Annotated in this window: 53 protein-coding genes and 1 tRNA gene (2 of these 54 only partly in view); 28 read left to right on the top strand and 26 right to left on the bottom strand. The window is 72.5% G+C overall.

Annotation, left to right across the window (positions count from 1 at the left end; translation table 11 throughout):
- The 6 genes from ACZ6C1_RS07745 to ACZ6C1_RS07770 all read left to right on the top strand — a co-directional run.
- Positions 1-265: the end of an SRPBCC family protein gene (locus ACZ6C1_RS07745; protein WP_469238839.1), read on the top strand. Its footprint begins 950 nt before the window's first position; only the last 265 of its 1,215 coding nucleotides appear in the window; the start codon falls outside the window, past its left edge; the stop codon is at positions 263-265.
- Positions 266-292: 27 nt separating this feature from the next.
- A complete protein-coding gene (locus ACZ6C1_RS07750) occupies positions 293-763 on the top strand; it encodes a gas vesicle protein (protein ID WP_469238840.1) in 471 nt (156 codons plus the stop codon).
- Positions 760-1,584 (top strand): GvpL/GvpF family gas vesicle protein, encoded by an 825-nt coding sequence (locus tag ACZ6C1_RS07755; RefSeq protein WP_469238841.1) that lies wholly within the window; start codon positions 760-762, stop codon positions 1,582-1,584. Before ACZ6C1_RS07750 ends, ACZ6C1_RS07755 begins: the two co-directional genes overlap by 4 nt.
- 2 nt (positions 1,585-1,586) lie before the next feature.
- On the top strand, positions 1,587-1,853 hold the full coding sequence (locus ACZ6C1_RS07760) for a gas vesicle protein (RefSeq protein ID WP_469239088.1): 267 nt from the start codon (positions 1,587-1,589) through the stop codon (positions 1,851-1,853).
- The gene (locus tag ACZ6C1_RS07765) at positions 1,843-2,265 is read left to right on the top strand and encodes a gas vesicle protein K (protein WP_469238842.1); all 423 of its coding nucleotides are present in this window, start codon (positions 1,843-1,845) and stop codon (positions 2,263-2,265) included. Before ACZ6C1_RS07760 ends, ACZ6C1_RS07765 begins: the two co-directional genes overlap by 11 nt.
- 152 nt (positions 2,266-2,417) lie before the next feature.
- Positions 2,418-2,591 (top strand): CsbD family protein, encoded by a 174-nt coding sequence (locus tag ACZ6C1_RS07770; RefSeq protein ID WP_469238843.1) that lies wholly within the window; start codon positions 2,418-2,420, stop codon positions 2,589-2,591.
- Between the two features lie 81 nt (positions 2,592-2,672).
- Here the strand turns inward: ACZ6C1_RS07770 and ACZ6C1_RS07775 are convergent, their stop codons facing one another.
- From ACZ6C1_RS07775 to ACZ6C1_RS07785, 3 genes are all read right to left on the bottom strand, one after another.
- Positions 2,673-3,248, bottom strand: coding sequence for a GNAT family N-acetyltransferase (locus tag ACZ6C1_RS07775; protein WP_469238844.1), 576 nt, complete (start codon positions 3,246-3,248; stop codon positions 2,673-2,675).
- A gap of 4 nt (positions 3,249-3,252) precedes the next feature.
- Positions 3,253-3,624 carry a hypothetical protein gene (locus ACZ6C1_RS07780; RefSeq protein WP_469238845.1) on the bottom strand — a complete coding sequence of 124 codons (372 nt, stop codon included), beginning with the start codon at positions 3,622-3,624 and terminating at the stop codon, positions 3,253-3,255.
- A gap of 114 nt (positions 3,625-3,738) precedes the next feature.
- Positions 3,739-5,199 carry an MFS transporter gene (locus ACZ6C1_RS07785; protein WP_469238846.1) on the bottom strand — a complete coding sequence of 487 codons (1,461 nt, stop codon included), beginning with the start codon at positions 5,197-5,199 and terminating at the stop codon, positions 3,739-3,741.
- 229 nt (positions 5,200-5,428) lie between these two features.
- Between ACZ6C1_RS07785 and ACZ6C1_RS07790 the strand changes: the two genes are divergently transcribed.
- Together ACZ6C1_RS07790 and ACZ6C1_RS07795 are read left to right on the top strand one after the other, a co-directional pair.
- On the top strand, positions 5,429-6,190 hold the full coding sequence (locus ACZ6C1_RS07790) for a GntR family transcriptional regulator (protein WP_469238847.1): 762 nt from the start codon (positions 5,429-5,431) through the stop codon (positions 6,188-6,190).
- Positions 6,191-6,323: 133 nt separating this feature from the next.
- Positions 6,324-7,409, top strand: a complete 1,086-nt coding sequence (locus ACZ6C1_RS07795) for an adenosine deaminase (RefSeq protein WP_469238848.1) — start codon at positions 6,324-6,326, stop codon at positions 7,407-7,409.
- Between the two features lie 105 nt (positions 7,410-7,514).
- Here ACZ6C1_RS07795 and ACZ6C1_RS07800 read toward each other — a convergent pair whose 3' ends face one another.
- Genes ACZ6C1_RS07800 through ACZ6C1_RS07815 form a run of 4 tightly spaced genes read right to left on the bottom strand, consistent with a single transcriptional unit; the run spans position 7,515 to position 12,605 of the window.
- Complete coding sequence (locus ACZ6C1_RS07800) at positions 7,515-8,447, bottom strand: S66 peptidase family protein (protein ID WP_469238849.1); 933 nt, start codon at positions 8,445-8,447, stop codon at positions 7,515-7,517.
- Complete coding sequence (locus ACZ6C1_RS07805; RefSeq protein WP_469238850.1) at positions 8,444-10,426, bottom strand: prolyl oligopeptidase family serine peptidase; 1,983 nt, start codon at positions 10,424-10,426, stop codon at positions 8,444-8,446. The genes ACZ6C1_RS07800 and ACZ6C1_RS07805 overlap by 4 nt, the downstream gene beginning before the upstream one ends.
- 12 nt (positions 10,427-10,438) lie before the next feature.
- On the bottom strand, positions 10,439-11,779 hold the full coding sequence (locus ACZ6C1_RS07810; RefSeq protein ID WP_469238851.1) for a M20/M25/M40 family metallo-hydrolase: 1,341 nt from the start codon (positions 11,777-11,779) through the stop codon (positions 10,439-10,441).
- On the bottom strand, positions 11,772-12,605 hold the full coding sequence (locus ACZ6C1_RS07815; protein WP_469238852.1) for a M55 family metallopeptidase: 834 nt from the start codon (positions 12,603-12,605) through the stop codon (positions 11,772-11,774). Before ACZ6C1_RS07815 ends, ACZ6C1_RS07810 begins: the two co-directional genes overlap by 8 nt.
- A gap of 371 nt (positions 12,606-12,976) precedes the next feature.
- On the opposite strand from ACZ6C1_RS07815, the gene ACZ6C1_RS07820 reads away from it, so the two are divergent.
- Positions 12,977-13,720: a 2OG-Fe dioxygenase family protein gene (locus ACZ6C1_RS07820; RefSeq protein WP_469238853.1), complete on the top strand. Its 744-nt coding sequence runs from the start codon at positions 12,977-12,979 to the stop codon at positions 13,718-13,720.
- Here ACZ6C1_RS07820 and ACZ6C1_RS07825 read toward each other — a convergent pair.
- Together ACZ6C1_RS07825 and ACZ6C1_RS07830 are read right to left on the bottom strand one after the other, a co-directional pair.
- Positions 13,707-14,831, bottom strand: a complete 1,125-nt coding sequence (locus ACZ6C1_RS07825) for a carboxylate-amine ligase (protein ID WP_469238854.1) — start codon at positions 14,829-14,831, stop codon at positions 13,707-13,709. The two genes, ACZ6C1_RS07820 and ACZ6C1_RS07825, sit on opposite strands and share 14 nt — an antisense overlap.
- Before the next feature lie 173 nt (positions 14,832-15,004).
- A complete protein-coding gene (locus ACZ6C1_RS07830; protein WP_469238855.1) occupies positions 15,005-15,565 on the bottom strand; it encodes a hypothetical protein in 561 nt (186 codons plus the stop codon).
- Positions 15,566-15,738: 173 nt separating this feature from the next.
- On the opposite strand from ACZ6C1_RS07830, the gene ACZ6C1_RS07835 reads away from it, so the two are divergent.
- Positions 15,739-16,302, top strand: a complete 564-nt coding sequence (locus ACZ6C1_RS07835) for a hemerythrin domain-containing protein (protein WP_469238856.1) — start codon at positions 15,739-15,741, stop codon at positions 16,300-16,302.
- Between the two features lie 64 nt (positions 16,303-16,366).
- Here ACZ6C1_RS07835 and ACZ6C1_RS07840 read toward each other — a convergent pair whose 3' ends face one another.
- The 4 genes from ACZ6C1_RS07840 to ACZ6C1_RS07855 form a co-directional block, all read right to left on the bottom strand.
- The gene (locus ACZ6C1_RS07840) at positions 16,367-17,098 is read right to left on the bottom strand and encodes a class I SAM-dependent methyltransferase (RefSeq protein ID WP_469238857.1); all 732 of its coding nucleotides are present in this window, start codon (positions 17,096-17,098) and stop codon (positions 16,367-16,369) included.
- A complete protein-coding gene (locus ACZ6C1_RS07845) occupies positions 17,095-19,740 on the bottom strand; it encodes an ATP-binding SpoIIE family protein phosphatase (protein ID WP_469238858.1) in 2,646 nt (881 codons plus the stop codon). The genes ACZ6C1_RS07840 and ACZ6C1_RS07845 overlap by 4 nt, the downstream gene beginning before the upstream one ends.
- A gap of 102 nt (positions 19,741-19,842) precedes the next feature.
- On the bottom strand, positions 19,843-22,239 hold the full coding sequence (locus ACZ6C1_RS07850) for an MFS transporter (RefSeq protein ID WP_469238859.1): 2,397 nt from the start codon (positions 22,237-22,239) through the stop codon (positions 19,843-19,845).
- 662 nt (positions 22,240-22,901) lie between these two features.
- Positions 22,902-23,345 (bottom strand): SRPBCC family protein, encoded by a 444-nt coding sequence (locus tag ACZ6C1_RS07855; RefSeq protein WP_469238860.1) that lies wholly within the window; start codon positions 23,343-23,345, stop codon positions 22,902-22,904.
- 144 nt (positions 23,346-23,489) lie between these two features.
- On the opposite strand from ACZ6C1_RS07855, the gene ACZ6C1_RS07860 reads away from it, so the two are divergent.
- From ACZ6C1_RS07860 to ACZ6C1_RS07875, 4 genes are all read left to right on the top strand, one after another.
- Complete coding sequence (locus tag ACZ6C1_RS07860; protein WP_469238861.1) at positions 23,490-24,527, top strand: Rv2578c family radical SAM protein; 1,038 nt, start codon at positions 23,490-23,492, stop codon at positions 24,525-24,527.
- A gap of 135 nt (positions 24,528-24,662) precedes the next feature.
- Positions 24,663-26,246, top strand: coding sequence for an alpha/beta hydrolase (locus ACZ6C1_RS07865; RefSeq protein ID WP_469238862.1), 1,584 nt, complete (start codon positions 24,663-24,665; stop codon positions 26,244-26,246).
- A gap of 37 nt (positions 26,247-26,283) precedes the next feature.
- Complete coding sequence (locus ACZ6C1_RS07870) at positions 26,284-26,697, top strand: RidA family protein (RefSeq protein ID WP_469238863.1); 414 nt, start codon at positions 26,284-26,286, stop codon at positions 26,695-26,697.
- Complete coding sequence (locus tag ACZ6C1_RS07875; protein ID WP_469238864.1) at positions 26,694-27,221, top strand: GNAT family N-acetyltransferase; 528 nt, start codon at positions 26,694-26,696, stop codon at positions 27,219-27,221. Before ACZ6C1_RS07870 ends, ACZ6C1_RS07875 begins: the two co-directional genes overlap by 4 nt.
- 7 nt (positions 27,222-27,228) lie before the next feature.
- Here the strand turns inward: ACZ6C1_RS07875 and ACZ6C1_RS07880 are convergent, their stop codons facing one another.
- The gene (locus ACZ6C1_RS07880) at positions 27,229-27,819 is read right to left on the bottom strand and encodes an adenylosuccinate lyase (protein WP_469239090.1); all 591 of its coding nucleotides are present in this window, start codon (positions 27,817-27,819) and stop codon (positions 27,229-27,231) included.
- 845 nt (positions 27,820-28,664) lie between these two features.
- Between ACZ6C1_RS07880 and ACZ6C1_RS07885 the strand changes: the two genes are divergently transcribed.
- From ACZ6C1_RS07885 to pssA, 9 genes are all read left to right on the top strand, one after another.
- Positions 28,665-30,443 (top strand): 3-hydroxyacyl-CoA dehydrogenase family protein, encoded by a 1,779-nt coding sequence (locus ACZ6C1_RS07885; protein ID WP_469238865.1) that lies wholly within the window; start codon positions 28,665-28,667, stop codon positions 30,441-30,443.
- Positions 30,444-30,546: 103 nt separating this feature from the next.
- A complete protein-coding gene (locus tag ACZ6C1_RS07890) occupies positions 30,547-31,365 on the top strand; it encodes a TetR family transcriptional regulator (protein WP_469238866.1) in 819 nt (272 codons plus the stop codon).
- A gap of 431 nt (positions 31,366-31,796) precedes the next feature.
- Positions 31,797-33,134 carry a crotonyl-CoA carboxylase/reductase gene (gene ccrA / locus ACZ6C1_RS07895; RefSeq protein ID WP_469238867.1) on the top strand — a complete coding sequence of 446 codons (1,338 nt, stop codon included), beginning with the start codon at positions 31,797-31,799 and terminating at the stop codon, positions 33,132-33,134.
- Positions 33,134-35,146, top strand: coding sequence for a protein meaA (locus ACZ6C1_RS07900; RefSeq protein WP_469238868.1), 2,013 nt, complete (start codon positions 33,134-33,136; stop codon positions 35,144-35,146). Before ccrA ends, ACZ6C1_RS07900 begins: the two co-directional genes overlap by 1 nt.
- Positions 35,143-36,105 carry an HpcH/HpaI aldolase/citrate lyase family protein gene (locus tag ACZ6C1_RS07905; RefSeq protein WP_469238869.1) on the top strand — a complete coding sequence of 321 codons (963 nt, stop codon included), beginning with the start codon at positions 35,143-35,145 and terminating at the stop codon, positions 36,103-36,105. The genes ACZ6C1_RS07900 and ACZ6C1_RS07905 overlap by 4 nt, the downstream gene beginning before the upstream one ends.
- 108 nt (positions 36,106-36,213) lie before the next feature.
- The gene (locus tag ACZ6C1_RS07910; protein ID WP_469238870.1) at positions 36,214-36,726 is read left to right on the top strand and encodes a MaoC family dehydratase; all 513 of its coding nucleotides are present in this window, start codon (positions 36,214-36,216) and stop codon (positions 36,724-36,726) included.
- Between the two features lie 2 nt (positions 36,727-36,728).
- A complete protein-coding gene (locus ACZ6C1_RS07915; RefSeq protein WP_469238871.1) occupies positions 36,729-37,934 on the top strand; it encodes an acyl-CoA dehydrogenase family protein in 1,206 nt (401 codons plus the stop codon).
- Between the two features lie 167 nt (positions 37,935-38,101).
- A complete protein-coding gene (locus ACZ6C1_RS07920; protein ID WP_469238872.1) occupies positions 38,102-38,749 on the top strand; it encodes a phosphatidylserine decarboxylase in 648 nt (215 codons plus the stop codon).
- Complete coding sequence (gene pssA / locus ACZ6C1_RS07925) at positions 38,742-39,605, top strand: CDP-diacylglycerol--serine O-phosphatidyltransferase (RefSeq protein WP_469239092.1); 864 nt, start codon at positions 38,742-38,744, stop codon at positions 39,603-39,605. The genes ACZ6C1_RS07920 and pssA overlap by 8 nt, the downstream gene beginning before the upstream one ends.
- A gap of 597 nt (positions 39,606-40,202) precedes the next feature.
- Here the strand turns inward: pssA and ACZ6C1_RS07930 are convergent.
- From ACZ6C1_RS07930 to ACZ6C1_RS07955, 6 genes are read right to left on the bottom strand one after another with little or no spacing between them, the layout of a single operon-like run.
- Positions 40,203-40,754 (bottom strand): GNAT family N-acetyltransferase, encoded by a 552-nt coding sequence (locus ACZ6C1_RS07930; RefSeq protein WP_469238873.1) that lies wholly within the window; start codon positions 40,752-40,754, stop codon positions 40,203-40,205.
- Positions 40,755-40,809: 55 nt separating this feature from the next.
- On the bottom strand, positions 40,810-42,078 hold the full coding sequence (locus ACZ6C1_RS07935; protein ID WP_469238874.1) for an ABC transporter substrate-binding protein: 1,269 nt from the start codon (positions 42,076-42,078) through the stop codon (positions 40,810-40,812).
- Positions 42,075-43,145, bottom strand: a complete 1,071-nt coding sequence (locus tag ACZ6C1_RS07940; protein ID WP_469238875.1) for a branched-chain amino acid ABC transporter permease — start codon at positions 43,143-43,145, stop codon at positions 42,075-42,077. Before ACZ6C1_RS07940 ends, ACZ6C1_RS07935 begins: the two co-directional genes overlap by 4 nt.
- The gene (locus tag ACZ6C1_RS07945; protein WP_469238876.1) at positions 43,138-44,028 is read right to left on the bottom strand and encodes a branched-chain amino acid ABC transporter permease; all 891 of its coding nucleotides are present in this window, start codon (positions 44,026-44,028) and stop codon (positions 43,138-43,140) included. The genes ACZ6C1_RS07940 and ACZ6C1_RS07945 overlap by 8 nt, the downstream gene beginning before the upstream one ends.
- Positions 44,025-44,795 carry an ABC transporter ATP-binding protein gene (locus tag ACZ6C1_RS07950; RefSeq protein ID WP_469238877.1) on the bottom strand — a complete coding sequence of 257 codons (771 nt, stop codon included), beginning with the start codon at positions 44,793-44,795 and terminating at the stop codon, positions 44,025-44,027. The genes ACZ6C1_RS07945 and ACZ6C1_RS07950 overlap by 4 nt, the downstream gene beginning before the upstream one ends.
- Positions 44,792-45,589, bottom strand: coding sequence for an ABC transporter ATP-binding protein (locus ACZ6C1_RS07955; protein ID WP_469238878.1), 798 nt, complete (start codon positions 45,587-45,589; stop codon positions 44,792-44,794). The genes ACZ6C1_RS07950 and ACZ6C1_RS07955 overlap by 4 nt, the downstream gene beginning before the upstream one ends.
- A 182-nt stretch (positions 45,590-45,771) precedes the next feature.
- Between ACZ6C1_RS07955 and ACZ6C1_RS07960 the strand changes: the two genes are divergently transcribed.
- Complete coding sequence (locus tag ACZ6C1_RS07960; protein ID WP_469238879.1) at positions 45,772-46,959, top strand: PucR family transcriptional regulator; 1,188 nt, start codon at positions 45,772-45,774, stop codon at positions 46,957-46,959.
- Here ACZ6C1_RS07960 and ACZ6C1_RS07965 read toward each other — a convergent pair.
- From ACZ6C1_RS07965 to ACZ6C1_RS07985, 5 genes are all read right to left on the bottom strand, one after another.
- Positions 46,948-48,348 (bottom strand): MFS transporter, encoded by a 1,401-nt coding sequence (locus ACZ6C1_RS07965; protein WP_469238880.1) that lies wholly within the window; start codon positions 48,346-48,348, stop codon positions 46,948-46,950. The two genes, ACZ6C1_RS07960 and ACZ6C1_RS07965, sit on opposite strands and share 12 nt — an antisense overlap.
- Positions 48,345-48,956, bottom strand: a complete 612-nt coding sequence (locus ACZ6C1_RS07970; protein ID WP_469238881.1) for a TetR/AcrR family transcriptional regulator — start codon at positions 48,954-48,956, stop codon at positions 48,345-48,347. Before ACZ6C1_RS07970 ends, ACZ6C1_RS07965 begins: the two co-directional genes overlap by 4 nt.
- Positions 48,957-49,061: 105 nt before the next feature.
- On the bottom strand, positions 49,062-50,216 hold the full coding sequence (locus ACZ6C1_RS07975) for a glycerate kinase (protein ID WP_469238882.1): 1,155 nt from the start codon (positions 50,214-50,216) through the stop codon (positions 49,062-49,064).
- 100 nt (positions 50,217-50,316) lie between these two features.
- A complete protein-coding gene (locus ACZ6C1_RS07980) occupies positions 50,317-51,906 on the bottom strand; it encodes a TROVE domain-containing protein (protein WP_469238883.1) in 1,590 nt (529 codons plus the stop codon).
- A gap of 349 nt (positions 51,907-52,255) precedes the next feature.
- Positions 52,256-52,325 (bottom strand) — tRNA-Ser (locus ACZ6C1_RS07985).
- Between the two features lie 108 nt (positions 52,326-52,433).
- On the opposite strand from ACZ6C1_RS07985, the gene ACZ6C1_RS07990 reads away from it, so the two are divergent.
- The 4 genes from ACZ6C1_RS07990 (at position 52,434) to ACZ6C1_RS08005 (ending at position 55,089) form a co-directional block, all read left to right on the top strand.
- Complete coding sequence (locus ACZ6C1_RS07990) at positions 52,434-52,724, top strand: hypothetical protein (RefSeq protein WP_469238884.1); 291 nt, start codon at positions 52,434-52,436, stop codon at positions 52,722-52,724.
- Between the two features lie 2 nt (positions 52,725-52,726).
- Entirely contained in the window at positions 52,727-53,815 is a 1,089-nt protein-coding gene (locus ACZ6C1_RS07995) for an ADP-ribosylglycohydrolase family protein (RefSeq protein WP_469238885.1), read from the top strand.
- 4 nt (positions 53,816-53,819) lie between these two features.
- Complete coding sequence (locus ACZ6C1_RS08000) at positions 53,820-54,311, top strand: NUDIX domain-containing protein (protein WP_469238886.1); 492 nt, start codon at positions 53,820-53,822, stop codon at positions 54,309-54,311.
- Positions 54,312-54,372: 61 nt separating this feature from the next.
- Positions 54,373-55,089 carry an SIR2 family NAD-dependent protein deacylase gene (locus ACZ6C1_RS08005; protein ID WP_469238887.1) on the top strand — a complete coding sequence of 239 codons (717 nt, stop codon included), beginning with the start codon at positions 54,373-54,375 and terminating at the stop codon, positions 55,087-55,089.
- Here ACZ6C1_RS08005 and ACZ6C1_RS08010 read toward each other — a convergent pair.
- Positions 55,086-55,351: the 3' portion of a methylated-DNA--[protein]-cysteine S-methyltransferase gene (locus ACZ6C1_RS08010; protein ID WP_469238888.1), read on the bottom strand. It continues 244 nt past the right edge of the window; 266 of the gene's 510 nt are visible here — the last part of the coding sequence; the start codon falls outside the window, past its right edge; the stop codon is at positions 55,086-55,088. The genes ACZ6C1_RS08005 and ACZ6C1_RS08010 overlap by 4 nt on opposite strands.

Here is a 55,351-nt window from a genome sequence, read left to right on the forward strand (position 1 = left end):
AGGCGACTACGAGGAAGACGGGGACGAGGACCGGGACGAGGACGAGGACCGGGGTCCCTCGAAGGGCCGGAGCCGTCGCGACCGGTACGAGGACGACGACGAGGGCTACGAGCGGGAGCACGACGCGGACGAGGAGGACGAGGACGACTGGGACGAGGAGGACGACGAGACCCGGCAGAACGAGGAAGACGGCTGGGACGACGGGGAGGACGAAGGGACCTACGAAGAGGAACGCCCACGCCGCCGGGCCGGCGCCCGGGGCTGACCGACGCCGAATCGAGGTCGACCGACCGTGTCCGAACCCGTCTCCAACAGTCTCGGCTCGTTCCCGTCCCGGGCGGCGCCCTCGTACGGTCAGGGCTCGTCGGCGAATCTCGCCGACATCCTGGAACGCGTACTCGACAAGGGCATCGTCATCGCCGGCGACATCCAGATCAACCTCCTCGACATCGAACTGCTGACCATCAAGCTGCGGCTGCTGGTGGCTTCGGTGGACAAGGCGAAGGAGATGGGCATCGACTGGTGGGAACACGACCCGTCGCTGTCGTCCAGGGCCGATGACCGTCCCAGCCTGGCGGAGGAGAACCGGCGCCTGCGGGAGGAGATCGAGACCCTGCGCGGCACCCGTGCTCTGGACCGGGCCGAGCGCGCCGATGAACCGGCGGAGCGCCGGCGCCGGGCCGATGAACCGGCGGAGGGCCGGCGGCGTACGTCGTCCCGCCCGGCTCCCGGCCGCCGGCGGCCCCCCGAGGACGACCGATGACCGGGCACGTCACCTACCTGTACGGCGTCGCGGAGGCGGCACCGGTCCTGGACGACGCGGTGCGGGACCTCCGGGGCGTCGCCGGCGCGCCGGTGCGCGTCGTGTCGCGGGAGGACGTGGCGGCGGTCGTGAGCAGCGTGCCCGCCGCCGACTTCGAGGAGCGGCCGCTGGCGGCCCACCTCGAGGACCTGGACTGGCTGGAGGCCGTCGCCCGGGCCCACCACGGGGTCGTCGACGCCGTGGCGGCCGGCGTCACCGTTCTCCCGCTGCGTCTGGCGACCATCTACCGGGACGACGAGGGCGTGCGGGCCATGCTCCTGGCCGGTGGCGCCGCGTTCCGCTCCCGCCTCTCCCGGCTCGCCGGCCACGTCGAGTGGGGGGTCAAGATCTACGCGGAGCCCTCGGCGGCGGCGGTCCCGCCCGCGGGCGGGGCGGGCGGCGACTCCGGGGAGGCGCCGTCGCTGAGCCCTGGGCGGGCCTACCTGCGCGGCCGCCGGCAGGAACGCAGCGCCAGGGACGAGGCGCACCGGGCGGCCGCCGACGCCGCGCGGCGCATCCACGAGGCGGCCCGCGCCCATGCCGTCGACCACGTGCGGCACCGGGTGCAGCAGGGCCCGCTGGCGCGCGGCTCGTCCGAGAACGTCAGCAATGACGCATACCTGGTGCCGTCCGCGAGGTCCGAGGCCTTCCTGGCGGCGGTCCGGGGGGCGGCCGGAGGCGGGGTGCCGGTGCGGGTGGAGATCACCGGGCCGTGGGCGCCCTACTCGTTCGCCACGGGCGCGGCGACGGAACCCGACCCGGAGGGGGCGACCTCGGGATGACCATGGACGTCCCGCCCCCGGAGCCCGGCTCCCCCTCCGCCGGCTCCCCCTCCCCCGACCTGCCGCAGCGCCAGGTCGCCCTGATCGACCTGCTGGACCGCCTGCTGACCGGGGGTGTCGTCCTCACGGGCGATGTCGTCCTGTCGATCGCCGACATCGACCTCGTACGGATCTCGTTGCGCGCGCTGATCGTGTCCATCAGTGCCGAGAACCCCGCCCCCTGGGGCGGTGCCGGTACCACCGCCGCGCGGGACCGCCATGTCGCCTGACGCGGACCGCTACGGGGAGTTCGCCGACCGCTACCAGGAGGTCGCCGACGCGGCCGCCCGCGCCTTCCGGCTGCTGCCGGCCGCCCCCGGCGAGCTTCCCCGCCCCGGAGGCACCCGGCAGCAGCATCCGGCGCGGCGGATCAACGCCGACCCGGACACGGTGGAGCGGGACCTGATGAAGCTGGTGCTGACCCTGGTCGAACTGCTGCGGCAGCTCATGGAGCGGCAGGCCCTGCACCGGGTGGACGCCGGGGACCTCACCGAGGAGGAGGAAGAGCGCCTCGGGGCGACGCTGATGCTTCTGCACGAGCGGATGACCGTTCTGTGCGCGCGGTACGGCCTCACCATGGAGGACCTCAACCTGGATCTCGGCCCGCTGGGAACGTTGCTTCCGCCCATCGAGCCCTCTTAGCCGTACACATAGCCGTACAAACCAGCTGTACATACCTACAGTTTGTGCCGTTTATCCGCTTGATTCGCCACCCTCCGGGTAGAGGGCGGTCATGGGGCGTGTTCCGCGGCGGCGCCCCGCCGTTGCGCGCGACCGCCCGGGAGGTGACGCACATGGCCACGGGCAAGAAGGCCAAGAACGTTGCGCGGACCACCAAGGGCAAGGCCAAGGAGGCCACCGGACGGGCGGTCGGCAACGAGAGCCTCGAGGCGAAGGGGCGCGCCGAACAGATGAAGAGCGACGCCAAGCAGACGGTGGAGAAGGGCAAGGACACGTTCAAGCACTGACAGCGGTTTTCGACCGGCGGTTCGGCGGCCGGCGGGTGACACGGTCGCCCGTCGGCCGCGACACGTCACACAGGCCGGGACTCAGTACCCGGAGGGGGCGTCGACGGCCACCATGTCGGACGTGATCGCCCAGCGTTCGTGGTCGCGCCAGGCGCCGTCGACGAAGATGAACGCCGGGGAGAAGCCCTCCAGCCGGAAGCCAACACGGCGCACGAGGGCGATCGAGGCGTGGTTGAGCGGCTGGACGTTGGCCTCCAGCCGGTGCAGGCCGAGCGGGCCGAAGGCATGACGGAGGACGAGGCCGAGCCCTTCGCTCATCAGGCCGCGCCCGGCCGCATGGGTGAAGGCGCCGTAGCCGAGGGTGCCGCTGAGGAAGCCGCCGCGGACGATGTTGTTGATGTTGATGTACCCGGCGATCGCGCCGCCCGCCCCCCGCTCGCAGACCAGGAGGGGCTCGGTGGCCGGGCTCTCGATGCGGGGACGCGCGTAGGCGGCGTAGGCCTGGGCGGTCTCCGGCGGGAAGAGCCATGGCCGGTGCAGGTCCCTGCTCTCGCGCGCCCGCGCGGTGAACTCGTCGGCGTCCTCGTCGGTGAAGTGGCGGATGCCTACGCGCGGGCCCTGAGCGAGGTAGGGGGGTCGGGCGGCGTTCTCGGACATCGGGTCAGGGTAGCGAGGGCGTCGGCGGGGTGTGCTCCGGGCGGGCCGCCCGGCTCCTCCGCGGGCACTGCTCGCCCTTCTTCATCACGTTCACGGAGAGTGTGCGGCCGTCGAGGTCCGTGCCGGGGGCGGGGTGCTGGGAGCAGACCTTCCAGTTCGACGGCCAGAGCACCGTACGGTCGTAGCCGCTGGCGTCGCGCACCTCGACCTTGGTGCGGTAATCCATGGTGGTGAAGACGGTCATGAGCCCTCTGCCGGTGAAGTCCGGCAGCGGTGGGCCGGCGGCCGCCGCCGTCGCCGTCCCGCCCAGCACCGTCCCGCCCATCGCCGTCAGAGCCAGGGCCATCCCCGCCGTCACCGTGGCCGCACGTCTCACTGTCGCCTCCTGAGGTGGAAGAACGCCTGCCGCCCCCGGCAACCAGGATGTGCAGATCCTGGTCGCGCGGGGGCGGTGGGACGAGCCGTACGGGTGATCAGTGGGTAGCGGCGATCAGTGGTGGGTGACGACCAGCTGCGGCTCGTCGGCGTCCGCGGTGTCGGCCGGGTCGGGGCGCTGGATGAGCAGCGCGGTGACGACACCGATGCCGAGCAGGGCGAGGGCGGTGTACATCGCGTGCTGGTAGCCGGCCTCGGTGACGCCCTGGGCGTCGCTGCCCGCGCTGATCATGGCGGAGGCGAGGGCGATACCGAGGGACGCGCCGATCCCGAAGCAGGCGCCGTTGAGGCCGGAGAGCGACCCGGGCTTGTCCTTGGGCGCGGTGGTGACGGCGAGGCCGTTGAGGCCGGTGAGCATGAAACCGCCGTACGTGACACCGAGCGCGGCGAGCGCGGTGACCAGGATCCACTCGCTGTGCAGGAAGAGCGTGGCGAAGACGAAGATCGCGAAGTTGGCGACGGCACCGACGACCACGATCTTGCGCCAGCCGACCTTGGGGCCGAGACGGCCGGTCAGCGGTGCCGAGATCACACCGATCAGCTGGATCGGGGTGAGGAAGAGGATCGCGGCGGTGACGGCGCTCAGACCGAGGCCGACGCGGGCGTCCTGGGAGAACAGCGGGATGGTCAGCGCGATCGCGCCGAAGGCGCCGCCGAGGGTGCAGACGGTGGTCAGCAGCAGCGGCCAGGCGCGGCGGGAGGCGAGGACGTCGAGGTCGATGACCGGGTTGGGGGCGCTCTTCTGCGAGACGACGAAGAAGACGAGGGAGGCCAGGCCGCCGAGCAGGAAGCCGAGGGTGAGCAGGGAGGTCCAGCCCCAGGCGCCGCCCTGGGCGAGGCCGACGAGGATGCCGGTGAGGCCGAGGGCGAGGGCGGCGATGCCCCGGGAGTCGAAGCGGGCGTCGGCGCCGGTGGTGGGCGGGACGTCGGGCACGTACCGGCGGACCCCGATCAGACCGGCGACGGCGATCAGGGTGGAGCAGACGAAGATGCCGCGGAAGCCGATGGTGTCGGCGATCTGTCCACCGGCGATGGCGTCGACACCGGCGAGGCCGCCGTTGACGGCGGTGATGATGCCGGCCGCCTTGCCGAAGCCGGCCGGGGTGAGCAGCTGGTTCAGGGTGAGGAAGGCGAGGGTGAACATCGCGGCGGAGATGCCCTGGAGGATGCGGCCGGCGATGAAGACCTCGATGGTGGGCGCGAAGACGCAGAGCAGGTTGCCGAAGATCAGCACGATCGCGCAGACGATCATCATCGGCTTGCGCCCGCGCTGGTCGCTGAGGCGGGCCAGCGTGACCTGGCCGATGGCGGCCATCAGGAAGAACAGCGTCTGCGACAGGCCGGCGGCGGCCGTGGTGGTACCGAGGCGTTCGATGACATCGGGCAGCGCGGGGCTGAGCATGGTCGCGTTGATCTGGTAGCCCAGCACGGCCAGGACCATCGCCAGCAGCATGGGGCCGCGGCCCGCGAGGTCGGATTCGGCTCCGGAACGTGTCCGGCCGAGCGAGATGGACATGTCGGCCCCTTTGCCTTGGATGTCATGTCGAGACGGATGAACGCACACCGCTTGCCCTTGTCAGACAAGTGCTGCTGAGTCAGATTGGAATCTACGCGCGTAAACGTCAATACCTTACGGTCAAGTTTTCGAGTTTTCGCAGCTCAGTGCCGCTGAATCGAGACCGAACGCCATTGCCGTGGCAACCCGCGGGGGCATAACTTGCAGACAAGTCCATCGAGGGAGGGCAGTGGTGGTCAGCAGCACGGAGCAGCGGAGACCGGTGGTGGTGCTGTACGAGCGGATCGTCGACGCCATCCACGCCGGCACCTATCCGCCCGGCTCGACGCTTCCCTCCGAGCCAAGGCTCGCGGCCGAGCTGGGCGTGAGCCGCCCCGCCCTGCGCGAGGCGCTGCTGCTCCTCCAGGAGGACGGTCTGCTGTCGGTACGCCGCGGGGTCGGCCGGACCGTCGCCGACCGCCCGCCGCGCCGCGGCTTCGAGCACATCCAGCCCCTGGAGGAGCTGATCGGCGCGGGTGCTCCCGTGCGCGTGCGCGCCCTGCTGCGGGCGGTCGAGGAACCGACGGACTTCACCACCCAGCACCTGCTCGCAGCCGCCCGCGCCCGGCTGCGGTTCTGGGAGTCGCTGCTGACCGCGGACGGTACGGCGGCGGCGCTCAGCCAGGAGTGGGCGGCCGCCGAGGACGTCCTGGAGGCCGCGCACCCGGCCTTCGCGCGGGCCCTGGAGGCCACCGCGGGTGCGCCGGACGCCGCGCGCACATCGATGCTCGCCGTCCTGACCGGTGCCTCGCGCGGGGTGCCGCTGAGCGCGCACAGCAGCGTGACGGCGACGCTGGTGGGGCAGCGGCGCGGCGAACAGCTCGGCCGGCCGGCCGACACCCCCGCCGTACTGATCACCCAGGTCGTCCGCGCCGGGGACACCCCGGTCCTGGCGGCCAAGCACATGCTCCCCACGGGCGCGGCGGCCCTCCCGGTCCTCCAGTCGAACTGACCCGCCATCGGCCCCGGGGCGCCCGCCGGTGCGGCTCCGCGGCGCCGGCCCGGTGGCCGCTCCGAGGGCGCCGGCCCCGCGCTGTCGGCTGCGTCACGGCGCCGCCCTACGGCGTCACGTACACTCCCGCACCATGCACTTGTCTGACAACGTCTCCGCCGCCCCTGCCGCCGACTGGATCCGCCGCGCCCCCAAGGCGGTCCTCCACGACCACCTGGACGGTGGCCTCCGTCCCGCCACGATCATCGAGCTGGCCCGCGAGTGCGGCTACACCGGCCTGCCGACCCAGGACCCGGCCGCGCTCGGCGAGTGGTTCCGCGACGCCGCCGACTCGGGCTCGCTGGAGCGCTACCTGGAGACGTTCGCCCACACCTGCGCGGTGATGCAGACCCGCGAGGCGCTGTTCCGCGTCGCGGCCGAGTGCGCCGAGGACCTGGCGGCGGACGGTGTCGTCTACGCCGAGGTGCGCTACGCCCCCGAGCAGCACCTGGCGGCAGGGCTGACCCTCGACGAGGTCGTCGAGGCAGTGAACGACGGCTTCCGCGAGGGCGAGCGCCGCGCCGGCGGGCGGATCACCGTCGGCACGCTGCTCACCGGGATGCGCCACACGGACCGTTCGCTGGAGATAGCCGAGCTGACCGTCGCCCACCGCGAGCGCGGCGTGGCCGGATTCGACATCGCGGGCGGTGAGATCGGCAACCCGCCGGCCCGCCACCTCCCGGCCTTCCAGCACCTCAAGCGGCACAACTGCCACTTCACCATCCACGCGGGCGAGGCCGTCGGCGCCGAGTCGATCCACGAGGCCGTCCAGGTCTGTGGCGCCGAGCGGATCGGCCACGGCGTGAGGATCACCGACGACATCGCCGAGGACGGCACGCTCGGCCACCTGGCCGCGTATGTCCGTGACAACGGCATCGCGCTGGAGGTCTGCCCGACCTCCAACCTCCAGACGGGCGCCGCCAAGGACTACGCGACCCACCCGATCGACCAGCTGCGCCGCCTCGGCTTCCGCATCACTCTGAACACCGACAACCGTCTGGTGTCCGGCACCACCATGAGCCAGGAGTTCCAGCACATGGTGGACGCCTTCGGCTACGGCCCCGAGGTGTTCGAGGAGTTCACGGTCGCCGCCGTCGAGGCCGCGTTCCTGCCGCTGCCCGAGCGCCGCCGGATCATCGACGAGGTCGTCCGCCCGGGTTACGCCGCCCTGACGCGGTAGCCCCGGCCCTGCTTCCCGCCGGGGGCGGGAAGCAGGAGCACACCGGTGTGCCGTACGCCCTTGCTCTCGTTGGCGCTGGAGCCTCTGTCAGCGCTGGTGCCGTGGTCAGCGCAGGGCGGGCTCGTCCAGGGTCACGGTGCCGGCGTCCGCGTCCAGGGTGGCGAGGACACCGAGGGGCATGGTCAGGGCGGTCGGGCTGTGGCCGAAGCCCAGTTGTTCGACGACCGGTACGCCGAGGGGGGCCAGCCGGTCCAGGAGGGTGGCGCGGACCTCGGCGTACGGGCCGCACTCCTCCCAGGAGCCGAGGGCGATGCCGCTGACGCCCTCCAACCTGCCGGCCCGCAGGAGTTGGGTGAGGATGCGGTCGAGGCGGTACGGCTCCTCGCCGACGTCCTCCAGCAGGAGCAGACCGCCGCGCAGGGACGAGCGGGCGTGCGGGGTGGCGAGCTCGGCGGCGAGCAGCGCCAGGCAGCCGCCGAGGGTGACACCCCGGGCCCGCCCGGGGACCACCGGACCGGCGCCGCCCAGGCCAAGAACGCGGACCGACTCGGGCTCGAAGAGCGTGGCCCTCAGCGACTCCTGAGTGGGGGCGTCCTTCAGGAACGTGACCGCCCCCGCCATCGGCCCGTGCAGCGTGGCCAGCCCCATCCGTACGGCGAACGCCTCGTGCAGCGCCGTCACATCGCTGTAGCCGATGAACACCTTGGGCCCGGCAGCCCTCATCGCCGGCCAGTCGAGCAGGTCGACCATGCGCTGCGCCCCGTACCCGCCGCGGGCGCACATGACCGCGGAGACGGACGGGTCGCACCACGCCCGGGTGAGGTCGCGGGCGCGGTCCTCGTCCGCTCCGGCGAGATACGGCAGCTCCGGGTGCACGTCCAGGACGTGCGGCATCACCAGCGGGTCGAGCCCCCAGCCGCGCAGGACGTCCAGCCCGGCCCGTAGGCGGTCCTCGGGAACGGGGCCGCTCGGCGACACGACCGCCACCCGGTCACCCGGCCGCAGGCGCTCGGGCCTCGTCAGGGGCGTGAGGGTCACTTCCTCAGCTCCAGCGGCGGAACGTCGAGCCGGGTGATGCCGAACACCTGGACGTACAGGGAGAGTTCCGCCTCCAGCGCCCGCACCACGGTGTCGGCCCGCCGGAAGCCGTGCCCCTCCCCTTCGAAGGCGATGTAGGCGTGCGGGATGCCGCGCCCCGCCATCGCCGCCAGGAACCGCTCGCTCTGCGCGGGCGGGCAGATCACGTCGTCGAGCCCCTGCAGCAGGAGGAACGGCGAGGTGATCCGCTCGACCTGGGCGAGCGGCGCGCGCTCCCGGTAGCGGCCGGGGACGTCCTCGGGCGGCCCGATCAGCGACTCCAGGTAACGGGACTCGAAGTCGTGCGTCTCCTCCGCCCATCCGGTCAGGTCGAGGACCGGGTAGAGCAGTGTGCCGCAGGCGTACACATCGGTGGCGGCCAGCGACGCCGCGGCGGTCCAGCCGCCCGCGCTGTCCCCCCGGATCGCGAGCCGGGCCGGGTCGGCGGTGCCCTCGGCGGCGAGCGCCTCAGCGACGGCGGCGCAGTCCTCGACGTCGACGACGCCCCACTGCTCCCGCAGCCGGTCGCGGTAGGGCCGGCCGTACCCGGTGGAGCCGCCGTAATTGACCTCGGCGACGCCGATGCCCCGCGAAGTGAAGTACGCGATCGCCAGGTCCAGGACGAGCGGGACGTGTCCGGTGGGGCCGCCGTGCGCCCACACCACATAGGGCGGCAGTTCGTCGTCGGGCGCGATCCGGTCGGGGTTGTGCGGCGGGTAGATGTGGGCGTGGATCTCCCGGTTGTCCGGCCCCGTGAAGGTGCGGATCTGCGGCTCGGGGTAGTACGCCGGGTCCACGGAGTCGTCATGGGCGGATCCGACGACCCGTGTCCGGCCGGTGCTGGTGTCCAGCTCCACGACTTCGTAGGCGCTGCGCGGGCTGGCCGCCACGCCGATGACGCGCGTCCCGTGCCCGGCGAGGGTGGAGGCCCACTCGGTCCAGGGCCCGGGGGCGTCGACCACCTGGCCGGTCTCAGGGTCGAGTATGCCGAGGCTGGTGGCGCCCTTGCCGTGGATGACGGCGATGGTCCCGTCGTCCAGCGGCTGGAACCACTTCAGACCGATTTTCCACAGCGGCCCGCCGAACTCCTCCGACCGGCCGGTGCACAGGCCGGCCGGCGGCGCGCCCGGCCGCATCCGGTGCAGCTCCCACCACCCGCAGGCGTCGGAGACGAACAGCAGTGAGCCGTCCGGCGCCCAGTCGGCCTGGCAGACCGACTCCTCCGGGCCGCCGGCGACCGTGCGGACATCGGTGAACGGTCCGCCGTCCGTGACGTCACCGGTCATCACGACCGTGCCGTCCCACGGCATCCGCGGGTGGTCCCAGGCGAGCCACACGGCCCGCCCGCCGTCCGGCGAGAGGCGCGGCCCTGTGACGAAGCGGTGCCGGTCGTCGGTCAGTTCCCGCACGGCGCCCCGGTCGTTGGCCGCCGATCCGTCGAGCGGCACGGCGGCGATGAGGCGCCGTACGTCTCCGGGTCCGGGGCCGGTGAACTCCTCCAGGACGCACCACACCTCGCCCCGGTCCAGGTGGATGACCGGGTCCACCCAGCGAAGCCCACCACCGACGCCGGACACCGGGGTGAGTGGTGTCGGGTCGCCGTCACCGTCCGGCTCGTACGCGTACAGCCGCTGGTCGGGGAAGTGGCTGAAGACGACGAGCGGCCCGGCGGCCTCCTCCCGCGCGGCCCCGGCCCACGGCCGGCCGCCGTACTCGACGACCCTGCTGCGGACGTTCCACGGAGCGGGCAGCACCGGTTCCTCGGTGCCGTCCGGGCGCAGACGCACCAGGGCGCGTCTGCCGCCCTCGGCGGGCCGCGGCTCGGTCCACCACACCTCGTCGCCCACCACGCCGACGAAGTCGGGACGCCCGTCGTGCGCGGCGGCGGTACGCGCGTCGATCGGCGACGGCCATGTTCCGTAAGCCCCCGTGGGCACCATCCGGATTTCCCCCTAGGCGGTTTGCAGGTAGTGGTCGAGGACGCGGATGCCGAAGTGCAGCGCCTCGACCGGGACGCGCTCGTCGACGCCGTGGAACAGCGCCTGGTAGTCGAAACCGATGGGCAGCCGCAGTGGCGAGAAGCCGTAGCCGGTGATGCCCAGCCGGGCGAAGTGCTTGGCGTCGGTTCCGCCCGACATGCAGAACGGGATGACGTGTGCGTCCGGCTCGAAGTGCTCCAGCGCGGCACGCAGCTTGGCGTACGTCGGTGAGTCGACGGGCGCCTGGAGGGCGATCTCCTGGTGCTGGAACTCCCAGTCGACGTCCGGCCCGGTCAACATGTCCATGGTCTCGGCGAACTCGAGGTCCGCGCCGGGCAGCACCCGTCCGTCGATGTGGGCGGTGGCGACGCCGGGGATCACGTTCACCTTGTAACCGGCGTGCAGCATGGTCGGGTTGGAGCTGTTGCGGACGGTCGGCTCGACGAGGGCGGCGGCACGGCCGAGTTTCGCCATCAGGGCGTCGGCGTCGAAGTCCTCCGCGTCGAGGTCGGGCTGGAGGCCGTGGAGCGCCGCCAGTTCGGCGAGCGCGGCACGCACGGTCGGCGTCAGAAGCACCGGCCACTCGTGCCGGCCGATACGGGCGACGGCCTCGGCCAGGCGGCTGACCGCGTTCTCCCGATTGACCTTCGAGCCGTGGCCCGCCCGTCCCTCGGCGGTCAGCTTGAGCCAGGCGGTGCCGCGCTCCCCCGCCCCGATCGGGTAGATCTCCAGGTCGGGTCCGGCGTGGAAGGTGTAGGCGCCGGACTCTCCGATGCCTTCCGTGCAGCCCTCGAAGAGGTCGCGGTGGTGGCGCACCAGATAGGCGGCGCCGTCGGCGGCGCTGGCCTCCTCGTCGGCGGTGTAGGCGATGACGATGTCGCGTCGGGGCCGGATGCCGTGGCGGGCCCACTCGCGGACGACCGCCAGGATCATCGCGTCCATGTTCTTCATGTCGACCGCGCCCCGGCCCCACACCAGCCCGTCGCGCACCTCCCCGGAGAAGGGGTGCACGTCCCAGTCGTCGGGGTCGGCCGGTACGACGTCGAGGTGGCCGTGGACGAGCAGCGCTTCGGCGGAGGGGTCGGTGCCCTCGATGCGCGCGACGACATTGGTGCGGCCCGGTGTGCGTTCCAGCAGTGCCGGTTCCAGTCCGGCCTCGGTGAGCCGCTCGGCCACGTACTCGGCGGCGGGCCGCTCTCGGCAGTCGCCGCTGCCGTGGTTGGTGGTGTCGATGCGGATGAGCTCGGAGGTGAAGGTCACCACCTCGTCGAGCGCCTGCGAGTCCGTGTCGAACGGTGTCGTCACGTCAGCCATACTGCTCCTCCACTGCGGCCGAGACGATCGTGGTGACCGCCTTGAAGGCGCGAATGGCCTCGTACATCGTCTCGCTGGTGTACGCCACGCGGCGTTCCCCGCTGGTCGCCACGCCCGGCACGACGGTGGCGGCCGCCGCGAGATGCTCCGCGTCGAACTCCAGCTCCACGGTGAACGGCCCGCCGCGCACCGGTTCGTACCGTACGGCGAGAGCGGTCGCGTCCTTGGCTGCGGCGCGGATGTCGGCGGCCGTCCGGGTGGGGGTGCGGCACACCGCCGCGTAGCGGGACACGTAGTCCTTCACGGCGACCTTGCGCGCCTCCGGGGCGTACGCGAGGGCGTCCTCGCAGGTCAGGTCGTCGCCGGTGACGAGGATGACGGGAACTCCGTACTCGGCGACGACATGGGCGTTGAGCATGCCCTCGCTCGCCCGCACCCCGTTGAGCCAGACGCCGGTGATGGAGTTGGCGAGATAGGTGTGGGCGAGGACCCCTTCGCTGCCCGCGCCCGTGTGGTACCCGACGAACGCGATGCCGTCCACGTCGCCGCGCTGGACGCCTTCCACCATGGAGAGGGACTTGTGCCGGCCGGTGAGCATCTCGGCGCGCTCGTCGAGCTGTTCCAGCAGCAGGTTGCGCATGGTCCAGTGCGCTTCGTTGATGAGAACCTCGTCCGCGCCGCCGTCGAGGAAGCCCAGCACAGCCGCGTTCACGTCGGACGTGAACAGGGACCGGCACCGCTCCCACTGGGGGGTGCCGGGCAGCACGTCGGCCGGCCAGGTCACACCGGTGGCGCCTTCCATGTCGGCGCTGACAAGGATCTTCATGCCTCGAAACCGTACGCGGATCTGCCCCGCCTGCCCAGGCCTGTGGATAACTGTCGGCCGGGGCCGGCCGCCGTCCGCCGGTCGGCGCGGGGGCGCCACGGCGGGCCACGTGCGACCGTGCGCCGGGTGCGCGCCGACCGTGCGCCGGATGTACGCCGCATGCGCCCCGTAGCCGGGTCGGACGTACCGCCGGACGCCCCGGACGCACACCGGCGCGGGCAGGGGCGCGGGCGGGGCGCGGACCGGTAACCAGCCGGACGGGGGCCGGGGCGCGGGCCGGACGCACATCGGCGCGGGCCGGACGTGCACCGGACGCAGGCGGGGGCGTACCGCCGGATGCGGACTTTCCGTCGCCACCGGACCATGGATCCATGGACGACCTGGCCAATGACAGGACCGCGACGCACACCGCCCCGGTCGCCACCGCCCACGAGGCGCTGCTGTCGAGGGGCGCGTACGTGATGCCACCGGCGGCCGTCTCGGAGTGTGTCGGGGCGGACGAACACGACTGGGCAGCCTTCGCCGCCCACTGGGAGGACCTGGCCCCGGACGCGTACGCAGCCGAGCGGGGAACACGCCGGCTGCGCCGTTACGGGCACTTCACCCTCTCCCGTACCGGGGAGCTGACCCTGCTGCCGCACCTCGCCTTCGTACAGCCGGAGGACACCAACCCGCTCTACGTCGACGTGGACCGGCACTTCGAGCCGCTGACCGACGCCTTCGTCACCGATCCGCTGCTGACACCGCTGCTGAGGATGCTGGGCGACGTGGCGGGCTGCCTGGTCGACGCGGCCGAATGGAGCGTGAAGGTCCATCCCTTCCGGGTCGTCGCCTCGGACGACAGCCAGGGCGCTCCCACCCCGGAGGGGAGGCACCGTGACGGGGTCACCCTGGTGACGTCCCTGCTGATCGGCAGGGAGAACGCCACCGGCGGCGAGAGCTCCGTGTACGGCCCGGACGGCGGGGAACTGCTGACGACCACGCTCGCCGAGCGGGGAACCCTGCTCCTGGGCGACGACCGCTCGACCCTGCACGGCGTGTCGCCGGTCCGACCCCTCGACCCCACCAGGCCCGCCCACCGGGACGTCCTGGTCACCACCCTCACCGCACGCTGACGCAGTCGGTGGCGCGCACCAGGGCGTCCACCACCCCGGCCGGCCCCGTCTCGCCGCGGGCCCAGGCGCGCTGCCGTTCGGCGCCGGTCCCCCGGGCCGCGAGCCGCCGCAGGAACGCCGACACCTCGCCCATGTCCCCGTACGCCTCCAGCACCGGCCGCACATGCCGTACGAGCCGCTCCGCCTGCTCCGGGGCGGTCATGACGCGCCCGCTCAGGGCGTCCACCCCGCTGCCGGGCCAGCCGTCCCGGGCGGCGCGCCAGTAGGCGGCGCGCAGCAGTTCGGCGCACCCGCGAGGCCCCGGATCACCGCGTACGACCTGGTCCGCGGCCGTCACCACGAGGGCCCTGATCAGTGCCGCCAGGGCGACCGTGTCGTCGATGTCGGCGAGGACGTCCATGGAGCGGACCTCCAGCGTCGGCAGGCGCGGGTTGGGCCGGAGGTCCCAGAACGGCATGCCGGGCTCCAGCATCGCCTCCGAGTCGGCCATGGCGGTGGCGAGCCGCTCGTGCTCGTCCAGCGACTCCGCGTACGGCGGTGGCCCCAGGCACGGGAAGCGGCTCCTGATGACGGACCGCCAACTGGCGTAACCCGTGTCGTGCCCCTCGTGGAACGGCGAATTCGCGCTCAGCGCCACGAGGAGGGGCAGCCACGGCCGGAGGTGGTTACCCACCAGGACGGCGAGTTCCTTGTCCGGCAGGTGCACATGGACGTGGCAGGCGCTGATGGCGAAGTCGTCGAGCATGGCGCGGTACTGGTCGGCCCCGGCGCGGTAGCGGGGGTGGTCGCCGATGTCGGCCCTGCGGGAGACGCCGAGGACCGGCGTACCGGACGCGCAGAGGCGCAGGCCCTCGGCACGCGTGGCCGCCACGGCCGCCGCCCGCACCCGGTGCAGCTCCTTGCGCAGCTCCTCGGTCCCCGGGCACGGAGGGGTCTTCCCCTCGATCTGGTACTCGGTGAACTCGCCCGACACGAGGTCTCCGACCGTGGCGGAGGCCCGGGCCACGACCTGCGCACCGGCCGGTTCCACGGCACGGGTGACGGGGTGGACGAGGAAGTACTCCTCCTCGACTCCGAGCGTGGGCGGCGCGTTGTTCTCCCAACCGTTCACCGCTTCAGCATCACGCGTCGGAGGGGCCGTGTCGCGTGGAACGGCGGCGCCGGTCGGAACGGCGGCGCCGTATGGGAGAGCGGCGCCGCACGGAACGGCGGCGCCGCACCGAACGGCAGTGCCACTCGGGACGGCGCCGGAGCGGGAGCCGGTGCCGAAGCCGGCGGCCGGGTTCAGCTCGTGAGCGGCGCCGGTCCGATGGCGAGCCGGTCGAGGAGCTGGTCGCGGTGCAGCTCCGCTATGGGCGCCAGAAGGTCCGGGTGGCGCAGCAGCGTGGCGGCCCGCCGGTCGTGCTCGTCGGGGTCCACCAGGCGCCGGAACTGGACCGGCGTGCCGGCCGTGTGCGCCGACCCGGAGAGCGCCTCCATGGCGGCGGCGGCCAGCTCCGGTTCGCTGAGCAGGGACGCGGCCCAGCTGGCGACCACCTCGTCGACCCAGGTACGCCACGCCTCCGCGTCGTCCCCGTCACCGGTCCCGGCGGCGTCGGCGCCCGTGACCCCGTCGAGCCGCCCGGAGCCGCCCGGCCCCGCCACGGCGACCAGCGCGGCGTCCATCGCGGTCGGGTAGCGCAACCACGCCGCGACCGTGACGGCCTGCCGTGCCTGCGCCTCGGCCAGGGCCTGGGCGAGCGCGCCGCCGCCCGGCGGATAGGCGCGTGTCATCCACTGCGCGGTCGCCGCTATGAGCGGGGAGAGCGAGAAATCTGCGGGCACGGCTGATCCATCCGAATTCATGGGGGACGGGAGGCGGACGGAAAAGGTACCCCTGGATTCCGGGGACGGAAATGACGCAGCTCACGCCCGGCCGCGTGGCGGACGACACGCTGAGCGCATCGCAATACGCCGGGCAGGGGCACGGCGGCGTTTCATTGGAGAAATCAGGAAAACCCGCGCGGAGGAGCAACGGCATGGGACACGGCGGAGATGTCGTCACCGAATTGAGCAATGATCACGAGGAAGTGGAGGAACTCTTCACCACCATCGAGGAACTGCCGTCCGGCGACAGCCGGCGCAAGCAGTGCGCCGACCAGGTCACCATGGAGCTGGTCCGCCACTCGGTCGCGGAGGAGGCCTACCTCTACCCGGCGGTGCGGGAGCATGTTCCCGGCGGTGACGCGCTGGCCGAGAAGGAGCTGCGCGATCACGCGGCCGCCGAGCGCATCATGAAGGAGCTGGAGGCGTGCGACGCCGGAAATCCCCAGTTCGACGTGCTGATCAACCGGCTCATGACGGAAATCCGGTCGCACATCACCGACGAGGAGAACAATCTCTTCCCGCGCCTGCGTGAGGCGTGCTCCGCCGATGTGCTCGCCGATCTCGGCGACAAGGTCCGCCAGGCCAAGAAAACAGCCCCGACCCGCCCCCACCCCTCGGCCCCGGACAAGCCCCCGGCCAACAAGCTGCTCGCCCCCAGCGTCGGGCTCGTCGACCGCCTCCGCGACGCGATGACGGGCCGCGGCAAGGAATCCTGACCCCCGCCCAGGTGAACGTCCTGCCACCCGGGCGGTCCGCGTCACGGCACCCGCCGCAACGGCATCATGCGCCGCGGCCGGTCACCCACCACGTCGACGGCAGGGTGAGCCGCCTCCCGTCCGGGGTGGACTCCGTCGTGTGCAGGGGCATCCGGCCCGAAGCGAGTACGGCGAGGCCTGCCGTGCGGAAGTACTCCGGCACCTCCGCGTCGACGACCGTGGCGGGTGCGATCCCGTGCCGGAGGACCGGGCGGAGCTTGGGGGGCGGGCCCGAGGGGCTCGCGACGAGGCCGCCGAGGGCCCTGCCCGCCGCCTCGGCGAGCTCGACGACGAACGCACGGCCCCGCTCCCCGACCAGGGTGGCGATCGTGTCGGCCAGGGCCTGGCGGTGCCCCGGCTCGACCTGGTGCAGGACACCGCGCATGTACACGTTGGCGTCGCCCAGCTCGGCGTGCAGCTCGCGCACGGCCTCCGTGTCCACGGCGTCGAGCACCCGGAACTCGGCGGCCACGCCCGTCCGCCCGTCCCGGCGCCGCGCGTGCTCGATCGCCGCGGCCGCCACGTCGACGCCCACCACGCGCGCGTACCGGCCGGCGAGGAACAGAGTCTGGGTGCCGTTGCCGCACCCCAGGTCGACGAGTGGCAGGCCGGGTGCCGTCAGGTGCGGTGCGAGGAGGTCGGCGTGGGGGCCCGCCGTCAAGGACGGCTCCGCGTCCCAGAGGACGGCGCCCTCCTCGCCGGGCGCCTCCTTCCAGAAGCCCTCCCAGGCGTCCTTGTGGCGACGGGTCGCACTCACGGCCTGCTCCTTCCCGGCGGCCCACCCGACGGCTCTCCCGGCGGCCCGCCCGACGGCTCTCCCGGCGGCATACGCGACGGCGTACCCGACGGCTCTCCCGGAAGCGACAGCTCGAACCACACCGACGTCCCCTCCCCCGCCCGGCTCGCGCCCCACTCGGCGGCCAAGGCGCTCACCACCCTCAGCCCCCGCCCGTACTCGTCGGCGGATCCGGTGTCGAGCAGTGTCGGCAGTGTGTGCCCGTCATCCGTGACCTCGCAAAGCAGGACGTCGGTCCGGACCAGCCGCACCTCGATCCGGCGCGCCCCCTCGGCATGGAGCACGGCGTTGGTGACCAGTTCGCTGACGAGCAGCCGTACGGTCTCCGCCGCCTCGTCCAGTCCCCACTCGGTCAGCCGCTCCCGCACCAGCCGACGCGCCCGGGCCACCTCGCGCGGCTCCGGGGCCAGCTCCCACCGGGCGACGTCCTCGGGGGCGATGCCGCTCAGCCTGGCCATCAGCAGGGCGACGTCGTCCTTGCGGCCGCCGCGGGCGCCCAGCGCCCGGATGATCGCGTCACAGGCGTCGTCCATGGAGGCCGCCGGATGGGCGGCCGACTCGCAGAGCGTGGCGAGGCCCACGCCGATGTCCTCGCCCCGCATCTCGACCAGCCCGTCGGTGCACATCACGAGCCGGTCGCCGGGCGCGACCGGTACCCGTACGGTCTCGAACGGCACCCCTCCGACGCCGATCGGGGCGCCCGTCGGCAGTTCCAGCAGGTCGCTCCGCCCGTCCTCGGCGCGGACGATCACCGGCGGCACATGGCCGGCGTTCGCCATGAGCAGCTCCCCGGCGACGGGGTCGTACACGGCGTACAGGCAGGTCGCCAGGTAGTGCTCGCCGAGCCGCTGCGCCAGGTCGTCGAGGTTGCGCAGCAGCCGGGCGGGCGGCAGGTCGAGCCCCGCCATGGTCTGTACGGCGGTCCGCAACTGGCCCATCATGGCGGCCGAGTTCAGCCCGTGCCCCATGACGTCGCCGACGACGAGGGCGGTGCGGGAACCGGGGAGCTTGATCGAGTCGAACCAGTCGCCGCCCACCCGCCCCAGCAGCGTGCCGGGAAGGTAGCGCGTGGCGGTGTCGCACCCCGCCAGGCGCGCGGGGACCTGCGGCAGCATCGCGTCCTGCAGCAGCTCCGCGACGCTCTCCTGGTAGGTGTACATGCGGGCGTTGTCGAGGACGAGCCCTGCGCGCGCGGCCAGTTCCGCGCCGGTCACCCGGTCCATGTCGTCGAAGAGGGCCCGCCCGGGGTGGCGCAGCAGGATCATGAACCCCAGCACCACGTCACGGGCCTTGAGGGGGACGACCAGCATGGACCGGCCGGTGATCAGCGGCCGGATGTCGCGCTTCTCGAACTGCGAGGCGATGGCGGTGCCCATGTCCTCGCTGATCCTCGGCACGAGGACGGGCTCGCCGGTCGTCATGCACTGGAAGAACGGGGTCTGCACGGGGAACGGCATCGACTCCCCGACCGGTACGACGTCGTCCCAGCGGCCGGGTTCGTCGACGTGCTCGACGGCGACCCGGTGCCACAGGGTGGTGGCGTCCGGCGGCCCGTCCGGGAAGCCCTCGCCGGCGACGACCTGTTCGCGCAGGTAGGTCCCGGCGACGTCGGTGAAGCGCGGTACCACGGCCGCGCTGACCTCCTGGATCGTACGGGCCAGGTCGAGGGAGGAGCCGATGCGGCCGCTGACCTCGTTGAGGAACTCCAGCCGCTCGCGCACGGCCGCGTACTCGAGGTCCTGCCCCACGTCGTGCGCCGGGTTCCGCTTCTGGTCGTTTCCGTCGGCACGCGCGCGTGCGGCGCGTTCCGCGCGCCGGGGCACACCCCAGTCGGGTGTGACGGGCACGCGGTCGTGGTGGCTGAATTCAAGGACGGGGTAGCCCAGTTCGAGGACCTGGGAGACGATCCGGGTGGCCTGCCGGACGCTCATGCTCGGCAGGATCTCGGGGAGCCGGCGGGCCAGCTCGTCGGAGCCGGGGAAGTCGGTGTGCAGGGCGAAGCCGGGAGCGATGCGCTCGAAGTGCTCCTGGTCCGCGGTGTCGCCCCGGAACTGGGCCGCGTCCGCCGCGAGGACCAGCAGCCGTTCGGGGCCGGGGCCGACCAGGGGGTAGGCCCACCACAGGACGTCCACGCGCTCCCGTCCCGGTTCGGAGAGCCGGGCGCGGCCGGCTGTCGGGTAGGACGTGAGCCCGCCGCGGGAGGCGTCCAGCGCGGCATCCAGGGCCGGCCCCGGGTCGTGGTCCGGTGAGTAGGGGTCGTCCCGGTCAGGGGCGCCGTCGTCCGCCGCGTACGGACCGTCCCGGTCCAGGACGCTGTCGTCCGCCGCGTACGGACCGTCCCGGTCAAGGGATCCGTCGTCCGCCGAGAAAGGACCGTCCCGGTCCAGGGCTCCGGAGACGGGGAGCAGCTCGACGGCGTGCCGGCCCACCGCGGCGTCCTTGGCGTGGCCGAACAGCCTACGCGCGCCGGTCGACCAGTGGGACACCAGGCCGTCCCCGTCGACGACGACCACAGCAAGCGGAATCCGGCCCGCCGCGCCCGCCGCGTCCCTCGCGCCCGCGGGACCCGGCGCGGGCCTCGGCTGCGGAACGCCACTGTCCATGGTGGAAGGCTCCTTCCCGGCGCGCCGCGAACCCGCGGCCGTGTCCCCACGGTACGGCCCGTGCGCCGTTGTGCGCCGGGCATCCACGGAACTGACCCGTCGTCAATCCTCGTGGCCCAGACGGAGATCGCGCTCGGCGTGCCCGCCTCCCGCGACCCGCAGCACGGTGGCCACCGGCGGGTATCCGGCCGCGATCACGGTGTACTCGCCGGATGGGAGGTCCCCGAAGCGGAATGTGCCGTCGGGGCCCGTGGTGAGGGTGTCGACGACGTTTCCGGCCGCGTCGAGCAGGGTCACGCGCGCGTCCTCCACGGACCTGCCGTCGGGTGCCCGTACCGTCCCGCGCAGCACCGCTCCGCCGGCCAGCTCGATGTCCTGGCGGGTCTCGCGTGCCGCCTGGACGCTCACGGGCAGCGCGACGGGCCGGTAGACGGGGGCGCTCGCGGCCAGGGTGTACTCCCCCGCGACGAGCGCGTCGAGGACGTAGCTCCCGTCCCGTCCGGTACGGGTACCGGCGACGACCTCCCCGCGTACGTCGGTCAGGGTGACCGCGGCATCGCGTACGGGAGTGCCGTCGGCGGTGTGGACGGTCCCGGCGAGGCGGCCGGCGCCGCCGAGTACGACATCGATCTCGACCGGTCGTTCGCCGACCGTGACGGGGACGGCCTGGGGCTGGTGGCCGCCGGCCGCCGCGATCATCACGTACGAACCGCCGCCGGGGACGCTGAGCGTGTACCGCCCGTCGTCGCCGCTCGCCCCGCGTCCGACCTGCTGTCCTCGCACGTCGATGAGGGTGAGGGCGGCACGCGGCACGCGGGCCCCGTCGAGGTGCCGGACGGTGCCGCGGACCGGGACTCCGGCGCTGAGCCCCGACGCGGTGCGGGGCGCGGGTACGGCGGTGCGAGCGTCGTGGGTCACCAGCGGTTTCTCCTTGAGGAAGAAGGCGATGAGCAGGCCGAGCCCCAGGACCGGCACCAGGTGGAGGAGGGTCCGCGGCATGGTCTCGGCGTACGCCTCGATGTAGGCGTCCCGAAGTGCGGGCGGCAGCGCCTCGACGGCGTGCGGGGTGACGGACCACGGGCCCGGCAGCTCGGCACCGCTGGGGAGGCGGCTGCCGAGGGCGTGGTCGAGGCGATGGGTGAAGAGCGCCCCGAGGGCGGCGGCGCCGGCACAGCCGCCGATCCACCGGACATGGGTGTGGGCACTGGTGGCGGCGCCCAGGGCGGCGGGGGGTGCGGCGTTCTGGACGGCGAGGACGAGGGCGGGCAGGACGAGGCCGATGCCGACACCGAGCACGGCCTGCCAGACGCTGTGCGTCACGCGTGGTGTGTCCGGCTCCAGCCGGGACATCAGCCACATGCCGACCACCGACACGGCGCCGCCGAGCACCGGGTGGACCGTGTAGCGGCCGGTCCGGCCGATGAGGTGTCCGGAGAGGAGGGAGCCGGTGACGATGCCGGCCGCCATCGGCAGCATCAGCAGCCCGGCCTCGGCGGCGTCCGCGCCACCGGTCAGCCGGAAGAAGGCGGGCAGGCAGTCGGCGACGACGAAGAGCGCGACGCCGGCGGTGGTGCCGACGAGGCCGCCGACCACGAAGGTGGAGTCGCGGAACAGCCGGAGCGGGACGAGGGGGTCCGGCGCGTAGTGCTCCACCACGACGAACAGCAGAATGGTCCCCGCCGCGCCGCAGGCCAGGCCCAGGACGACGCGGGAGTCCCAGGCGTACTCCGTACCGCCCCAACCGGCGAGGAGCACCAGGAAGGTGGAGGCGGCCGCGAGCAGGAGCGCGCCGAGGACGTCCGGGCGTCGCCGGGCTGCGGACTTCGGCGGAGCGAGCCGTGGGAGTGCCGCCCCGACGACGAGCAGCGCGAGCAGGCCCGGCGGGACGGTGGCCCAGAAGCACCAGCGCCAGGACAGATGTTCGGTGACGAGCCCGCCGAGGAGCGGACCGGACAGCGTGGCGAGGCCCAGGGCGGCGCCCAGGAGGCCCAGGAAGCGGCCGCGCCGGCGGGCGGGGACGAGGTCGGCGGTGATCGCCTGCGCGCCGGCCAGCAGACCGCCGGCGCCGACGCCCTGGACGGCGCGGAACGCAACGAGCTGGTCCATGTCGCGCGACCAGCCCGCCAGCGCCGAACCGGCCAGGAACACGACCAGGGCGAACTGGAAGACGGCTTTGCGCCCGTAGAGGTCACCGAGCTTGCCGTGGACGGGGAGGGTGACGGTGACGGCGAGGAGGTAGGCGGTCACCGCCCAGGCAGCCCGGCCCCGCCCGTGGAGTTCGGCGCCGATGGCCGGAAGAGCGGTGGCGGTGATCAATTGCTCCAGCACGGCGAGCAGCAGGGCGAGGACGAGCCCGAAGAAAACGAGCCGTACGCGCGCGGGGCCGAGGAGGGTGGCGCCCCCGCCACCTGACGCCCCGTCCGACGTGGCACCTCCGCCGGACGTGACGCTCCTGCCCGACCTGGCGCCTCCGCCCGCCCCAGCGCCTCCGCCGGACATGGCGCCTCCGCCCAGCCCGGCGCCCCCGCCCGCCCCGGTTTCAAGGCCGTCCCGCCCGGTACCCTTCGCCGACGCCGGACCATGCGCGGCAACCGGCACCGCGTCGGAGACAGCCCCCGGCACCGCGTCCGGGACCGGTACCGCGCCCGGGGCCGCCTCCGAGGCCATCCCTGGAGCTGCCTCCGGGGCCACCACCCAAGGGGCGGTTTCAGGGCCGCGCCCATGGGCGTGCCGTTGGCCGCCGTCCTGTGCGGGCGGTTGTGCACCGCCCGCCGACGGCCAGTGGGAGGCGGCGCCGCGCCCCCGGTCGGCCGGCCCCGGAGCGGCCTCGGAGGCCCTGCCCGAGACGGGACGAGGGCCCGCCCCCCGGGCGGGTGTTCCGGACTGCCCCCAGGCAGGCGGTGTGTGGCCGTCGTTCGCCAGCCTGCTCCCACCCACGAACCTGCTCCCCTCAGTCGCGCCGACGCGGCGCGCCATTCTTCGCATTGCGCGCCGAGGGGGAGCAAGCGGGGCATTACGGGGTTACGGGTGGGGGCGGGCGCCGGGCACGCGGAGCGTCGCGGCGCTCATCAGGCGCTTTCCCCCGACCCTTCGCGCGCCGGGGCGTACACGCGCGCCGGGGACCGGGAGGGAAGACCACCCGAACCGGTGACCATGACGCGTTACTTCTCGACCTCGGCGGCGAGGTTGGCGAGCACCTGGTCGTAGATGCGGCCGAGCCCCTTGGGGGCGAAGGCCCTCTCGAAGAAGCCGCCGATCCCGCCCGCACCGTTCCACACGGTGGAAACGACGGCCTTCGAGCGGCCCTCACCGGCCGGAGTGACGGTCCATGTGGTGACCATGGAGGAGTTGCGGTCCTTCTCGACGAGCCGGCCGTCGCTCGGCTCCGTGACCTCCAGCAGGCAGTCCCGGATGCGCTTGCTGGTGGCCTGGAGCTTCCAGTGGACGAGAGTGCCCTCGCCGTCGCCGCCCTCGCGCACCTCGTACTCGCTGAAGTGCTCGGGCAGCAGCTTCCCGCGGGTCTCCTTGTAGTCGGCCAGCGCGTCGAACACCGTCTCCGCGTCCGCCGAGATGACCCGCTCCGTCGTGGCCTCGACCTGCGCCATGCCATGTCCTCCAGCACTCGATACCTAAGGGGAGGCACAAGCCAACCACCTGCCGGGTGGGCGCCCAAATCCGGGAGGCCCGCCCGAGGCAATCATGGGAACATGTGTTCTATTGTGGGGGCAGTGCTACCCGAGGAGGCGTCCATGCGCTGGGACAACCTGAGTGAGACCCCCACCGGGGACACCGTGCTGTTCGGAACGGACGCCGTGACCACACGCACGTTCGACACCCCGGAGTTCCGGGGGATCACCTTCCACGAGGTGCGGGCCCGGTCGATCGTGAACCGGGTGCCAGGTGCCTCGCGCATGCCGTTCGAGTGGACCGTCAACCCGTACCGGGGCTGCACGCACGCGTGCGTGTACTGCTTCGCCCGCAGGACGCACAGCTATCTGGACCTCGACACCGGCCTCGGGTTCGACTCGCAGATCGTGGTGAAGATCAACGCGCCGGAGCTGCTGCGCAAGCAGCTCGCCTCACCGCGCTGGCAGGGCGCGCACATCGCCATGGGCACGAACGTCGACTGCTACCAGCGCGCCGAGGGCCGCTACCGGCTGATGCCCGGCATCATCTCCGCGCTGCGGGACCACGCGAACCCCTTCTCCATCCTCACCAAGGGGACGCTGATCCTCCGGGACCTGGACCTGCTGCTCCAGGCCGCCGAGGTCACCGACGTCGGCATCTCCGTCTCCGTGGGCTTCACCGACCACGAACTGTGGAGGACCGTCGAGCCCGGCACCCCCGCCCCGGAGCGCCGCCTCGACGTCGTCCGCACGCTGACCGACCACGGCATCGGCTGCGGGGTGCTGATGGCCCCCGTGATCCCCTTCCTCGGCGACCACCCCGATCAGCTGCGCGCCACCGTGCGCGCCATCGCCGCCTCCGGGGCTACGTCGGTCACCCCCCTCGTCCTGCACCTGCGGCCGGGGGCGCGGGAGTGGTTCATGGCGTGGCTGAACCGGCTCCACCCCCACCTGGTGCGGCGCTACGAGCGGCTGTACGCGGACGGGGCCTACGCCCCGAAGTGGTACCAGCGCCGGATCACCCGTCAGGTGCACGAACTGGCGGACGAGTTCGGCATAGGCCCCGCGCGACGGGGGGCTTCCCGGCGTGTCACGACGCCGCCCGTCACGCCGGGACGGCAGCCGTCGGAACCGGGGCCCACGCAGCTCACCCTCCTCTGATCGGGTCAAGTCTGCCCCGGGCGTGCCCGTCCGGGCCGGAATGCGGGGACGATCCGCCGAGGGCCGCATGCCCTGGCGGCCCGTCGTCGCGGCGCATCGTCGCGACCCGTCGTTCCGCTCGCCCGGGAGGCCCGTATGCAGAAACGCGCAGGAGTGCTGATCGCCGCCGGGGCGTTGGTGGCGGGGGCGGTCACCGCCGTGCCTTCGGCGGCGCAGCCGGTCGCCAAGGAGCCGACGAGCCCGCTCGTGTGGGAGGGGTGCGCCACCAAGCAGTACCCGAGGCTGCAGTGCGCGACGCTACGGGTGCCGTTGGACCACGGTGACCCGGGCGGCGAGCGGATCACCCTCGCGCTCTCCCGCGTCCCGCACACCGCCAGGACCTTCCAGGGGCCCCTGCTCGTCAATCCCGGCGGCCCGGGCGCCGCCGGACGCTCCATGGCCGGATTCGTGGCGGCGTCGTTGCCGGAGAAGGTGGCGGCGCAGTACGACGTCATCGGCTTCGACCCGCGGGGCGTGGGCGCGAGCAGGCCGGCGCTCGACTGCAAGCCCGGCTACTTCACACCCGTCCGGCCGGACTCGGTGCCGCGCGACCAGCGCGACGAGCGGGTCAACCTGGCGAGGGCGGCGTCGTTCGCCAGGGCGTGCGGCGACAAGCACGGCGACCTGCTGCGGCACATGAGCACGGTGGACGTGGCCCGGGACCTCGATGTCGTACGGCAGGCACTCGGCGCGAAGAGGATCAACTTCTTCGGCTACTCGTACGGGACCTACCTCGGCACCGTCTACGCCAAGCTGTTCCCGCAGCGTCTGCGCAGGATGGTGCTGGACTCGGTGGTCGACCCGCACGGGGTCTGGTACCGCCTCAACCTCGCGCAGGACATGGCCTTCGACGCCCGCCACAAGGCGTTCATGGCATGGGTGGCCAAGCACCACAGGACCTACCGGCTGGGCACCGACCCGGCGAAGGTCGAGGCGCGCTGGTACGCGATGCGGGAGGCGCTGCGGAAGAAGCCGGCGGGCCGCAAGGTCGGCCCGGCCGAACTGGAGGACACCTTCCTGCCGGGCGGATACTTCAACGGCTTCTGGCCCACGCTCGCCGAGGCGTTCTCGGCGTACGTGAACGACGGGGACACGGACCCGCTCGTCGCCGCCCACAAGACGCTGGCGGCGTCCGACGCGGCGGACGACAACAGCTACTCGGTCTACGCGGCCGTGCAGTGCCGTGACGCCCACTGGCCCAGGGACTGGGGGGTCTGGCACCGGGACAACTGGGGCGTGTACGGCAAGGCGCCCTTCTCCACCTGGAACAACGCCTGGTACAACGCGCCCTGCGCCTTCTGGCCGGTCGCGTCCATGACGGCCCCCGACCTCACGAACGACGCCGTGCCGCCCGTGCTGCTGTTCCAGGCGACGGAGGACGCCGCCACTCCGTACGAGGGCGGCGTCGCCGTCCACCGGAAGCTGCGCGGCTCGCGCCTGGTCGTGGAGCGGGGCGGTGGCAACCACGCGATCACGCTGGGCGGCAACGCCTGCCTGGACCGGCACCTGGTGCGGTACCTGGAGACGGGCGAGGTGCCCCGGGTCGGCGGGCAGGGGGCCGAGGCGGACGCGGTGTGCGCGGCGGTGCCCGATCCGCAGCCTGCCAGGACGGGAGCCGCGGGGCCGGCGGGCCGGACCGGTGGCGCGGCGCTGCACGGACTGCTGGGACACCGGGGGTGACGGCCGACTGTCAGTGGCGTGCGCGAGGATGAGACCCATGAGCGATCACCTCACGCATGTGCACGCCCCTGACGGGGTCGCCCCCGGCTCCGGATACAGCCATGTCGTCTGGGGCAGCGGCCGGTTCATCGCGATATCCGGCCAGTGCGCCTTCGACGCGGACGGCCGGGTGGTCGGCGAGGGCGACGCGGGCGCCCAGGCTCGCCAGGTCTTCGAGAACCTGCGGCGGTGCCTGGCCGCGGCGGGCGCGGGTTTCGACGACGTGGTGAAGCTGACGTACTTCGTCACGGACGTGGCCCACCTCCCGGCGGTGCGGGCCGCCCGGGACGAGGTGATCGACACGGCGCGCCCGCCGGCGAGCTCGGCGGTGCAGGTCTCGGCGCTGTTCCGGCCCGAACTGCTCGTGGAGATAGAGGCGTTCGCGGTCCTTCCCGAGGGGCCCCGGCCATGACGGAGACCGCCGTCCGGGTCCGGGACATGGTGGAGGGCGACTGCGAGGCCGTCGCCGAGGTCCGGGTGCGGGGCTGGCTGTTCGCCTACGACGGTCTGATACCGGCGTGGTACCTGCGCGCGATGAGCGTCGAGGCGGACGCGGAGACCCGCCGCAAGCACTTCACCGAGGACGGCACCCGTCATGTCAATGTGGTGGCGGAACGCGCCGGTTCGGTGGTCGGCTGGGCGTGCTACGGGCCGAACCGGGACGGGTCGGCTACGGGGGACGGCGAGCTGTACGCGCTGTACGCGCGGCCGGACCAGCTCTCGACCGGCGTGGGACGTGCCCTCATGGAGGAGACGGTGGCCCGCGCGGCAGCCGACGGGTACGGGGCGCTGCGGCTGTGGGTGGTGAGGGACAACGCCCGCGCGCGGCGCTTCTACGAGAAGGCCGGGTTCGCACCGGACGGCGCGGAGGAGCCCTGGCACGTGGCGGGCGTCACGGTGTCGGAGCTCCGGTACGTCCGCCGCCTCTCCGCCTGAGCGCCCGTCAGGACGGTGGCTGCTCCGTCCGACGGGGCAGGCGCCGCAGGGCGGCCACGGCCGCCGCGGCGAGGCGGGGGTGGGCACAGGCGGCTTCGAGCACCGGGCGGGCGCTGGGGTCGCCCAGGGCGCCGAGCCCTTCCGCGCAGGCCACGCCCACCCGCCAGTAGGGGTCACCAGGGGCCAGGCGGCGCTCCAGGACGGTGACGAGCGCGGGCACGGACTCGGGTGCGCGCAGTTGTGTGAGCAGCCGCACCGGCAGCAGGGCGTAGGCCACGCGCAGCTCGTTGGTGGCGAGCGCGGCCGCGGCCCTCGGCGTGCGCGGGTCGCCGAGCCGGGCCAGGGCGTACGCGGCGGAGACACAGCGCTCCGGGTCCCGGTGGTTGAGGAGGAGGACCAGCGCCTCGAAGGCGCGCCGGTCACCGGCGAGGCCGAGCCGGAAGGCCGCGATCTCGCGGGCCCACAACGGCTGCCCCGGCCGGACGAGGACGGCGGCGAGCTCGTCCGGATCCCGGGCGCCGACGAGCCGTTCGTACGCGGGCGAGCCACCGGCCTCGTCCCGCAGCCGGTGCATGAGCGACCTGAACTCCTCGTCCACGCCCTCCGCCGCCTCGCTGCCGTCCCCGGTATCGGCAGCACCCACGGCCCCCGCACCACCCGTCGGCACGGCCGCCCCCACCAGCACCGCCACCTCCCCACCACCCGTCGGCACGGCCGCCCCCACCGGCACCGCCGTCCCCGCATCGCCCGCCGCCCCACCACCTGCCGCCCCACCACCTGCCGCCTCCGCACCACCCGCCACGTCCGCGCCACCCGTCGGCACGGCCGCCCCCGCACCATCCGCCGACACCACCACCCCCGCCGCACCCACCGCCCCCGCGCCATCAGCCGACACCGCAGCGCCCGCCGCCCCCGCGTCATCAGCCGACACTTCCGCCCCCGCCGCCCCCACGCCCTCCGCAGCCTCCACGGCCCCCGCCGCTCCGGCCGGAGTCGCCCGCTCCGCGCCATCCGTCGGCGGCGGGCCGCACCTCCTGGCGCGGCGCACCGGTGCCGCGTCGCCCTCCCGCTCCACGCCGTCGACGGGCCCCGCCGCGTCCCTCGCATCCATGGCGTCCATGGCTGTCAGTATCCGGCCCCACCGCGATCCACATCACACATTCGACCCACTTCCCAGGACTGGCGCGCTCGTTACTGGCCGGTTAACCTCAGGTGAGCGGGACACACCCGCACCCCTCACGGCGGCCTGGTGACGCAGCCGCCGCGAGTGCCTTGTCGGTTCGGCACCTTGTACGACGTGACTCCGGGACAGAGTCCGTCGGTCCTCCCTCACCGCGACAGCACGCCCTGCGCTGCCTTCCGCACGCACCCGCGTACGCCGCCTCCCGGTCGTACCCCTGCGCGCGCCCCTCATCAGTCGTCACTCATCCCTGGAGTCCCGTGATGGACACCCCTCTCACCATCGCCGTCGTCGGTCTCGGCACCATGGGCACCGGTATAGCCGAGGTCCTGGCCCGGGCCGGGCGCGAAGTCATCGGTATCGACATCAGCGAGGCCGCCGCCGCCCGCGCGATCACCACCCTGGAGACCGCCACCGCCCGCTCCGTGGCGCGGGAGCGGATCACCGAGGAGGAGCGGCGCGACATCCTCGCCCGGTTCCGTACCTTCTCCGACCTCCAGGCGGCGGCCGACGCCGACCTCGTCATCGAGGTGGTGCCCGAGTCGTACGAGGTCAAGCAGCAGGTCATCCGTGCGCTGGACTCCATCGTCCGACCCGACGCGATCGTCGCCACCGGTACGAACGCCCTGTCCGTGACCCGCCTGGCCGCCGACTCCGCGCGTCCCGAGCGGGTGCTCGGCCTGCACTTCTTCAACCCGGCCCCGGCGATGAAGCTGGTCGAGGTGGTCTCCTCGGTGCTGACCGCCCCGCAGGCCGTCGCCGCAGTCACCGACCTCGCCCACCAGCTCGGCAAGGAGCCGGTCGCGGTCGGCGACCGGCCCGGTTTCGTCGCGGACGGCCTCCTGTTCGGCTACCTGAACCAGGCCGCCGCGATGTACGAGGCCAAGTACGCCTCCCGCGAGGACATCGACGCCGCGATGAAGCTGGGCTGCGGCCTGCCGATGGGTCCGCTCGCCCTGCTGGACCTGATCGGCATCGACACCGCCCGTACCGTTCTGGACGCCATGTACGCCGAGTCCCGCGACCGGCTGCACGCTCCCGCGCCGATCCTGAAGCAGCTCAGCGAGGCGGGTCTCACCGGCCGCAAGTCCGGGCGCGGCTTCTACACCTATGAGGCGCCGGGCAGCGGTGTCGTGGTGCGGGACGCGCTGACCCCGCTGGAGACCGCCGGCACGGGCCCGGCCCGCGAGGTCCGCTCCGTCGGTGTCGCCGGCTCGGGCACCATGGCGAGCGGTATCGCCGAGGTGTTCGCGAAGGCCGGGTACGACGTGGTGCTCGCCGCCCGCTCCCTCGAGAAGGCCGAGACCGCCAAGGCCCGGATCGCCAAGTCCCTGGCCCGCTCGGTCGACAAGGGCCGGATGACGGCCGAGGCGCGGGACGAGACGCTGGCCCGTGTCAGCCCCGCCGGCTCGCTGGACTCCTTCGCCGACGTGGACCTGGCGGTGGAGGCGGTCGCCGAGGACCTGGAGATCAAGCAGCAGCTGTTCGCGACCCTGGACAAGGTGTGCAAGCCGGGCGCGGTGCTGGCCACCACGACGTCTTCCCTCCCCGTCGTCGCCTGCGCCCGCGCCACCTCGCGCCCGCAGGACGTGATCGGGATGCACTTCTTCAACCCGGCCCCGGCCATGAAGCTGGTCGAGGTGGTCCGTACGGTCCTGACCGCCGACGACGTCCACGCCACCGTCCGCGAGGTCACGGCGAAGATCCGCAAGCACGCGGTGGACTGCGGCGACCGGGCCGGTTTCATCGTGAACGCTCTGCTCTTCCCGTACCTGAACAACGCGATCAAGATGGTCGAGCAGCACTACGCCTCGCTCGACGACATCGACGCCGCGATGAAGCTGGGCGGCGGTTACCCGATGGGGCCCTTCGAGCTCCTCGACGTGGTCGGGCTCGATGTCTCGCTGGCGATCGAGAAGGTCCTGCACCGCGAGTTCCGCGACCCGGGCCTGGCGCCCGCGCCGCTCCTGGAGCACCTGGTGGCGGCGGGCTGCCTCGGCCGCAAGACGGGGCGTGGCTTCCGCGAATATGCCCGGCGCTGAGCCGTACGGGGAGTGGGGCGGGTTGCTCGACCGGGCCGGTGGCCCGGCGGGCGACCCCGCCCCACAGGCGCGGTCTCCTGCACAGATGCAGTACGTTCAGGTCATGTCCCAGCCCGCCAAGTCACCCCGTGCCACCGCCACGCCCGATGCCCCCGAGAGTGCCGCGGGCAGCCGCGCCGCCGCCCAGCGACTCAAGATGCGCCGCGAGCTGGCGGCTGCGGCCATGGAACTCTTCGCGACGAAGGGGTACGAAGCGACGACGGTCGACGAGATCGCCGCCGCGGCCGGGGTCGCCCGGCGCACCTTCTTCCGCCACTTCCGCTCCAAGGAAGAGGCGATCTTCCCCGACCACGACGACACCCTGGTGCGGGCGGAGGCGGTACTGAACGCCGCCCCCGCGCACGAGCACCCGCTGGACACGGTCTGCCGTGGCATCAAGGAAGTCATGAAGATGTACGCGGCGTCCCCGGCGGTCTCGGTGGAGCGCTACCGCCTCACTCGCGAGGTGCCCACCCTCCGGGAGCGGGAGATCGCCTCGGTGGCCCGTTACGAGCGGCTGTTCACCCGCTATCTGCTGGGCCACTTCGACGAGCGGGACCACCATGACGGCAATGACGACCCGCTGCTGGCGGAGGTGGCGGCGTCGGCGGTCGTCACGGCGCACAACCACGTGCTGCGCCGCTGGCTGCGGGCGGGCGGCCAGGGGGACGTGGAGGCGCAGCTCGACCATGCCTTCGCCATCGTCCGGGACACGTTCGGCACCGGGATAGGCGCGGGGCGCGCCGCCGGCGCGACGAACCCCACCAAGCCCCCGGCCGCGACGGCGAGCACCACTGGCGACGTACTGGTCACGGTGGCCCGCACGGACACGCCGCTGGACGAGATCATGCGAACCATCGAGCGGACCCTCAAGACTCGCTGAGCGCCTTCCGCTCCCCCACTCCGGTGGTCTTACGCCCGCCGGGCCCGACGCTTCCGTCGGGCTCGGCGGGCGTTTTGTCGTACCTGCGGCCCGCCGGAGGGCCTAGAGTCGATCGATCATCGCTCATCTGTGAACGGTGGATTGCATCTGAGAGAAATTGTTGGCACTCAGTGCCTTGCGGCCTGGCACACGGTGTCATACGTTGTCGTTGTCCGGGCGGCCGGCGTGCAGAGACATCTCGTACGCCGGCTGTCCCCGCAAGGCCATCGCGCCTCGCGCGCCCGGACGCCTGCGTCACAGGCAACTTCTGCGCACCACCCAGCGCTGCCAGCACCACCCGGCCGAACCGACGGCACACCTCCACAGCAGCAATTCCCCGACGTTCCCCTCAACGTCTCCCCTCAAAGACGTTCTTCGCCGGAGGCAACACCGTGAAGGAAATCCTGGACGCGATTCAGTCGTCGGACACCACGTCCGCGGACTTCGCCGCTCTGCCCCTCCCCGAGTCCTACCGCGCGGTGACCGTGCACAAGGACGAGACCGAGATGTTCGCCGGTCTCACCACGCGCGAGAAGGACCCGCGCAAGTCGCTGCACGTCGACAACGTGCCGCTGCCCGAGCTGGGCCCGGGCGAGGCGCTGGTGGCCGTCATGGCGTCCTCGGTCAACTACAACTCCGTGTGGACCTCCATCTTCGAGCCGGTCTCCACCTTCAGCTTCCTGGAGCGGTACGGCAGGCTCTCCGAGCTCACCAAGCGCCACGACCTGCCCTACCACATCATCGGCTCCGACCTGGCGGGCGTCGTCCTGCGCACCGGCCCCGGCGTCAACGCCTGGCAGCCCGGCGACGAGGTCGTCGCGCACTGCCTGTCCGTCGAGCTGGAGTCCAGTGACGGCCACAACGACACGATGCTCGACCCCGAGCAGCGCATCTGGGGCTTCGAGACCAACTTCGGCGGCCTCGCGGAGATCGCGCTCGTCAAGTCCAACCAGCTCATGCCCAAGCCCGACCACCTGAGCTGGGAGGAGGCGGCGGCCCCGGGCCTGGTGAACTCCACCGCCTACCGCCAGCTCGTCTCCCGCAACGGCGCCGGGATGAAGCAGGGCGACAACGTGCTCATCTGGGGCGCGAGCGGCGGCCTCGGGTCGTACGCCACCCAGTTCGCCCTCGCCGGTGGCGCCAACCCGATCTGTGTGGTCTCCAGCGAGCAGAAGGCGGACATCTGCCGCGCGATGGGCGCCGAGGCGATCATCGACCGCAGCGCCGAGGGCTACAAGTTCTGGAAGGACGAGCGCACCCAGGACCCCAAGGAGTGGAAGCGCTTCGGCAAGCGCATCCGCGAGTTCACCGGCGGCGAGGACATCGACATCGTCTTCGAGCACCCGGGCCGCGAGACCTTCGGCGCGTCCGTCTACGTCACCCGCAAGGGCGGCACCATCACCACCTGCGCCTCGACCTCGGGCTACATGCACGAGTACGACAACCGCTACCTGTGGATGTCGCTGAAGCGCATCATCGGCTCGCACTTCGCGAACTACCGCGAGGCGTGGGAGGCCAACCGCCTGATCGCCAAGGGCAAGATCCACCCGACGCTGTCGAAGACGTACGCGCTGGAGGACACCGGCCAGGCCGCGTACGACGTCCACCGCAACCTCCACCAGGGCAAGGTCGGCGTCCTGTGCCTGGCCCCCGAGGAGGGCATGGGCGTGAAGAACCAGGAGATGCGGGACAAGCACATCGACGCCATCAACCGCTTCCGGAACATCTGATGACGGAACGGAAGAAGGACCGCCCCTGGCTCATGCGGACGTACGCCGGTCACTCGACCGCCGAGGCGTCCAACGAGCTGTACCGGCGCAACCTCGCCAAGGGCCAGACCGGTCTGTCGGTCGCCTTCGACCTGCCGACGCAGACCGGCTACGACCCGGACCACATCCTCGCCCGCGGGGAGGTGGGCCGGGTCGGGGTCCCGGTCTCGCACCTCGGTGACATGCGCCGGCTGTTCCAGGACATCCCCCTGGAGCAGATGAACACCTCCATGACCATCAATGCCACCGCCATGTGGCTGCTGGCGCTGTACCAGGTGGTCGCGGAGGAGCAGGGCGCGGACATCACCAAGCTCCAGGGGACGACGCAGAACGACATCGTCAAGGAGTACCTGTCGCGCGGGACGCACGTCTTCCCGCCCGGTCCGTCGCTGCGGCTGACCACCGACATGATCACCTACACGGTGAACCACATCCCCAAGTGGAACCCGATCAACATCTGCAGTTACCACCTGCAGGAGGCGGGCGCCACGCCGGTCCAGGAGATCTCGTACGCCATGTCGACGGCGATCGCCGTCCTCGACGCGGTGTTCGCCTCCGGGCAGGTGCCGGAGGAGCGCAAGGGCGATGTGGTCGCGCGCATCTCCTTCTTCGTGAACGCGGGCGTCCGGTTCGTCGAGGAGATGTGCAAGATGCGCGCCTTCGGCCGCATCTGGGACAAGATCACGCGTGAGCGGTACGGCATCGAGGACCCCAAGCACCGCCGATTCCGCTACGGCGTGCAGGTCAACTCGCTCGGCCTGACCGAGGCGCAACCGGAGAACAACGTCCAGCGCATCGTCCTGGAGATGCTCGCCGTGACGCTGTCGAAGGACGCACGCGCGCGTGCCGTCCAGCTCCCGGCCTGGAACGAGGCCCTGGGCCTGCCCCGGCCGTGGGACCAGCAGTGGAGCTTGCGCATCCAGCAGGTGCTGGCGCACGAGAGCGACCTGCTGGAGTACGAGGACATCTTCGCGGGCTCGCACGTCATCGAGGCCAAGGTGGACGCCCTGGTCGAGGAGTGCCTGGCGGAGATCGACCGGATCCAGGAGATGGGCGGCGCGATGGCAGCCGTCGAGTCGGGCTACCTCAAGTCGCAGCTGGTGTCCTCGCACGCCGAGCGGCGGGCCCGGATCGAGGCCGGCGAGGAGAAGATCGTCGGCGTCAACATCTTCGAGACGACCGAGCCCAACCCGCTCACCGCCGACCTGGACACCGCCATCATGACGGTGGACCCGGCCAACGAGGCGCGGGTCGTGGCGAAGCTCCACGAGTGGCGCGACAACCGGGACGAGACCCGCGCCCAGGAGGCGCTGGCCCGTCTGAAGGCCACCGCGGCCGGGGACGCCAACCTGTTCGAGGCCACCTTGGAGTGCGCCCGCGCGGGTGTCACCACCGGCGAGTGGTCGTGGGCGCTGCGGGACGTCTTCGGCGAGTTCCGGGCGCCGACGGGCGTGTCGTCCGCGCCGGTCGCGATCGCCGCCGAGGAGGGCACCCCGCTCGCCGCCGTGCGCGCGAAGGTGACGCGGACGGCGGACGAGCTGGGCGCCGGGCGGCTGCGGCTGCTGGTGGGCAAGCCGGGCCTGGACGGGCACTCCAACGGCGCCGAGCAGATCGCGGTACGCGCGCGTGACGCCGGTTTCGAGGTGGTCTACCAGGGCATCCGGCTGACCCCCGAGCAGATCGTGAACGCCGCGCTCGCGGAGGACGTGCACTGCGTCGGTCTGTCGATCCTGTCCGGTTCGCACGCCGAGCTGGTGCCGGACGTGCTGGCCCGGCTGCGCGAGGCGGGCGCCTCCGACATTCCGGTCATCGTCGGCGGGATCATCCCGAGTGCCGACGCCGCCGAACTGAAGCGTGCGGGAGTCGCCGCCGTCTTCACACCGAAGGACTTCGGTATCACGGAGATCATCGGCCGTATCGTCGACGAGATCCGTAAAGCGAACAAGCTCGACCCTGTGGAGGTCCCCGCATGACGACCGTCAACCGTCTCCGCCCGCGCCGCTCCTGCCTGGCGGTCCCCGGTTCCAACCCGCGCTTCCTGGAGAAGGCCCAGGGCCTCCCCGCCGACCAGGTCTTCCTGGACCTGGAGGACGCGTGCGCGCCGCTGGCCAAGCCGGAGGCCCGGCACACCATCGTCAAGTTCCTCAACGAGGGTGACTGGACGGGCAAGACCAGGGTCGTGCGGGTCAACGACTGGACCACGGAGTGGACGTACCGCGACGTCGTCACCGTCGTCGAGGGCGCGGGCCCGAACCTGGACTGCATCATGCTGCCCAAGGTCCAGAACGCGGAGCAGGTCGTGGCGCTGGACCTGCTGCTGACCCAGATCGAGAAGACGATGGGCTTCGAGGTCGGCCGGATCGGCATCGAGGCGCAGATCGAGAACGCCCAGGGCCTCAACAACGTCAACGCGATCGCGCAGGCCTCGCCGCGCATCGAGACGATCATCTTCGGCCCGGCCGACTTCATGGCGTCCATCAACATGAAGTCGCTGGTCGTCGGCGAGCAGCCGCCCGGTTACCCGGCCGACGCGTACCACTACATCCTGATGAAGATCCTGATGGCGGCCCGTGCCAACGACCTCCAGGCGATCGACGGCCCGTACCTGCAGATCAAGAACGTGGACGGCTTCCGTGAGGTGGCCGGCCGTGCCGCGGCGCTGGGCTTCGACGGCAAGTGGGTGCTGCACCCCGGTCAGGTCGACGCGGCCAACGAGGTGTTCTCGCCCTCCCAGGAGGACTTCGACCACGCCGAGCTGATCCTGGACGCGTACGACTACTACACGTCCGAGGCGGGCGGCAAGAAGGGCTCGGCGATGCTCGGCGACGAGATGATCGACGAGGCCAGCCGCAAGATGGCGCTCGTCATCTCCGGCAAGGGGCGGGCCGCCGGCATGACCCGCACCTCGAAGTTCGAAGCCCCCTCCGCCTGACGGCGGCATGACCGGACGGGCCGCTCCGTCCCCGGTGCGCCGGGGCGGGACCGGCCCCCGGCCACTCCCCGTCACGATCCACCCGACGCACCCGGAAGGGCAGCTCCCATGCAATTCGGCCGCACCTACGAAGAGTTCGAAGTCGGCGCCGTGTACAAGCACTGGCCCGGAAAGACGGTCACCGAGTACGACGACCACCTCTTCTGCCTGCTCACCATGAACCACCACCCCCTCCACATGGACACCAACTATGCGGAGAAGACGACGGACTTCGGCAGGAACGTCGTCGTGGGCAACTACATCTACTCCCTCCTGCTGGGCATGTCCGTGCCGGACGTCTCCGGCAAGGCGATCGCCAACCTGGAGATCGAGTCGCTGCGCCACGTGGCGCCGACCTTCCACGGCGACACCATCTACGGCCAGACCACCGTCCTCGACAAGACCCCGTCGAAGTCCAAGAACGACCGCGGGATCGTGTACGTCGAGACCAAGGGCTACAAGCAGGACGGCACGCTGGTCTGCGTGTTCCGCCGCAAGGTGATGGTCCCCACCGAGACGTACATCAAGGAGCGCGGCGGCGAGCAGCCCGGCCGCCCGGAACTCAAGGCGCAGGAGAAGTAGTCATGGCCCGACTCGCACAGACCCACGGTCTGACCGAGGTCCAGCAGGAGATCCTGTCCACGGTCCGGGACTTCGTCGACAAGGAGATCATCCCGGTCGCGACGGAGCTGGAGCACCGCGACGAGTACCCGCAGGAGATCGTCGACGGGCTGAAGGAGCTGGGTGTCTTCGGCCTGATGATCCCGGAGGAGTACGGGGGTCTGGGCGAGTCCCTGCTCACGTACGCGCTGTGCGTGGAGGAGATCGCGCGCGGCTGGATGTCCGTGTCGGGCATCATCAACACCCACTTCATCGTCGCGTACATGCTCAAGCAGCACGGCACCCAGGAGCAGAAGGACACCTTCCTGCCCCGGATGGCGGCCGGCGAGGTGCGGGGCGCGTTCTCGATGTCGGAGCCGGCCCTCGGTTCGGATGTGTCGGCGATCACGTCCAAGGCGGTCAAGGACGGCGACGAGTACGTCCTGAACGGCCAGAAGATGTGGCTGACGAACGGCGGGACGTCCACGCTCGTCGCCGTTCTCGTACGGAGTGACGAAGGACACCCCGAGGGCACCGCCCCCCACAAGTCGATGACGACCTTCCTCGTGGAGAAGGAGCCCGGCTTCGGAGAGGTCCGCCCCGGCCTCACCATCCCGGGGAAGATCGACAAGATGGGCTACAAGGGGGTCGACACCACCGAGCTCATCATGGACGGACTGCGCATTCCGGCCAATCGTGTCCTCGGCGGGGCCACCGGCCGAGGGTTTTACCAAATGATGGACGGCGTCGAGGTCGGCCGCGTGAACGTAGCGGCACGTGGTTGCGGTGTGGCGCAGCGTGCATTTGAACTGGGTGTCTCGTATGCCCAGCAACGTCAGACTTTCGGCAAGCCGATCGCCCAGCACCAGGCGATCCAGTTCAAGCTGGCCGAAATGGCTACCAAGGTCGAGGCTGCTCATGCCATGATGGTCAACGCAGCACGCAAAAAGGACTCCGGGGAGCGAAACGACCTCGAAGCAGGGATGGCGAAGTACCTCGCCTCCGAATACTGCAAGGAGGTCGTCGAGGACGCGTTCCGTATCCATGGTGGCTACGGGTTCTCGAAGGAGTACGAGATCGAGCGTCTCTACCGAGAGGCACCCATGCTGCTCATCGGCGAAGGTACCGCCGAGATCCAGAAAATGATCATTGGGCGTCGGTTGCTCGAGGAGTACCGATTCCAGGGGTGATTGTCGCTTTTGAGCCGGTTTGGCCGCGAAGAAGATCACACCCTGTCATCGTCTTCCGGCCGCCGACTCGGCTTCTGGCTTGCCCAGTTGCGGCCCGCAACCGATAGCATCGCCAAAAAGCCGCCGTCCCCCGCACTCGCGCGGCATCACCGCTACGAAGGTCATCCATGCCCCACAGCCAAACCTCTGCACCTCGCGGCCGTGTCCGCATCGCACGCGGAGCATCGCCGTGGCTTCTGCCGACCGTCGCCACCGCTGCACTCAGTCTTGCCCGCGCGCGCCGTTCCAAGCGCGCCGCGGCCATCGCTGTGCCCACCACCGCTCTCGCGGCGGGCATGCTGTGGTTCTTCCGCGACCCCGAGCGCGAGATCGCGCCGGGCAGGGTCATCTCGCCCGCAGACGGGGTGGTGCAGAGCATCATGCCGTGGAAGGACGGACGGACCCGGGTCGCCATCTTCATGAGCCCGCTGAACGTCCACGTCAACCGCGCCCCGCTGGCGGGCACGGTGACGTCCGTCGAGCACGTCCCGGGTGGGTTCGTGCCGGCGTTCAACAAGGAGAGCGAGAACAACGAGCGCGTTGTCTGGCACTTCGACACCGAGCTCGGCGACATCGAGATGGTGCAGATCGCGGGTGCGGTCGCCCGTCGCATCGTGCCGTACATCCCGCAGGGGACCAAGGTCGAGCAGGGCGAGCGCATCGGTCTGATCCGCTTCGGATCGCGCGTTGACATCTACCTTCCGGAAGGTGTCGACGTCGCTGTCGAGGTCGGTCAGACCACGACCGCGGGGGTGACTCGAATTGACCGTGATTGATCCCGACACACGGGCCGACTGGGTCGCCGACGCCGAGGCGGACATCGCCGAGGAAGCCGAGGAGATGCCGCTGTCGCTGCGTCTCTCAATAGCGGACACGCTCACGCTGGGTAACGCCACGTGCGGCTTCATGGCGGTGTACTTCACCACCACCGGCATCCTGATCCCGCACCTCACGGGGAGCCAGGAGACCGGCATGGCGCGGCACAGTGCCGCCACGGCCGTGATCCTGATGCTCCTCGCGGCCATCTTCGACCTCTTCGACGGGCTCGTGGCGCGCAAGCTGCGCAGCTCGCCGATGGGCGCGGAGCTGGACAACCTGTCGGACCTGATCAGCTTCGGGCTCGCCCCGGCGTACTTCGTACTCGTGTACGGGATGGTCGCGGACGACGCCCACCAGAAGGTCTCGGCCGTGGCCGCGATCGTGGTGCTGCTGGCGGTGGTGCTGCGGCTCGCCAGATTCAGCTGCGTGGCCATGAAGGACGGCATGTTCCAGGGCATGCCGAGCCCCTTCGGCGCGCTGACGATCGTCTCGATCGTGCTGCTGGAGCTGCCGTTCATCCCGACGCTGCTGGCGATCATCGGCACGGCGTGGCTGATGGTGAGCCGCGTCGAGTACCCCAAGCCGCGGGGCATCCTCGCGGTGGCGATGCTCAGCTGGATCATCGGGGCGATGGCCCTGCTGGCGGCGTGGGCGTTCGACGCCCCGGGCGGCCAGCTGCTCCTCCAGACCGGCTGCGCGCTGCAGGTGGTGCTGGGCGCCGTGATCCCCCTCTTCGCGACGGCCCGGCGAGTGAACACCTTCCGCGGCAACCGGCGCGAGAGCCGGGAGGCGCGGGCGGCACAGCTGCCGTAGCCTCACGGCAGGCATGGATGTGTGAAGGGCCCGGGTGCGGAAAACGCACCCGGGCCCTTCGGCGTCCCCCGCCCCGGGGGCCCGCCAGCGGACCGGGCGCCGGCGCGGGGCCCGGGCATGGGCGGAAGCCCGGGCGGACGCGGCGCGGGGCCGGGCGCGGGCGGGCGCGGCTGGTGGCGCGGGCGCGGCCCCGGGCGCGACTGCCGCTCGGTGCCCGGCCGGGCGCGGCGCGGGGGCGGGACACGGGGGTGCCCGGCCGGGCGCGGCGCGGGGGCGGGACGCGGGGGTGCCCGGCCGGGCGCGGGACGGGTCGGCGCGGGCGCGGGCGCAGTGCTGGACGCCGACTGCCGCTCGGGTGCCCGGGCGGGCGCGGGGCGGGGGCGGGACACGGGGGGTACCCGGCCGGGCGCGGGGCGGGGCCGGCGCGGGCGCGGTGCCGGGACGGGCGTCGTGCCGAAATGGGCGCGACGCCCGGACGCGGCGCGGGGCGGGGCCGAAATTCGGTCGGGTGCCGGGGCGGACAGCGGCGAGGGCGGGACACGGGCGGCTGTCTGGGCGGGCGCGAGGCCTGGGCGGGCGCGGTGCCGGGGGTGGGGGTCAGGGAGCGGTCAGGCGCTTGTAGTAGTACGTCGTGGCGTGCGGGACGCCGGAGGGGGTCAGGGCGTAGTGCGGGATCGTGCCCGCCCGGGTCCAGCCCGCCTTGCGGTACAGGCCTTCGGCGGCGCTGCCGGTCTCGGTGTCCAGAACCAGCAGCGTGAGGCCCTCCGCGGCCGCCGCCTCCTCGGCCGCCGCGAGCAGCCGGGAGCCCAGGCCGCGGCCGCGGGCGTCGCGGCGGACCAGGAGCTTGGCGATGTCACCGCGGTGGGGCTGGTTCGGCATCGTCGCGCGGACGAGGGTGATCACACCCGAGACGCCGCCGTCGGGCCCGTACGCCGCCCAGACGCTCCGTACGCCGCGCGCCGCCTGCTCGGCGACATCACGCCACCAGGCGGCCGCCTCGGCGCCGTCCAGCGGCGCCAGGAAGCCCACGGAGGCACCGCCTTCGACGGCGTCCCTCAGCAACAGGGCGAGCCCCTCAGCCGCCTGGTCGTGGATCCTCCAGGCGGTGAGGGGCTCGATCCGGTACTCGGTGCGAAGGTCATCGCTCATGATCAGAGCTTCACACGGCGGGGTTTCGGCCCGGTGACGGGGGCCTCCCGCCCCGTCAGGCGCCGGGTGTGAAGGCCTTCGCGGCGTCCGAGATCCCGGGCTGGCGCACCACGCGTGCGCCTCCGGGGACGGACTTGGCGGGCTGGATGATGGCGCTCTGCCGCGACGAGGGCGCCTTGGGGTCGGAGAAGTCGTGCGTCATGCCGAAGCCCGCGTCGTGGGCGTTCAGCGTCAGCAGCGCCTTCCCGACACCCTCACGGGTCAGGTCCTTGTCCGCGCACGCCTTCTTCAGCGCCTCGCCGAAGACCTGGGCGGCCGACCAGCCGGCCACGACGCCGTTGTCGAGGGTGTCCTTGGGGTAGGCCGCCTTGTAGTCGGCGACCAGCTTCTTGGCGGCCGGGGTGTCGGCGCCGATGGGCAAGCTGGGCGAGGCCACGTAGTACATCTTCTCCAGCGCCGGACCGGCCTGGGTGGCCAGCAGCTGCGGGGCGAAGGCCGAGTTGTTGCCGATGACCGGGACGGTGAGCTTCACCGCCGCCGCCACGCCGACGAGCGAGGCCGCCTGGCGCGGACCGGCGCTCAGCACGATCGCCTTGACCCCGGCCTGCTTGAGGGCGGCGACCTGCGCCGACATGTCGTTGTCGGTCGGCTTGATCTTCTGCTCGACGACCGTCAGCCCGGCCTTCCCGGCCGCGTACTTCGAGCCCTTGAGCGCGTTCTCGCCGTAGTCGCCCTCGAAGTAGACGTGGCCGAGCTTGTCGCCCTTCTTCAGGCCCTTCTCCTTGAGCAGGAAGTCCACCGCGTTGATGGTCTCGATGTCGTAGGTGGAGCCGATCACCCGGATGTGCTTGCTGCCCAGCAGGGACGCCGACCAGGCCTGGGGCAGGACGAGGCCCTTGTCCTGGCCGTCGATGCGCTGCTTGACCGCCGCCACGAAGGGCGAGCCGATGAACTGCGGGAAGCCCAGCACCTTGGGCTCCAGTTCGGTGTAGCCGGCGAGCGCCTTCTGCGGGTCGTAGCCGTGGTCGCGGACGGTCAGCTCCACCTTGCGGCCGCAGACGCCGCCGGCGGCGTTGAGCTGCTTGACGTAAAGCTGCTGGGCCTGGGTGACGCTCTTGCCGAGCGTGGCGTACACGCCGGTCATGTCGGTGAGGACACCCAGCTGGATCGTCTTGTCGTCGACGCCCTTGCCGGTCTTCACCCCGTCGGCGCCCTGCCCGCCGGAGTCGTCGGTCTTGGCCTTGGAGCTGCAGCCCGCGGCCGCCGTCAGTGCGACGAGCGCCGTGAGGGTGGCGGCGAGCCGCCGGTGTCTGCGCATGGTCATCGTTCCTCCGCTGTGGTACTTGAGGGTTGTGCGGGACGCCGGGCGACCGACCGGACCAGGCCGCCGGGCAGGAAGAGCACGACGGCCACGACGGCGGCGCCGTACAGGTAGCGCGACGCCTCGCCCGGTGCGATGCCGCCCGTGCCGGGGGCGGACACCAGGGGCAGCGCGTCGCTGTACCGGGTGAGGATCTGCGGCAGCAGGGAGACGAAGACGCCTCCGATCACCGCGCCCGCCACCGAGCCCAGACCGCCGATGACGATCATGGCGAGGTACTCGAGGGAGAGCAGCATGCCGAAGTACTCCGGCACCGTCCGCTGGAACACCAGGGCCAGCAGGACGCCGGCGAGACCCGCGTACATCGACGAGAGCACGAAGGCGGCGGCGCGGTAGCGGGTCACCGGGATGCCCAGGACGCCCGCCGCGATGCGGTGGTCGCGGATGGCGTTGAGCGCGCGGCCGGGCCGGCCGCGCAGCACGCCCCGCGCGAAGAGCGCGGAGCCGACGAGGAGGGCCAGGCCCAGGTACCAGAGCTTCTCGGCGGATCCGAACGGCACCTGGGCGATCAGCAGTTCGCTCTCGTCGAAGGTGACGCCGAGCAGGCTCAGCGGCGGTACGGCGCGGCCGTTGAAGCCGCCGGTCAGGTCGTGGGCGTTGAAGAGCACGTGCTGGCCGATGAAGATCAGCGCGAGGGTGGCGATGCCGAGGTACGCGCCGCGCAGCCGGCCCGCGATCGGGCTGAACACGCCGCCCGCCGCGCCCGCCAGCGCCACCGCGCCCACGGCGGCGAGCCAGCCGGGCAGCCCCAGGCCGGTCAGTCCGTCGCTCCCGTCGCCGGCGAACGCGCAGTAGCCGTAGGCGCCGACGGCGAGGAAGAAGGCGTGCCCCATGGAGAGCTGGCCGGTGGCGCCGGTGAGCAGGTTGATGCCGATCGCGCCGATGGCGGCGGCCATGGCGAACAGTCCGGCCTGGAGCCAGAAGCGCTCCAGGTAGAAGGGCAGGGCGAGGAGGAGGACCGTGCCGAGGGCCCACAGGTAGGTACGGGGTCGGGTGAAGGTCTCAGACACGGGCGAGCTCCTTGGTGCCGAAGAGCCCGGCGGGGCGGATCAGCAGGACCGCGACCATGACCAGGTAGGGCGCCAGGTCGCCGATGCCGCGGCCGAGGAAGGTGAGGTCGCCCTGGTAGCCGGTGGCGAGGGACTCGGTGATGCCGACGAGCAGTCCGCCGACGAGTGCGCCGGTGGTGGAGTCGAGTCCGCCGAGGATGGCGGCGGGGAAGGCCTTGAGGGCGGCGAGGGAGGTGGAGCGTTCCAGTCCGGGGGTCGGGAAGACGGTGAGGAAGAGGGCCGCGACGGCGGCGAGACCGCCCGCGACGGCCCAGGCGCCGAGGGAGACCCTGCCGAGCCGGACGCCCATCAGGGCGGCGGTGGACGGGCTCTCGGCCGCCGCCCGCATGGCGACGCCCCAGGAGGTGAACCGGAAGGCGAGCAGGAACGCGGTGATCAGGAGCCCGGCGGCGAGGAACGCGGCGATGCGCGTCTGGGCGATGGTGACGGAGCCGATGGTGACGACCGCGTCGCCCCAGGGGTCGCCGAGGGAGAGCACATCGGTGCCGATGCGGCGGGTGAGTTCGGTGGTGAGCAGGATGTCCACGCCGATCGTCACGATGGCGAGCACGCTGTGGTCCCGGCCCCGGTAGCGGCGCATGACCAGGAATTCGACGGCCGCGCCGACGAGCGCGGCTCCCGCGATCCCGACGGCGAGCGCCGGCCAGAAGCCGATGTCGTCGTGGAGGACGGCGGTGACGTACCCGCCCGCGAGGAGGAGGGACGCGTGGGCGAAGTTGACGACTTCCGTGGCGCGGAAGATGACGACGAAGCCGAGGGCGATGAGGGCGTAGACGGACCCGAGGGCCACTCCGCCCAGGAGGAGTTCGGCGAAGGTGGTCACTCGGCGGTCTCCTGTCCGAGGTAGGCGCGGACGACGGCCGGGTCGTTCTGTACGTCGGCGGGGGCGCCGTCGGCGATACGGCGGCCGAAGTCGAGGACGGTGACGGAGTCGGCGAGCCGCATCACCACGCCCATGTCGTGTTCGACGAGGACGACGGAGATGCCGAGGCTCTCGCGGACGCCCGCGATGACGGCGGCGGTGCGGCGGCGTTCGTCGCCGGTCATGCCGGCGACCGGTTCGTCGAGCAGCAGCAGCTTGGGCTCCATGCACAGGGCGCGGGCCAGTTCGGCGAGCTTCTGCTGCCCGTAGGGCAGGGAGGCCGCCGGATGGTCCAGCTTGTCGGCGAGGCCCACGAAGTCGGCGATCTCCTTGACACGGGCGCGGTGGCGGGCCTCCTCGCGGGCGGCGGACGGCAGGCGCAGTCCGGTGGCGAGGAAGCCGGCCCGGGTGAGGCGGTGGCGGCCCAGCATCAGCGCCTCGGCGACGGTGGCGTACGGCGGCAGGGCGAGGTTCTGGAAGATCCGGGCGACGCCGAGGGCGGCGATGCGGTGCGGGGGCAGGCCGGTCAGCTCGTGGCCGTCGAACCGGACGCTGCCGGAGGTGGCGCGGTAGACGCCGGACAGCACGTTGAAGGTGGTGGACTTGCCCGCTCCGTTGGGGCCGATGACGGCGTGGACGGTTCCGGGGTTCACGGTGAAGCTCACGTCGTCGAGGGCGGTGAGGCCGGCGAAGCGGACGGTGAGGTCGCGGACTTCGAGGGTCGTCATGCGTCCTCCCAGCGGGCAAGGTGCGGGACCCGGGCGGGCGCGGTGTCGGCGGCGGCCTGTTCGTCGACGACGCCGAGGTAGCGACGGCGTACCTCGTCGGAGGCGGCGAGTTCGTCGGCGGGGCCCTCGGTGGCGACCTCGCCGACTTCCAGGACGTACGCGTGGGAGGCGAGGCGCAGCGCGAGGGCGGCGTTCTGCTCCACGAGCAGCACGGAGGTGCCCTGGGTGTTGATCTCCCGGATGGTGTCGGCGATCCGGGCGGCCATCAGCGGGGCGAGGCCGAGGGACGGCTCGTCGAGCAGCAGCAGGCGCGGGGAGGCCATCAGGGCTCGGGCGACGGCGAGCATCTGCTGTTCGCCGCCGGAGAGGAGGCCGGCGCGCTGGCGGGCGCGTTCGGCGAGGACGGGGAACAGCTCGTGGACGCGGGCCAGGGCGGCGGTCCTCCCGGTGCGGGCGGCGGTGAGCGCGCCCGCGCGGAGGTTGTCCTCGACCGTCATGCGGGCGAACACCTGGCGGCCCTCGGGGACGTGGCACAGTCCGGCCGCGACGACCCGGTCGGGCGGCAGGCCGTGCAGCGGGCGGTCGGCGAAGGTGACAGTACCGGCGGTGGTGGCGCCGCCGTGGAAGGCGAGCGTGCGCGAGAGGGCGCGCAGGAGTGTGGACTTGCCGGCGCCGTTGCCGCCGAGGACGGCGACGCAGGCGCCCTCCGGTACGTCCAGCGAAACGTCACGCAGGGCGGTCACCGGACCGTACCCGGCTGTCAGCCCCCGCACGTGCAGGGCGGCAGCGCTCATGGATTTCCCCTCGTCTGTGTGTTCGGTGGCGCTCACCCCAACACCGGGTCCGGCCGCCCGTCCACGTTCGTGGCGGAAATGGCTGCCAGTGCCCAGCGGGCGTGGTGGCGGGTTGTGCACGCGCACAACACCGCGTGTCAGGGGCATGCCGGATGGGGTGCGGAGGTGGCATCCTCCGGGCCATGGGAGCCCGCAGACCACGTACAGGGGACGACTGGAAGCTGCTCGCTCAGGCGTGTGCGGCGCTGTTGGAGCGGCTGCCGGAGCTGGTGGACGAGCACCTGCGGGAGTTGCACGAGCACTCCCCCGCCTACGGGCGGGTCATCGGCTACGACCAGCACTGGCAGGAGGCGCGGGAGGCGATGCGGATCGGCATCGAGATGATCTCGGCGCCGAAGTCGGCACCGCGCCGCGACCTGGAGCACGCGGAGTGGCTGGGTCGGCGGCGGGCCGAGCAGGGGCTGCCGCTGGAGCTGATGGTGCACGCCTACCGGCTCGCCGGGCACCTGGTGTGGGACGCCCTGCTGGAGGACGCGGCGGCGGACGCGCGGCGGCTGACCGTGCTGATGAAGGCGGCGACGATGGTGTGGTCGGCGGTGGACGCGCAGACCGACACGGCCTCGGAGGCGTACCGGGTGACCGAGCTGGAGCTGCGGCGCCGTACCGACGAGCAGCTCCAGGCGCTGCTCGACGCGCTGTTGGAGGGCGGCCGGTCGCCGGAGGTCGCGGCGCGGGCGGCGGCTGGGCTGAACCTGCCGGAGCGGGGGCGGTACGCGGTGGTGGTGCTGCGCACGACGCGGCGGGACCTGACGCACCGGCGCCTGGAGGCGGAGGGGCTGCGGTTCGTGTGGCGGATGCGGACGGACTGCGAGGTGGGGGTGGTGTCGCTGGACACGGACACAGGGCTCGACGCGCTGGCGGAACTGATGGAGGGGCGGTGCCCGGGCCCGGGCGGGATCAGCCCGGTGGTGGCGGGCCTGACGGAGCTGGGACGGGCGCGGCGCCTGGCGGAGCTGGCGCTGCGTACGTGTCCGGCGGACGCGCCCGCGATCGTCCGCCTGGACCGGCGGATGCCCGGCGCGCTGGTGGTGAGCCAGCCGGAGCTGTCGTCCCTGCTGGTGTCGGAGGTGCTCGGCGCGCTGCTGGACCTGGACCCGGCGGACCGGGCGGTGCTGCTGGAGACACTGGACGTCTGGCTCGACTGCGAGGGCTCGGCGGGCCGGGCGGCGGGCCGCCTGTACTGCCACCGCAACACGGTCTTCAACCGGCTGCGCCGCCTGGAGCAGCTCACCTCGCGTTCGCTGTCCCGGCCCCGGGACCTGACGGAGATGACGCTGGCTCTGGACGCCTTCCGGCTGTCACCGGGGTGAGCGCGCCGGGTCCGGTGCGCGGCCCGGTACCGGGTCCCGTGCGGAGTCCGTGCGGGGTCCCGTGCGGGGCAGGAGGGACGCCGGCAGGAGGCCGAGCGCCGCGCACCCGCACAGGAGCAGCAGGGTCGGCCCGGCGGCCGTGAGCAGCGGCATACCCGCGGCGACGGCGATGCCCAGCGTCGGTCCGACGTTCATCGCGGTCTGCTTGAGTCCGCCGACGACCCCGGCGTATCCGGGTGGCGCGTCCCCGACGACCGTCCCGGTGGCGGTGACCATCACGGTGGTGAAGCCCGCGCCCAGGACGGCGAAGGCCGTGCCGATGCCGGCCGCGGTCGCGGCCTCGTCGAGCCGGGACAGGCCCGCGATGCCGAGGACGACGAGGAGGGAGCCGGTGAGCGCGGTGCGGCGGGGGCCGTACCGGCGCAGAGCGGCGGTCGCGACGGGGGCGCCGAGGACCATGAGCGCGGTCATCGGCAGCACCCGCAGACCGGTGGCGAGCGGGTCGAGCCCCAGGACGTCCTGGAGGACGAAGGTGGCCGTGAACAGGGTCCCGAACAGCGCCGCGGTGGTCACCAGCAGGAGCGCCATCGACGCGGTCACGGGCACCGACCGGGCCACGGCGGGCGGCACGACCGGGTGGGCGGAGCGGCGCTGCTGTACGGCGAGGGCGACCCCCGCGCACATGACGGTGAGGAACCCCAGGAGTGTCGGCGCGGCGGTCCAGCCGTGCGCCTCCACCCCGGTCAGCGTGTACACGAGGGCGGCCAGCCCGGACGCGAGCAGGGCCGGACCGGCGAATCCGGGCCCGTGAGCGCCCGTACCGGGCGGTGTCGGCACCCGCACGGCGAGGGTGAGCGCGGCGATGGCGAGGGCCACCGGCACGTTGACGACGAACACGGCCCGCCACCCCAGGTGGGCGACCAGCGCGCCGCCGAGGAGCGGGCCGGCCGCGGCGGCGATACCGATGGCGCTGGTACGGAGGGCGATCGGCGTACCGAGCCGGTCCGGTGGATACGCGAGCCGCAGCAGCGCCAGCGTGGCGGGCTGGAGCAGCGCGCCGAACACGCCCTGGGCGGCGCGCAGGGCGATCACCCAGCCGGCTCCGGGGGCGAGGGCGATACCGGCCGAGGCGGCTCCGAAGCCCAGGACGCCGACGAGGAACAGCCGCCGGTGCCCGTACGTGTCGCCGAGGCGTCCGGCGACGACGAGCAGCGCGGCCACCGCCAACAGGTAGGCGGTGCTGGTCCACTGGACCTGCGCGACGCTCGCCCCGAGGTCGTGCTGCAGGCTGGGCTGCGCGACGATCAGCACGGTGCCGTCGAGTGCGACGATCATCGCGCCGGCCACGCTGACCAGGAGGGCGAGGCGTCGGCGTACGGTCCCGGTCACGTCTCCGCCCCCAGATGGGCGTCCAGAGCGGCGGTGATGAGCCGGTCGAGCCGTTCCTGGCCCTGCTCCGCGTCGCCCATCGCCAGGGGCAGGCTGCCCCAGGCCCAGAGCTGGGCGATGCCGTGCAGGTTCGCCCAGAGGGCGGCGGCCGTCACGGCCGGTGGGGAGCCGGGGCGTTCGGGGCCGGCCCGGTCGACCAGGTCGACCAGCAGGCCGAACATCGGCAGGGTGGCCTCCCGCAGCCGCGGACCGGCGGACGGGTCCTGCCCCTCGCTGTCCAGCAGGTCGTGACGGAACATCAGCTCGAACATGCCGCGGTGCTCCAGCGCGTACCCGACGTAGGCCCGCGCGAGGGACCGTACCCGCTCGCGCGGTGGTGCGGCGGTGTCCGTCACGGTCGTGAACCGGGCGGCGAGGTCCTCGAAGCCGCGTCGGGCGATCGCGGAGAGCAGCGCGTGGTGGGTGGGGAAGTACCGGCGCGGGGCGCCGTGCGAGACCCCTGCCCTGCGGGCGATCTCGCGGAGGCCGAGCGTGCTGGTGCCCTCGTTGAGCACCAGTTCCACGCCGACGTCGATCAGGCGGTCCCGAAGGGATCTCTCATGGTCCATGGACAGTGTCTACCAAGATCGAGTAGACACTGTCTACCCCCGTACCCCGGCGGCACATGGGAAAACCCCCCGCACCTCGGGTGCGGGGGGTTCGAGAAGGGAGGCCTACGACAGGAAGTCGCGTGCGATGTTCGCCGCCTGCCGCTCCAGCAGGGGGCCCGCCTCCGCCATGCACTTCGCCGGGTCCGGCTCCAGCTCCAGCAGCGGGTAGGCACGCCGGATGCCCGCCTTCCCCAGCGCCTCCGGCGGCAGGGCGAGGCGGCCGCAGACCGCGACCACCTCGATGCCCGCCGCGCGGGCCGCCGCCGCGACACCGGCCGGGGCCTTGCCGTGCAGGGTCTGCTCGTCGAGGGAGCCCTCGCCGGTGATGACCAGCGTCGCGCGGGACAGCGCGGGGCCGAAGCCGAGGACGTCCAGCATGACCTCGATGCCCGGGCGGAAGCCGGCACCGAGGGCGACCAGCGCCCCGTAGCCGATGCCGCCCGCCGCACCGGCACCCGGCGACTCGGCCAGCTCCGTGGCCCTCGGGCCGATCGCGTCGGCGAGGACGGACGCGAAGTGGGCCAGCGCGGCGTCCAGCTCCGCGACGTCCTCCGGCGAGGCGCCCTTCTGCGGCCCGTACACCGCGGGCGCGCCCTTCGGACCGGTCAGCGGGTTGTCGACGTCACTGGCGAGGACCAGTTCCACCTCCGCGAAGCGGGCGTCGAGGCCCGACAGGTCGGCGGTGGCGAGGTCCCTGAGGCCGCCGCCGCCCGGCCCGACGGGCTCGCCGTCCTTGTCCAGGAAGCGGGCACCCAGCGCGGCCAGCATGCCGGCCCCGCCGTCCGTGGTGGCACTGCCGCCCACGCCGAAGACGATGGTGCGCGCGCCCGCGTCCAGCGCGGCCCTCAGCAGCTCGCCGGAGCCGTACGTGGTCGACGTCAGCGGCGCGAAGACGCCCTCGGGGAGCAGCTGGAGACCCGACGCCTCCGCCATCTCGACCACGGCCGTCCCGTCGCGCAGCGCGTACGCGGCGGTCACCGTCGCGCCGAGCGGGCCGGTGACCCGCACCTCACGCCGTTCGAACCCGGCCGCCACCGCGGCGGCGACCGTGCCGTCACCGCCGTCGGCCACGGGCAGGGTCTCCACATCGAGCCCTGGGACGACGTGCCGGAGCCCGGCCGTCACCCGCTCCGCGACCTGTACGGCCGTGAGCGAACCCTTGAACTTGTCAGCCGCGACGAGCACGCGCGCGGCCTCAGTTACTGCTCCGTCCGTCACCCTTGTATCCCTTGCTTTCGAACAGGCAGTCGCGCCGAGGCCGACCCTATCCGGAGGGTGAGACGCTGTGCCACCCCTGTCCGGCGGGCGGACCCGCTGGTCAGGCCGCCGACCAGGGCCAGTCCGCCGCCTGCCCGGCCTCCAGCAGCGGCACCATCCGGAACGCCGCGTCCGTCAGGCCGCCGAAGGTGTGCCGGTTGCCCGCGCCGGAGGGGGCGTGGCCCGGCCGGTAGCCCGCGAGGTTCCAGGTGTAGACCGGCACGTGCGCCGGGACCTGCGCGGTCGGGTCGCCGTAGTGGCTGTAGGAAGCCTGCTCGTCGGTGACGATCAGCACCCGGTCGTGGCGGCGGTAGTGGGTGCGTACCGCCTCGGTGGTGTTGGTGCCGCCCATACTGTGGAAGCGGTCGAGGACCTTCAGCACCGACTCCCCCGAGCGGTACGGCACGGGCGCGCTGCTCGTGCCGAACTCGACCAGGTCGGCGTCGGCGGCGCGCAGGGCCAGCGCCGCGCCGAAGACGGCCGCCGCGTCGGCGCGGTTCAGCTGGGAGCGCTGCGACAGCGGCGCCCACATGGAACCCGAGCGGTCGACCAGGACCAGGGTGCGGCCCGGCAGCCGGGGGACGTTCGCCAGCGAGTGGCCGAGGGCCTGCTCCAGCGGGTACGACCAGCGCAGCGAGGGCGCGTGCTGGTACGCGGCCAGGTAGCGGAACGGGAACTGGCGCGATGCGGAGACTTCCTCCGGGTCCGAGATCCTCGCCGCGACCCGGGCAGCGACCTCGTCGCCCACGCCCGCCTCGTCGAAGTTCCGCAGGTTGCGCAGGAGCGCCATCACGCCCATGGAGGGGATGACCGCCTCCCAGGCGGCCGCGTCCAGCGGACCCTGGAGCCAGCCCGCCAGGGCCTCCCAGGTCATACCCGCCTCCGCCAGCCGCGCGGCCCCGTCCGCACCGGTGACCACGGCACGCCGCTCGGTGACCGGCAGCTCCATGAGTGCCCGGTGGGCGGTGAGCATCCGGTCGGAGGCGGGCGGCAGCGCGGTCTCGGGGTGGTGACGGCGGTCCAGGGCGTACTGGAACAGCGCGCCCTGCCAGGGCTTGTCCGGGTCGGGCGCCGCGTGCACCAGGTTGAGGATGTCACCGAACCGGTAGCCCTTGCCGGCCGTGTCGTACTTCAGCAGCGACCGGGCGTTGTAGAGGCGCCGGACGGCGTCCGCGATGCCCCGCTTGACGGGCTTGGGCACATTGCGGCCGTAGCGCGAGGTCCAGTAGCCCAGCAGCTCACCGGGCTCGTCCGCGCGCCGCAGCACGGACGCGACGACCTGCCGGCCCGTGGGACCGTCGGTGGCGGAGGCCTCAAGGCGGGCCTTGACGTACTCGGCGGCGCCGACGATCGAGGCGGTCCGCATGTTGCCCTCGCCGCGCAGCCAGCGCAGCAGGCCGGCGGTCCACTCGGGATCCTCCACGGCGAGCTTCCGCACGAGGGCGGCGAACCGGTCGTCGCGGTCGCCGCCGGACTCGTAGAAGGTCGCCTGGGTGACGAAATTGGAGACGGCGAGCAGGAAGAGCTCGGAGCGCGGGTCGCGCAGCACACCGGCACCGCCCTGGTGGGTGGTGGTGGGCGCGGTCGACCGCACGGGCGAGGTCGCACGGCCGGAGGCGGTGGCGGACCGGCGGATGTTGAAGCGTGCCATGTGATTTCCCCCCGAAATCGGTGGGGACGCACGGCGGAAGGGGTGCCCGAGGTCGCATGCCGGCGACGGTCGTCACAACAGCCGCTCCACCTGACTGAGCCACACCGGCCCACGGCCGGCGGCGGGATTCGAACCCGCGCCCTGCTGTCCCCTGAGAAGTACCCGTTGCCTTCGCACCGGGCACCCCGTCCGCCGCGCCTCCCGAGATCGAAGTGGCCGCGGCGTGATTCGTCGGAAGGAAGTAGCCGCGGCCCGCGCACCGGGAGGTGCGTGACGTACAGATGTCCAGAGATCAAGGCCGGCGGAACCGACAAGGTGCTCTACCGACTGAGCTACACCGACCCGAAGTCGATGACGGGACTCGAACCCGCGACCGCCCCATTAGCAGTGGAAGTAGGTCCTGCCTTCGCACCTGGACGCTGATCACTCTAGGGAGGTGAACTGTCCGCCCGCCACGGATTATTCGCGGGTACGTGTGCCCATGCGCCCGAGTCGCGGGCGTGGGCCATTCGTGTGACGCTGCCATCATGACGTGGGCATCGTGGACGACGACCGATGTGTACACGGGGCGTGGCGGGGTTCGGACCGACGAGCTCGGAATCGTCACGGGGAACGTCACCGTGCACACCACCTGGGCGGGCGGCGAGGCACAGATCGCCGTCCAGTACAGCGGGGCATCCGACTGGTTCACCATGACGGGCAGCCCCGTACCGTGCCGTTCGGAAAGGGACAGCAGGGATCTGCACGAGGCCGTGGTGGAGGCCGTGCGGGCGGGCGGCGGGGCCGTCGTCCCGTCACCGTCGCTGCCGTCTCCGTAACCATGACCGTGACCGCGCGGGAGGCGTCGGCCGGACCCGCGGGCCCGGACCCGGCCGACCGGGTCCTCGGCGGCTGGTCCGGCCGCATCGCCGGAAACATGCTCGGCAAACCCGTGGAGCGCGGCGACTACTGGACACGCGACCGGATCGACCGCTATCTGCGGGCCACCGACGCCCTCCCCCTGACCGACTACCTCCCCGAGCCACCGCCGGACGGCGACGCCGCCGGTTTCCAGCTACGGCCCGAGTGGCGGGAGTGCGTACGCGGCAGGATCCACGGCAGCTGCCGGGACGACGACATCGACTACGCGATCCTCGCCCTGCACCTGCTGGAGACGCACGGGGTCGCCTTCACCACCGAGCAGGTCGGCGAACTGTGGCTGCTGCGCCTGCCCTACCTCCAGACGTTCACCGCCGAGCGGGCCGCCTACCGCAACCTCGCGAACGGCCTGAGACCCCCGCTCACCGCCACTCACGACAACCCCTTCCAGGAGTGGATCGGCGCCCTCATCCGGGCCGACGTCTTCGGCTGGACCTCCCCCGGCGACCCCGTCCGCGCCTCCTCCCTGGCCCGGCGCGACGCGGTGCTGTCCCACACGGGCAACGGCGTGTACGCGGCGATGTGGGCGGCCGGCCTGGTCGCGGCGGCCTTCACGGCGCCCGGACCGCGTGCGGCGGTCGGAACGGCGCTGGAGCGGATACCCCCGGGCTGCCGCCTCGCCCGCACGGTGCGGCACATGACGGCCCTGTACGAGGCGGGGGTCCCCTGGGCCGACGCCCTGACCGAGGCCGAGCGCGAGACGGCCGGGCTGCACTGGATCCACGCCGTGCCGAACGCCGCCGTCATCACGGCGGGCCTGCTGTACGGGGACGGCGACTTCACCCGCACCATCGCGCTGACGGTCCGCGGCGGCCTCGACACCGACTCCAACGGCGCCACCGCCGGGTCCGTGGCGGGCGTGCTGTGCGGGGCGTCGGGCATTCCGCGGCACTGGACGGACCCGCTGCAGGACCGGGTGCGCAGCGCGGTGTTCGGCTTCGACGGCGTACGGATCGGTGAACTGGCCGAGCGGACACTCGCACTAAGCTGACGCCGTGACGACGAACGATTACGCCGCGTACATCGCCGGGCTCCCCCGCGTGCTGGCCGGCGCCGCCGCTCTCTTCCGCGACGGCGAGGGCCGGGTGCTGCTGGTCGAGCCGAACTACCGGGAGGGCTGGGCGCTGCCCGGCGGCACCATCGAGTCGGACGTCGGCGAGACCCCGAGGCAGGCCGCCAGGCGCGAGACGCTGGAGGAGATCGGCCTGGACGTGGAGCTCGGCCCGCTCCTCGCGGTGGACTGGGTGCACGGGACGGCGCGTCCGCCGATCGTCGCGTACGTGTACGACGGCGGCGTGCTGAGCGGCGAGCAGTTCCGGGCGATCCGGCTCCAGGAGGAGGAGCTGATCTCGTGGAAGCTGGTCGAGCCGGAGGACCTCCCGACGTATCTGCTCGGCTCGCTGGGCTTCCGCGTGACGGCCTCGCTGGACGCCCTGTCGGCGGGCCGGGGCGCGGTGGAACTGGAGAACGGCCGCCCGGTGGGGTGAGCGGCGCGGTGCCGGTCAATTCGTTCGCGGGTGCGGGGAAACGCTGCGTAACCTCGGCCGTATGACTCTCGTCGCGATCCTCAGCGGTGCCGGTGTCTCCACGGACTCCGGCATCAGTGACTACCGGGGCCCCAACGGCCTGTGGCGGCGCGATCCGGAGGCCGAGAAGCTCGTCACGTACGAGTACTACATGAAGGACCCCGAGATCCGCCGCAGGTCCTGGCGGATGCGGCGCGACGCCCCGACACTGCGGGCCGAGCCGAACGCGGCGCACCGGGCGATCGCCGAGCTGGAACGGACGCCGGGCTTCGCGGTCCGCGTGCTCACCCAGAACGTGGACGGGCTGCACCAGCTCGGCGGGATGCCTCCCCGCAAGGTCCTCGAACTGCACGGCACCGCGCGGGCGGTGGTGTGCACGGGCTGCCATGCGCGCTCGTCGATGGAGGAGGCGCTGGCCCGGGTCGGGGCGGGCGAGGAGGATCCGGCGTGCGAGGCGTGCGGCGGGATCCTGAAGTCGGCGACGGTGATGTTCGGGGAGCGGCTGGACCCGGTGGTGCTGGGTGAGGCGATGGGCATCGCCAAGGCCGCCGAGGTGTTCCTCGCGGTCGGCTCGACGCTCCAGGTCCAGCCCGCCGCGTCGCTCGCCGGGATGGCGGCGGAGCACGGGGCGCGGCTGATCATCGTGAACGCCGAGCCGACGCCGTACGACGAGCTGGCCGAGGAGGTCGTGCGTGAACCCATCGGCACGGCTCTTCCGGCGCTGCTGAAGCGGCTCTAGAAGAGCACGCCCTCGGCCGGGACACCGCTTCCGAGGGCGCCCTCGAAGGTGAGCAGCCGCTGCTTGCGGTCCAGGCCGCCGCCGTATCCGGTGAGGCCGCCGCTCGCGCCGACGACGCGGTGGCACGGGACGATGATGCCGACCGGGTTCCTTCCGTTGGCGAGCCCGACGGCGCGCGAGGCCCCGGGCCTGCCCAGGTCCTCGGCGAGTTCGCCGTAGGTCCGTGTCGCGCCGTAAGGGATATTCCGCAGCCGCTCCCACA

This window comes from Streptomyces sp. NPDC041796 (assembly GCF_055590785.1).

Bases quoted from the DNA above. Each gene is read 5' to 3' on its own strand.
- ACZ6C1_RS07875 (WP_469238864.1), top strand. From the start codon at position 26,694: ATGACGGAGACCGCCGTCCGGGTCCGGGACATGGTGGAGGGCGACTGC.
- ACZ6C1_RS07865 (WP_469238862.1), top strand. From the start codon at position 24,663: ATGCAGAAACGCGCAGGAGTGCTGATCGCCGCCGGGGCGTTGGTGGCG.
- ACZ6C1_RS07860 (WP_469238861.1), top strand. From the start codon at position 23,490: ATGCGCTGGGACAACCTGAGTGAGACCCCCACCGGGGACACCGTGCTG.
- ACZ6C1_RS07990 (WP_469238884.1), top strand. From the start codon at position 52,434: ATGACGTGGGCATCGTGGACGACGACCGATGTGTACACGGGGCGTGGC.
- ACZ6C1_RS07900 (WP_469238868.1), top strand. From the start codon at position 33,134: ATGACGGAACGGAAGAAGGACCGCCCCTGGCTCATGCGGACGTACGCC.
- ACZ6C1_RS07805 (WP_469238850.1), bottom strand. From the start codon at position 10,426: ATGGTGCCCACGGGGGCTTACGGAACATGGCCGTCGCCGATCGACGCG.
- ACZ6C1_RS07920 (WP_469238872.1), top strand. From the start codon at position 38,102: ATGCCCCACAGCCAAACCTCTGCACCTCGCGGCCGTGTCCGCATCGCA.
- ACZ6C1_RS07775 (WP_469238844.1), bottom strand. From the start codon at position 3,248: ATGTCCGAGAACGCCGCCCGACCCCCCTACCTCGCTCAGGGCCCGCGC.
- ACZ6C1_RS07970 (WP_469238881.1), bottom strand. From the start codon at position 48,956: ATGGACCATGAGAGATCCCTTCGGGACCGCCTGATCGACGTCGGCGTG.
- ACZ6C1_RS07915 (WP_469238871.1), top strand. From the start codon at position 36,729: ATGGCCCGACTCGCACAGACCCACGGTCTGACCGAGGTCCAGCAGGAG.
- ACZ6C1_RS07885 (WP_469238865.1), top strand. From the start codon at position 28,665: ATGGACACCCCTCTCACCATCGCCGTCGTCGGTCTCGGCACCATGGGC.
- ACZ6C1_RS07870 (WP_469238863.1), top strand. From the start codon at position 26,284: ATGAGCGATCACCTCACGCATGTGCACGCCCCTGACGGGGTCGCCCCC.
- ACZ6C1_RS07950 (WP_469238877.1), bottom strand. From the start codon at position 44,795: ATGACGACCCTCGAAGTCCGCGACCTCACCGTCCGCTTCGCCGGCCTC.
- ACZ6C1_RS07765 (WP_469238842.1), top strand. From the start codon at position 1,843: ATGTCGCCTGACGCGGACCGCTACGGGGAGTTCGCCGACCGCTACCAG.
- ACZ6C1_RS07795 (WP_469238848.1), top strand. From the start codon at position 6,324: ATGCACTTGTCTGACAACGTCTCCGCCGCCCCTGCCGCCGACTGGATC.
- ACZ6C1_RS07755 (WP_469238841.1), top strand. From the start codon at position 760: ATGACCGGGCACGTCACCTACCTGTACGGCGTCGCGGAGGCGGCACCG.
- ACZ6C1_RS07855 (WP_469238860.1), bottom strand. From the start codon at position 23,345: ATGGCGCAGGTCGAGGCCACGACGGAGCGGGTCATCTCGGCGGACGCG.
- ACZ6C1_RS07845 (WP_469238858.1), bottom strand. From the start codon at position 19,740: ATGGACAGTGGCGTTCCGCAGCCGAGGCCCGCGCCGGGTCCCGCGGGC.
- ACZ6C1_RS07835 (WP_469238856.1), top strand. From the start codon at position 15,739: ATGGGACACGGCGGAGATGTCGTCACCGAATTGAGCAATGATCACGAG.
- ACZ6C1_RS07910 (WP_469238870.1), top strand. From the start codon at position 36,214: ATGCAATTCGGCCGCACCTACGAAGAGTTCGAAGTCGGCGCCGTGTAC.
- ACZ6C1_RS07760 (WP_469239088.1), top strand. From the start codon at position 1,587: ATGGACGTCCCGCCCCCGGAGCCCGGCTCCCCCTCCGCCGGCTCCCCC.
- ACZ6C1_RS07955 (WP_469238878.1), bottom strand. From the start codon at position 45,589: ATGAGCGCTGCCGCCCTGCACGTGCGGGGGCTGACAGCCGGGTACGGT.
- ACZ6C1_RS07980 (WP_469238883.1), bottom strand. From the start codon at position 51,906: ATGGCACGCTTCAACATCCGCCGGTCCGCCACCGCCTCCGGCCGTGCG.
- ACZ6C1_RS07850 (WP_469238859.1), bottom strand. From the start codon at position 22,239: ATGTCCGGCGGAGGCGCTGGGGCGGGCGGAGGCGCCAGGTCGGGCAGG.
- ACZ6C1_RS07905 (WP_469238869.1), top strand. From the start codon at position 35,143: ATGACGACCGTCAACCGTCTCCGCCCGCGCCGCTCCTGCCTGGCGGTC.
- ACZ6C1_RS07785 (WP_469238846.1), bottom strand. From the start codon at position 5,199: ATGTCCATCTCGCTCGGCCGGACACGTTCCGGAGCCGAATCCGACCTC.
- ACZ6C1_RS07770 (WP_469238843.1), top strand. From the start codon at position 2,418: ATGGCCACGGGCAAGAAGGCCAAGAACGTTGCGCGGACCACCAAGGGC.
- ACZ6C1_RS07995 (WP_469238885.1), top strand. From the start codon at position 52,727: ATGACCGTGACCGCGCGGGAGGCGTCGGCCGGACCCGCGGGCCCGGAC.
- ACZ6C1_RS08005 (WP_469238887.1), top strand. From the start codon at position 54,373: ATGACTCTCGTCGCGATCCTCAGCGGTGCCGGTGTCTCCACGGACTCC.
- ACZ6C1_RS07930 (WP_469238873.1), bottom strand. From the start codon at position 40,754: ATGAGCGATGACCTTCGCACCGAGTACCGGATCGAGCCCCTCACCGCC.
- ACZ6C1_RS07960 (WP_469238879.1), top strand. From the start codon at position 45,772: ATGGGAGCCCGCAGACCACGTACAGGGGACGACTGGAAGCTGCTCGCT.
- ACZ6C1_RS07810 (WP_469238851.1), bottom strand. From the start codon at position 11,779: ATGGCTGACGTGACGACACCGTTCGACACGGACTCGCAGGCGCTCGAC.
- ACZ6C1_RS07830 (WP_469238855.1), bottom strand. From the start codon at position 15,565: ATGAATTCGGATGGATCAGCCGTGCCCGCAGATTTCTCGCTCTCCCCG.
- ACZ6C1_RS07935 (WP_469238874.1), bottom strand. From the start codon at position 42,078: ATGACCATGCGCAGACACCGGCGGCTCGCCGCCACCCTCACGGCGCTC.
- ACZ6C1_RS07815 (WP_469238852.1), bottom strand. From the start codon at position 12,605: ATGAAGATCCTTGTCAGCGCCGACATGGAAGGCGCCACCGGTGTGACC.
- ACZ6C1_RS07890 (WP_469238866.1), top strand. From the start codon at position 30,547: ATGTCCCAGCCCGCCAAGTCACCCCGTGCCACCGCCACGCCCGATGCC.
- ACZ6C1_RS07820 (WP_469238853.1), top strand. From the start codon at position 12,977: ATGGACGACCTGGCCAATGACAGGACCGCGACGCACACCGCCCCGGTC.